Source organism: Halodesulfovibrio spirochaetisodalis (genome assembly GCF_001672295.1).
Classification (GTDB): Bacteria; Desulfobacterota; Desulfovibrionia; order Desulfovibrionales; family Desulfovibrionaceae; genus Halodesulfovibrio; species Halodesulfovibrio spirochaetisodalis.
On the sequence record NZ_JXMS01000001.1, the window covers coordinates 114,248 to 170,737 of the forward strand.

The 56,490-nt window shown below is 46.8% G+C and carries 64 protein-coding genes and 2 tRNA genes (2 of these 66 only partly in view); 52 read left to right on the forward strand and 14 right to left on the reverse strand.

The window, feature by feature from the left end:
• From rplC to SP90_RS00710, 38 genes are all read left to right on the forward strand, one after another.
• Positions 1-380, forward strand: partial view of a 50S ribosomal protein L3 gene (rplC, locus tag SP90_RS00530; protein ID WP_066851488.1) — the 3' portion only. Its footprint begins 250 nt before the window's first position; 380 of the gene's 630 nt are visible here — the last part of the coding sequence; the start codon falls outside the window, past its left edge; the stop codon is at positions 378-380.
• A 12-nt stretch (positions 381-392) separates the two neighbouring features.
• Complete coding sequence (gene rplD / locus SP90_RS00535) at positions 393-1,013, forward strand: 50S ribosomal protein L4 (protein WP_066851490.1); 621 nt, start codon at positions 393-395, stop codon at positions 1,011-1,013.
• Between the two features lie 12 nt (positions 1,014-1,025).
• Positions 1,026-1,316, forward strand: a complete 291-nt coding sequence (gene rplW, locus SP90_RS00540; protein WP_066851493.1) for a 50S ribosomal protein L23 — start codon at positions 1,026-1,028, stop codon at positions 1,314-1,316.
• 3 nt (positions 1,317-1,319) lie between these two features.
• On the forward strand, positions 1,320-2,150 hold the full coding sequence (gene rplB / locus SP90_RS00545) for a 50S ribosomal protein L2 (protein WP_066851495.1): 831 nt from the start codon (positions 1,320-1,322) through the stop codon (positions 2,148-2,150).
• Between the two features lie 9 nt (positions 2,151-2,159).
• Entirely contained in the window at positions 2,160-2,441 is a 282-nt protein-coding gene (gene rpsS / locus SP90_RS00550) for a 30S ribosomal protein S19 (protein WP_020001422.1), read from the forward strand.
• Positions 2,442-2,456: 15 nt separating this feature from the next.
• Positions 2,457-2,789 (forward strand): 50S ribosomal protein L22, encoded by a 333-nt coding sequence (gene rplV / locus SP90_RS00555; protein WP_066851497.1) that lies wholly within the window; start codon positions 2,457-2,459, stop codon positions 2,787-2,789.
• Positions 2,790-2,798: 9 nt separating this feature from the next.
• A complete protein-coding gene (gene rpsC / locus SP90_RS00560; protein ID WP_066851499.1) occupies positions 2,799-3,440 on the forward strand; it encodes a 30S ribosomal protein S3 in 642 nt (213 codons plus the stop codon).
• Positions 3,440-3,853: a 50S ribosomal protein L16 gene (gene rplP / locus SP90_RS00565; RefSeq protein ID WP_066851504.1), complete on the forward strand. Its 414-nt coding sequence runs from the start codon at positions 3,440-3,442 to the stop codon at positions 3,851-3,853. The genes rpsC and rplP overlap by 1 nt, the downstream gene beginning before the upstream one ends.
• 1 nt (position 3,854) lies before the next feature.
• Positions 3,855-4,043 carry a 50S ribosomal protein L29 gene (gene rpmC / locus SP90_RS00570; RefSeq protein ID WP_020001426.1) on the forward strand — a complete coding sequence of 63 codons (189 nt, stop codon included), beginning with the start codon at positions 3,855-3,857 and terminating at the stop codon, positions 4,041-4,043.
• 1 nt (position 4,044) lies between these two features.
• The gene (gene rpsQ / locus SP90_RS00575) at positions 4,045-4,311 is read left to right on the forward strand and encodes a 30S ribosomal protein S17 (RefSeq protein ID WP_020001427.1); all 267 of its coding nucleotides are present in this window, start codon (positions 4,045-4,047) and stop codon (positions 4,309-4,311) included.
• A gap of 9 nt (positions 4,312-4,320) precedes the next feature.
• On the forward strand, positions 4,321-4,689 hold the full coding sequence (rplN, locus tag SP90_RS00580) for a 50S ribosomal protein L14 (protein WP_066851506.1): 369 nt from the start codon (positions 4,321-4,323) through the stop codon (positions 4,687-4,689).
• A gap of 8 nt (positions 4,690-4,697) precedes the next feature.
• A complete protein-coding gene (rplX, locus tag SP90_RS00585; protein ID WP_066851508.1) occupies positions 4,698-5,021 on the forward strand; it encodes a 50S ribosomal protein L24 in 324 nt (107 codons plus the stop codon).
• A gap of 11 nt (positions 5,022-5,032) precedes the next feature.
• Positions 5,033-5,572, forward strand: coding sequence for a 50S ribosomal protein L5 (rplE, locus tag SP90_RS00590; RefSeq protein WP_066851510.1), 540 nt, complete (start codon positions 5,033-5,035; stop codon positions 5,570-5,572).
• A gap of 12 nt (positions 5,573-5,584) precedes the next feature.
• Entirely contained in the window at positions 5,585-5,770 is a 186-nt protein-coding gene (locus SP90_RS00595; RefSeq protein ID WP_020001431.1) for a type Z 30S ribosomal protein S14, read from the forward strand.
• 17 nt (positions 5,771-5,787) lie between these two features.
• The gene (gene rpsH / locus SP90_RS00600) at positions 5,788-6,168 is read left to right on the forward strand and encodes a 30S ribosomal protein S8 (protein ID WP_066851512.1); all 381 of its coding nucleotides are present in this window, start codon (positions 5,788-5,790) and stop codon (positions 6,166-6,168) included.
• Between the two features lie 11 nt (positions 6,169-6,179).
• A complete protein-coding gene (gene rplF, locus SP90_RS00605; RefSeq protein ID WP_066851514.1) occupies positions 6,180-6,716 on the forward strand; it encodes a 50S ribosomal protein L6 in 537 nt (178 codons plus the stop codon).
• A gap of 14 nt (positions 6,717-6,730) precedes the next feature.
• Positions 6,731-7,087: a 50S ribosomal protein L18 gene (rplR, locus tag SP90_RS00610; protein WP_066851516.1), complete on the forward strand. Its 357-nt coding sequence runs from the start codon at positions 6,731-6,733 to the stop codon at positions 7,085-7,087.
• Positions 7,088-7,104: 17 nt separating this feature from the next.
• Entirely contained in the window at positions 7,105-7,596 is a 492-nt protein-coding gene (rpsE, locus tag SP90_RS00615) for a 30S ribosomal protein S5 (protein ID WP_020001435.1), read from the forward strand.
• A gap of 8 nt (positions 7,597-7,604) precedes the next feature.
• Complete coding sequence (rpmD, locus tag SP90_RS00620) at positions 7,605-7,775, forward strand: 50S ribosomal protein L30 (RefSeq protein WP_020001436.1); 171 nt, start codon at positions 7,605-7,607, stop codon at positions 7,773-7,775.
• The gene (rplO, locus tag SP90_RS00625; protein ID WP_066851518.1) at positions 7,775-8,224 is read left to right on the forward strand and encodes a 50S ribosomal protein L15; all 450 of its coding nucleotides are present in this window, start codon (positions 7,775-7,777) and stop codon (positions 8,222-8,224) included. The genes rpmD and rplO overlap by 1 nt, the downstream gene beginning before the upstream one ends.
• 7 nt (positions 8,225-8,231) lie before the next feature.
• The gene (gene secY, locus SP90_RS00630) at positions 8,232-9,542 is read left to right on the forward strand and encodes a preprotein translocase subunit SecY (RefSeq protein WP_066851520.1); all 1,311 of its coding nucleotides are present in this window, start codon (positions 8,232-8,234) and stop codon (positions 9,540-9,542) included.
• 5 nt (positions 9,543-9,547) lie between these two features.
• Positions 9,548-10,315 (forward strand): type I methionyl aminopeptidase, encoded by a 768-nt coding sequence (gene map, locus SP90_RS00635; RefSeq protein ID WP_066851522.1) that lies wholly within the window; start codon positions 9,548-9,550, stop codon positions 10,313-10,315.
• A gap of 121 nt (positions 10,316-10,436) precedes the next feature.
• Positions 10,437-10,550 carry a 50S ribosomal protein L36 gene (rpmJ, locus tag SP90_RS16415; RefSeq protein WP_020001440.1) on the forward strand — a complete coding sequence of 38 codons (114 nt, stop codon included), beginning with the start codon at positions 10,437-10,439 and terminating at the stop codon, positions 10,548-10,550.
• Positions 10,551-10,568: 18 nt separating this feature from the next.
• A complete protein-coding gene (gene rpsM / locus SP90_RS00640) occupies positions 10,569-10,940 on the forward strand; it encodes a 30S ribosomal protein S13 (RefSeq protein WP_066851524.1) in 372 nt (123 codons plus the stop codon).
• A 159-nt stretch (positions 10,941-11,099) separates the two neighbouring features.
• Positions 11,100-11,489: a 30S ribosomal protein S11 gene (gene rpsK / locus SP90_RS00645; protein WP_020001442.1), complete on the forward strand. Its 390-nt coding sequence runs from the start codon at positions 11,100-11,102 to the stop codon at positions 11,487-11,489.
• A gap of 17 nt (positions 11,490-11,506) precedes the next feature.
• The gene (rpsD, locus tag SP90_RS00650; protein ID WP_066851525.1) at positions 11,507-12,133 is read left to right on the forward strand and encodes a 30S ribosomal protein S4; all 627 of its coding nucleotides are present in this window, start codon (positions 11,507-11,509) and stop codon (positions 12,131-12,133) included.
• Positions 12,134-12,146: 13 nt separating this feature from the next.
• Positions 12,147-13,190 (forward strand): DNA-directed RNA polymerase subunit alpha, encoded by a 1,044-nt coding sequence (locus SP90_RS00655; RefSeq protein ID WP_066851527.1) that lies wholly within the window; start codon positions 12,147-12,149, stop codon positions 13,188-13,190.
• Complete coding sequence (gene rplQ, locus SP90_RS00660; protein WP_066851529.1) at positions 13,180-13,635, forward strand: 50S ribosomal protein L17; 456 nt, start codon at positions 13,180-13,182, stop codon at positions 13,633-13,635. Before SP90_RS00655 ends, rplQ begins: the two co-directional genes overlap by 11 nt.
• 103 nt (positions 13,636-13,738) lie before the next feature.
• Positions 13,739-14,665: a selenium metabolism-associated LysR family transcriptional regulator gene (locus SP90_RS00665; protein ID WP_066851531.1), complete on the forward strand. Its 927-nt coding sequence runs from the start codon at positions 13,739-13,741 to the stop codon at positions 14,663-14,665.
• A complete protein-coding gene (selD, locus tag SP90_RS00670; RefSeq protein ID WP_082936222.1) occupies positions 14,658-15,722 on the forward strand; it encodes a selenide, water dikinase SelD in 1,065 nt (354 codons plus the stop codon). Before SP90_RS00665 ends, selD begins: the two co-directional genes overlap by 8 nt.
• A 194-nt stretch (positions 15,723-15,916) precedes the next feature.
• Positions 15,917-16,001 (forward strand) — tRNA-Leu (locus SP90_RS00675).
• Between the two features lie 81 nt (positions 16,002-16,082).
• Complete coding sequence (tig, locus tag SP90_RS00680) at positions 16,083-17,393, forward strand: trigger factor (protein WP_066851535.1); 1,311 nt, start codon at positions 16,083-16,085, stop codon at positions 17,391-17,393.
• 263 nt (positions 17,394-17,656) lie between these two features.
• Complete coding sequence (gene clpP / locus SP90_RS00685) at positions 17,657-18,259, forward strand: ATP-dependent Clp endopeptidase proteolytic subunit ClpP (RefSeq protein WP_066851536.1); 603 nt, start codon at positions 17,657-17,659, stop codon at positions 18,257-18,259.
• An 11-nt stretch (positions 18,260-18,270) separates the two neighbouring features.
• Positions 18,271-19,521, forward strand: coding sequence for an ATP-dependent Clp protease ATP-binding subunit ClpX (gene clpX, locus SP90_RS00690; RefSeq protein ID WP_066851537.1), 1,251 nt, complete (start codon positions 18,271-18,273; stop codon positions 19,519-19,521).
• A 154-nt stretch (positions 19,522-19,675) separates the two neighbouring features.
• On the forward strand, positions 19,676-22,150 hold the full coding sequence (gene lon, locus SP90_RS00695; protein ID WP_066851538.1) for an endopeptidase La: 2,475 nt from the start codon (positions 19,676-19,678) through the stop codon (positions 22,148-22,150).
• A 169-nt stretch (positions 22,151-22,319) separates the two neighbouring features.
• On the forward strand, positions 22,320-23,138 hold the full coding sequence (locus SP90_RS00700) for a FlgO family outer membrane protein (protein WP_066851539.1): 819 nt from the start codon (positions 22,320-22,322) through the stop codon (positions 23,136-23,138).
• A gap of 8 nt (positions 23,139-23,146) precedes the next feature.
• Positions 23,147-23,443 (forward strand): hypothetical protein, encoded by a 297-nt coding sequence (locus tag SP90_RS00705; RefSeq protein ID WP_066851541.1) that lies wholly within the window; start codon positions 23,147-23,149, stop codon positions 23,441-23,443.
• Positions 23,444-23,454: 11 nt separating this feature from the next.
• The gene (locus SP90_RS00710) at positions 23,455-24,081 is read left to right on the forward strand and encodes a FlgO family outer membrane protein (protein WP_066851543.1); all 627 of its coding nucleotides are present in this window, start codon (positions 23,455-23,457) and stop codon (positions 24,079-24,081) included.
• Positions 24,082-24,183: 102 nt separating this feature from the next.
• Here the strand turns inward: SP90_RS00710 and SP90_RS00715 are convergent, their stop codons facing one another.
• The 6 genes from SP90_RS00715 to SP90_RS00740 all read right to left on the reverse strand — a co-directional run bounded on the left by SP90_RS00715 (position 24,184) and on the right by SP90_RS00740 (position 32,370).
• Positions 24,184-24,879: a TetR family transcriptional regulator gene (locus SP90_RS00715; protein WP_066851545.1), complete on the reverse strand. Its 696-nt coding sequence runs from the start codon at positions 24,877-24,879 to the stop codon at positions 24,184-24,186.
• A 9-nt stretch (positions 24,880-24,888) separates the two neighbouring features.
• Complete coding sequence (locus tag SP90_RS00720) at positions 24,889-28,095, reverse strand: efflux RND transporter permease subunit (RefSeq protein ID WP_066851547.1); 3,207 nt, start codon at positions 28,093-28,095, stop codon at positions 24,889-24,891.
• A gap of 10 nt (positions 28,096-28,105) precedes the next feature.
• Positions 28,106-29,437, reverse strand: coding sequence for an efflux RND transporter periplasmic adaptor subunit (locus SP90_RS00725; protein WP_066851549.1), 1,332 nt, complete (start codon positions 29,435-29,437; stop codon positions 28,106-28,108).
• A 124-nt stretch (positions 29,438-29,561) separates the two neighbouring features.
• Positions 29,562-30,365 (reverse strand): metal ABC transporter permease, encoded by an 804-nt coding sequence (locus SP90_RS00730; RefSeq protein ID WP_066851551.1) that lies wholly within the window; start codon positions 30,363-30,365, stop codon positions 29,562-29,564.
• A gap of 2 nt (positions 30,366-30,367) precedes the next feature.
• Positions 30,368-31,189, reverse strand: a complete 822-nt coding sequence (locus SP90_RS00735; protein ID WP_066851553.1) for a metal ABC transporter ATP-binding protein — start codon at positions 31,187-31,189, stop codon at positions 30,368-30,370.
• 2 nt (positions 31,190-31,191) lie between these two features.
• Entirely contained in the window at positions 31,192-32,370 is a 1,179-nt protein-coding gene (locus tag SP90_RS00740) for a metal ABC transporter solute-binding protein, Zn/Mn family (RefSeq protein WP_066851557.1), read from the reverse strand.
• Positions 32,371-32,511: 141 nt separating this feature from the next.
• On the opposite strand from SP90_RS00740, the gene SP90_RS16560 reads away from it, so the two are divergent.
• The 8 genes from SP90_RS16560 (at position 32,512) to dxs (ending at position 41,347) form a co-directional block, all read left to right on the forward strand.
• The gene (locus tag SP90_RS16560) at positions 32,512-32,649 is read left to right on the forward strand and encodes a hypothetical protein (protein ID WP_157471147.1); all 138 of its coding nucleotides are present in this window, start codon (positions 32,512-32,514) and stop codon (positions 32,647-32,649) included.
• Positions 32,650-32,913: 264 nt separating this feature from the next.
• Positions 32,914-33,993 carry a flavodoxin-dependent (E)-4-hydroxy-3-methylbut-2-enyl-diphosphate synthase gene (gene ispG / locus SP90_RS00745; RefSeq protein WP_066851559.1) on the forward strand — a complete coding sequence of 360 codons (1,080 nt, stop codon included), beginning with the start codon at positions 32,914-32,916 and terminating at the stop codon, positions 33,991-33,993.
• Positions 33,994-33,995: 2 nt separating this feature from the next.
• Positions 33,996-35,723: a proline--tRNA ligase gene (locus SP90_RS00750; protein ID WP_066851561.1), complete on the forward strand. Its 1,728-nt coding sequence runs from the start codon at positions 33,996-33,998 to the stop codon at positions 35,721-35,723.
• Positions 35,724-35,946: 223 nt separating this feature from the next.
• The gene (xseA, locus tag SP90_RS00755) at positions 35,947-37,344 is read left to right on the forward strand and encodes an exodeoxyribonuclease VII large subunit (protein WP_066851564.1); all 1,398 of its coding nucleotides are present in this window, start codon (positions 35,947-35,949) and stop codon (positions 37,342-37,344) included.
• Complete coding sequence (locus tag SP90_RS16855) at positions 37,341-38,198, forward strand: M23 family metallopeptidase (protein ID WP_082936224.1); 858 nt, start codon at positions 37,341-37,343, stop codon at positions 38,196-38,198. The genes xseA and SP90_RS16855 overlap by 4 nt, the downstream gene beginning before the upstream one ends.
• A gap of 11 nt (positions 38,199-38,209) precedes the next feature.
• Positions 38,210-38,458: an exodeoxyribonuclease VII small subunit gene (gene xseB, locus SP90_RS00765; protein WP_066851566.1), complete on the forward strand. Its 249-nt coding sequence runs from the start codon at positions 38,210-38,212 to the stop codon at positions 38,456-38,458.
• Between the two features lies 1 nt (position 38,459).
• Positions 38,460-39,365: a polyprenyl synthetase family protein gene (locus SP90_RS00770; RefSeq protein ID WP_157471148.1), complete on the forward strand. Its 906-nt coding sequence runs from the start codon at positions 38,460-38,462 to the stop codon at positions 39,363-39,365.
• Positions 39,366-39,433: 68 nt separating this feature from the next.
• Positions 39,434-41,347: a 1-deoxy-D-xylulose-5-phosphate synthase gene (gene dxs, locus SP90_RS00775; protein ID WP_066851568.1), complete on the forward strand. Its 1,914-nt coding sequence runs from the start codon at positions 39,434-39,436 to the stop codon at positions 41,345-41,347.
• Between the two features lie 307 nt (positions 41,348-41,654).
• On the opposite strand, the gene SP90_RS00780 is transcribed toward dxs, so the two are convergent.
• The gene (locus SP90_RS00780) at positions 41,655-41,972 is read right to left on the reverse strand and encodes a TFIIB-type zinc ribbon-containing protein (protein ID WP_066851571.1); all 318 of its coding nucleotides are present in this window, start codon (positions 41,970-41,972) and stop codon (positions 41,655-41,657) included.
• 1,252 nt (positions 41,973-43,224) lie between these two features.
• Between SP90_RS00780 and SP90_RS00785 the strand changes: the two genes are divergently transcribed.
• Positions 43,225-43,821 (forward strand): DJ-1/PfpI family protein, encoded by a 597-nt coding sequence (locus tag SP90_RS00785; protein ID WP_066851573.1) that lies wholly within the window; start codon positions 43,225-43,227, stop codon positions 43,819-43,821.
• A gap of 185 nt (positions 43,822-44,006) precedes the next feature.
• Here SP90_RS00785 and SP90_RS00790 read toward each other — a convergent pair whose 3' ends face one another.
• From SP90_RS00790 to dnaE, 3 genes are read right to left on the reverse strand one after another with little or no spacing between them, the layout of a single operon-like run.
• Entirely contained in the window at positions 44,007-44,621 is a 615-nt protein-coding gene (locus SP90_RS00790; protein WP_066851575.1) for a MarC family protein, read from the reverse strand.
• 3 nt (positions 44,622-44,624) lie between these two features.
• On the reverse strand, positions 44,625-45,011 hold the full coding sequence (gene queD / locus SP90_RS00795) for a 6-carboxytetrahydropterin synthase QueD (protein WP_066851577.1): 387 nt from the start codon (positions 45,009-45,011) through the stop codon (positions 44,625-44,627).
• Positions 45,004-48,474: a DNA polymerase III subunit alpha gene (dnaE, locus tag SP90_RS00800; RefSeq protein WP_066851579.1), complete on the reverse strand. Its 3,471-nt coding sequence runs from the start codon at positions 48,472-48,474 to the stop codon at positions 45,004-45,006. Before dnaE ends, queD begins: the two co-directional genes overlap by 8 nt.
• 248 nt (positions 48,475-48,722) lie before the next feature.
• Here dnaE and SP90_RS00805 point away from each other — a divergent pair, with 248 nt between their 5' ends.
• The 3 genes from SP90_RS00805 to SP90_RS00815 are packed head-to-tail and all read left to right on the forward strand — an operon-like array spanning position 48,723 to position 50,390.
• Positions 48,723-49,016 carry a hypothetical protein gene (locus SP90_RS00805; protein ID WP_066851581.1) on the forward strand — a complete coding sequence of 98 codons (294 nt, stop codon included), beginning with the start codon at positions 48,723-48,725 and terminating at the stop codon, positions 49,014-49,016.
• Positions 49,016-49,816, forward strand: a complete 801-nt coding sequence (locus tag SP90_RS00810) for an HD domain-containing protein (protein ID WP_066851583.1) — start codon at positions 49,016-49,018, stop codon at positions 49,814-49,816. Before SP90_RS00805 ends, SP90_RS00810 begins: the two co-directional genes overlap by 1 nt.
• 4 nt (positions 49,817-49,820) lie before the next feature.
• Positions 49,821-50,390, forward strand: a complete 570-nt coding sequence (locus tag SP90_RS00815; protein WP_066851585.1) for a hypothetical protein — start codon at positions 49,821-49,823, stop codon at positions 50,388-50,390.
• Between the two features lie 232 nt (positions 50,391-50,622).
• Here SP90_RS00815 and SP90_RS00820 read toward each other — a convergent pair whose 3' ends face one another.
• The 4 genes from SP90_RS00820 to SP90_RS00835 form a co-directional block, all read right to left on the reverse strand.
• Positions 50,623-52,614 carry an alkyl/aryl-sulfatase gene (locus SP90_RS00820; protein WP_066851587.1) on the reverse strand — a complete coding sequence of 664 codons (1,992 nt, stop codon included), beginning with the start codon at positions 52,612-52,614 and terminating at the stop codon, positions 50,623-50,625.
• A 113-nt stretch (positions 52,615-52,727) separates the two neighbouring features.
• Positions 52,728-53,393, reverse strand: a complete 666-nt coding sequence (locus tag SP90_RS00825; RefSeq protein ID WP_066851589.1) for an HAD family hydrolase — start codon at positions 53,391-53,393, stop codon at positions 52,728-52,730.
• A 325-nt stretch (positions 53,394-53,718) separates the two neighbouring features.
• Positions 53,719-53,961: a hypothetical protein gene (locus SP90_RS00830; protein WP_066851594.1), complete on the reverse strand. Its 243-nt coding sequence runs from the start codon at positions 53,959-53,961 to the stop codon at positions 53,719-53,721.
• 204 nt (positions 53,962-54,165) lie between these two features.
• A tRNA-Met gene (locus tag SP90_RS00835) sits at positions 54,166-54,242 on the reverse strand.
• 179 nt (positions 54,243-54,421) lie between these two features.
• On the opposite strand from SP90_RS00835, the gene fsa reads away from it, so the two are divergent.
• Both fsa and SP90_RS00845 read left to right on the forward strand, forming a co-directional pair.
• Entirely contained in the window at positions 54,422-55,075 is a 654-nt protein-coding gene (gene fsa / locus SP90_RS00840) for a fructose-6-phosphate aldolase (protein WP_066851762.1), read from the forward strand.
• A 275-nt stretch (positions 55,076-55,350) separates the two neighbouring features.
• On the forward strand, positions 55,351-56,490 hold the 5' portion of the coding sequence (locus SP90_RS00845; protein ID WP_066851596.1) for a tetratricopeptide repeat protein. Its footprint extends 243 nt past the window's final position; only the first 1,140 of its 1,383 coding nucleotides appear in the window; its start codon is at positions 55,351-55,353; the stop codon falls past the right edge of the window.

The window sequence follows — 56,490 nt, forward strand, 5'->3', positions numbered from 1 at the left end:
AAATTCGTCTCGCGGAAGCACCAGAACTGGAAGTTGGTCAGGACATCACTGCAGAGATCTTCGCTGCAGGTGAAAAAGTTCGTGTGACCGGCACTACAATTGGTAAAGGCTTCCAGGGCGTAATGAAGCGCTGGAACTTCGCTGGTATGCCTGCTTCCCACGGTCACGAAAAAGTGCACCGTTCCCCAGGCTCCATTGGTCACGCAACTTTCCCGGGTAAAGTGTTCAAAGGCAAGAAAATGCCTGGTCACATGGGTAACGTTCGTCAGACCACATCTAACCTCGAAGTCGTCGCTGTTCGCGCCGATGAGAACCTCATCCTGGTTAAGGGTGCAGTACCTGGTCCTAAGAATGGCCTCGTACTGGTACGTAAGCAGTAAAGGGGTACTACAGTGGCTGTTGTAAAATTATACGATCAGAACAAAGCAGAAGCTGGTGAAATCACTCTGGCTCCTGAAGTGTTCGAGGTCGAGGTAAAACCCGAGATCCTGAACCTTGTTGTACGCGCACAGCGTGCAGCTAAGCGTGCAGGCACCCACGCAGTTAAGGGCCGCTCCGATGTTCGTGGCGGTGGCGCTAAACCTTGGCGTCAGAAAGGTACCGGTCGCGCACGTGCTGGTTCCTCCCGTTCCCCAATCTGGCGTGGTGGTGCTGTGACTTTTGGTCCTCAGCCCCGCGACTATGGGTTTAAGGTAAATAAAAAGGTTCGTCGCCTTGCTATTAAAATGGCTCTGTCTTCCCGCCTTGCTGGTGAGAATCTCATGGTCGTTAAAGGCATCGAACTGCCGGAAGTAAAGACTAAGCTCATGGCTGGTGTTACCGAAGCACTCGGTCTGAACAAAGCACTCATCGTTGCAAAAGACCTCGATGAAAAGCTCGTTCTTTCCGCACGTAACCTTCCAGGTATCACTGTACAGTCCGTTGAGCAGCTGAACGTATACGATGTTCTTCGTCACAAGCAGCTTGTTCTGCTCGAAGGCGCTGTTGAATCCGTTCAGGAACGACTGAAGTAGAGGTAGGGTCACATGAATTATACTAAGATCCTCATCAAGCCGCTTGTCTCTGAAAAAGCTACCTTCCTCAAAGAAGAAGCTCAGCAGGTTACATTTTATGTAGCACCTTCTGCTAACAAGATTGAGATCAAGAAGGCTGTAGAAGAAGCCTACAATGTTAAAGTTGCAGGTGTTAACGTAGTGAGACGTCGCCCTCAGCCTAGAGTACGTCATGGCCGCACTGTTGGTCAGATCTCTGGCTACAAGAAAGCGTACGTGACTCTGGCCGCTGGCGAAAAAATCGAATTCTTCGAGGGAGTGTAAGCAATGGCTGTTCGTAAGCTTAAGCCTACTTCTCCGGGTCGTCGCTCCCAGACTATTTCCCTCTTCGAGGAAATCACTCGTAGCACCCCAGAGAAGTCTTTGACTGAAGGCCTGTCCAAAAAAGCAGGTCGCAACAACTACGGTCGTATTACTCAGCGTCGTCGTGGCGGTGGACACAAACGTCTTTACCGTATCATCGATTTTAAACGTAACAAGTTCGATATCCCTGCAACTATTGCACACATCGAATACGACCCTAACCGTTCCGCTCGTATCGCTCTTCTGCACTACGCAGACGGCGAAAAGCGTTACATCATTGCTCCGGTTGGCGTAAAACAGGGTGATGTTATTATTGCAGGTGAAACTGCAGACATCAAACCTGGTAACGCTCTTCCAATGAGCAAGATTCCGGTTGGTACAATCATTCACAACATCGAGCTTGCTCCTGGCCGTGGCGGACAGTTCTGCCGTGCTGCTGGTGCATATGCACAGCTCGTTGCTAAAGAAGGCAAATACGCTCTCTTGCGCATGCCTTCTGGTGAAGTGCGTAAGGTTCTTTTGACCTGTATCGCAACCGTTGGTCAGGTTGGTAACGTAACTCACGAGAAAATTCGTATCGGTAAAGCTGGCCGTAACCGCTGGCTCGGTAACCGTCCGAAAGTTCGTGGTGTTGCAATGAACCCTATCGATCACCCACTCGGTGGTGGTGAAGGTCGTAGCTCTGGTGGTCGCCATCCGGTTACCCCTTGGGGCGTACCTACCAAAGGCTACAAGACTCGCGACAAGAAGAAAGCTTCCAACAAGCTCATCGTTAAGCGTCGCGGTCAGAAGTAGGAGTAGAAAATGCCTAGGTCTCTTAAAAAAGGTCCTTTTGTCGACGACCATCTTCTCCGAAAAGTTGAGAAGGCTCAGGAAAGTGGCGATCGCCGCGTGATCAAGACTTGGTCCCGTCGTTCCATGATTCTTCCTGAAATGGTAGGCCTTACCTTTGCGGTTCATAATGGTAAGAAATTCATCCCTGTATTCGTGACTGAGAACATGGTTGGTCACAAATTCGGTGAATTCTCCCCGACCCGCACTTACTACGGCCATGCTGCCGACAAAAAGAGCAAGGCTAAACGCTAGGGCAGGTGAAGTAATATGCAAGCTCAAGCTACCGCCAAGTTCGTACGCGTATCTACACGCAAGACCCGTCTCGTTGCTAAAAACGTTGTTGGTCTGCCAGTAGAAGACGCTGTAAATATCCTTAAGTTCACCCCGAACAAAGGTGCAGCAGTTATTAACAAAGTGCTGCACTCTGCAATTGCCAACGCCGAACAGGTTCCTGGCTCTGATGTGGATGCTCTCGTGGTGAAACAGGTTATAGTCAACGAGGGTCCAACCTGGAAACGCTTTATGCCTCGTGCACAGGGTCGCGCAACTCGCATCCTGAAGCGTACCAGCCACATCACTGTCATTCTCGAAGAAAGTTAGGATACAGTTATGGGACAAAAAGTACATCCATATGGTTTCCGTCTTGGTTTTAACAAGAACTGGAGATCTCGCTGGTTCAGCAAAAAAGAATATCCTGCCTTTGTCTTCGAAGATAATAAAATTCGTAAGTACGTAAAAAAGGCCCTGTATCACGCAGGTATTGCTGACATTGAAATCGAACGCGCTGGCGGAAAAGTTCGTCTTATCCTTAGCACAGCACGTCCGGGTATTGTCATCGGCCGTAAGGGCGTAGAAATCGAAAAGCTTCGTGCTGATCTTCGTGGTAAATTCCAGCGTGAATTCTCCATCGAAGTTAACGAAATCCGTCGCCCTGAAACCAATGCACAGCTTGTAGCTGAGAACATTGCTATGCAGCTGGAACGCCGTGTTGCTTTCCGTCGCGCTATGAAACGCACTGTTTCCATGGCTCGCAAGTTCGGTGCAGAAGGTATCAAAGTATCTTGTGCTGGCCGTCTGGCAGGCGCTGAAATCGCACGTACCGAATGGTACCGCGAAGGTCAGGTTCCGCTTCAGACTCTGCGCGCTGATATCGACTACGGTTTTGCAGAAGCTTCCACCACTTACGGTATCATCGGTATTAAAGTCTGGATCTACAAAGGCGAAATCCTTGACAGTGAGGTAGGGCAGTAATGCTTCAGCCTAGAAAGACTAAATTCCGCAAGCAGCAGACAGGCCGTCTGAGAGGCAAAGCCACTCGCGGTAATACTATTGCTTTCGGTGACATCGGTTTGAAAGCGCTCGAACATGGCAAGATCTCCAACCAGCAGATTGAATCTGCTCGTATTGCGATGATCCGTCATATTCGACGTGGTGGTAAAGTTTGGATCCGTATTTTCCCGGATCACGTGAAAACCTCTAAGCCTCTTGAAGTTCGTCAGGGTAAAGGTAAGGGCGCACCATGTGGTTGGTACGCACCTGTTAAGCCTGGTCGTATCCTGTACGAAATCAAAGGTGTTGATATCGAGCTTGCTAAAGAAGCGCTGAAACGTGCATCTTACAAGCTTCCTATCAAGACTACTATCGTGGTTAAGGAGGGGCTCTAGAATGAAAGCCGCAGAACTTAAAAAACTTAGCGTTGAAGAACTCAACACTAAGCTGGAAGAAGCTCGCAAGGAACTTTTTGACTTGCGTTTCAAGCATGCAACTGCACAGCTTGATAACACTTCCGGTATTCCTGCTACAAAACGTGCTATTGCACGTATTTTGACCATTTTGAAGGAAAAGGGAGCGTAAAATGTCCGAAGCTATTGAACAGCGGAAGGGTCGCGCGCTCGTTGGTACTGTTGTGAGTGACAAGAACGACAAAACTATTGTTGTTCGCGTTGAGACACTCGTTAAGCACCCACTTCTCAAAAAGTACATTCGTCGTCGTAAGAAGTTTACTGCTCACGACCCTAACAACGAATGCGCTATGGGTGACAAGGTAAAAATCATCGAGTTCCGTCCACTCAGTCGCAACAAACGCTGGCATCTCGTTTCTGTTTTGGAAAAAGCCGTTTAGGGGTTTGCTATGATTCAGGTAGAATCTACTCTTGAAGTAGCGGACAACTCCGGTGCCAAAAAAGTTGCTTGTATTAAAGTTCTCGGCGGTTCTAAACGCCGTTATGCTTCTGTAGGCGACATCATCGTAGTATCCGTGAAAGAGGCTATGCCTCATTCTAAGGTGAAAAAAGGTGACGTGATGAAAGCTGTTGTTGTGCGCACGAAGAAAGAAATTCGTCGCGTAGATGGCACTTACATCAAGTTTGACACCAACGCAGCAGTAGTGCTGAACAAGCAGGGCGAACCTGTAGGTACTCGTATCTTCGGCCCAGTTGCTCGCGAACTTCGCGGCAAGGGTTACATGAAGATTGTATCTCTCGCACCTGAGGTATTGTAGGAGAAACCATGAAACAGTATCGTATCCATAAAGACGACAAAGTCATGGTAACCTCCGGTAAGGACAAAGGCAAAATCGGCAAAGTTACTAAGATCCTTCGTAAGAAAGATCGTGTAGTTGTCGAGGGTGCAAATATGGTTAAGCGTCACACTAAGGCGAACCCATATGCGCAGCAGCCTGGTGGAATCGTCGAAAAAGAGATGCCTATTCACGTTTCTAACGTGATGGTCATGTGTGGTGCTTGTGCTGAACCTACTCGCGTAGGCTACCGCCGCACCGAAGACGGTAAAAAAGTGCGCTTCTGCAAGAAGTGTAACGAAATTCTTGGGTAGGGTGAAAGACGATGACCCGTCTGAATAAGATCTACAAAGAAAACGTGGTGCCGGCCCTGCAGAAAGAGTTCCAGTACAAAGGACCTATGCAGGTTCCCGGGCTGGAGAAGATCTCCCTCAATATCGGCCTTGGCGAAGCAAGCACAAACAACAAAATCCTCGAAGATGCTGTTGTAGCGCTTACCGCCATTGCTGGTCAGAAGGCCGTTGTTACTCGTGCTAAGAAGTCTATCGCTGCATTCAAACTGCGTGAAGGCATGCCTATCGGCTGCCGAGTAACTCTTCGCGGTGCCGTAATGTGGGATTTCCTCGACAAGCTCGTTAACTTTGCACTGCCTCGTGTACGTGACTTCCGCGGTATCCCTGATCGTGGTTTTGATGGTCGTGGTAACTTTACCTTGGGTATCAAAGAACACACCATCTTCCCTGAAATGGAAGCTGATCGTGTTGATAATGCCTTTGGTATGAACATCACCATCGTTACTACCGCTTCCTCTGACAAAGAAGGCAAATTCCTGCTTGATCAGCTCGGAATGCCTTTCAAGAAGTAAGGAGAACCAAAGATGTCTCGTAAGTCTCTTGAAGTAAAAGCCGCGCGCAAACCTAAGTTTAGCGCTCGTGCATACAATCGTTGTCCTATTTGTGGACGCCCACGCGCATTCATGCGTCGTTTCGGCATTTGCCGTATCTGCTTCCGCCAGATGTCTCTGCGCGGTGAGCTTCCAGGCGTTCGTAAATCGAGCTGGTAAGTCACAAGGAGTTTTAGATGCTGACTGATCCTATTGCTGACATGCTTACACGTGTCCGCAACGCGCACTTGGCCCTTCATAAGGAAGTGAGTGTGCCGCGCTCGAAGATGAAGGAATCCATTGCCTCCATCCTCAAGGCTGAGGGTTACGTAAACGACTACGCTGTAGAAGATCGTGAAATTAAGATCACTTTGAAATACGTTAAAGGTAAAGCTGCAGTAGCAGGCCTCAAGCGTATCTCCAAGCCAGGTCGTCGCGTTTACGTTGGTGCACAGGACGTTCCATCCGTTCAGAACGGTCTTGGTATTTGTATCCTGTCCACATCCCGTGGTGTACTAGAAGGAAACGCTGCTAAAGAAGCTAATGCTGGCGGCGAAATCCTCTGCGAAATCTGGTAGCGGGTGCAGTCATGTCACGTATTGGTAAGCAGCCTGTAGCAATCCCTTCCGGTGTTGAAGTTAAGATTGCGGGCGAAGCTATTAATGTAAAGGGCCCTAAGGGCAGCATTTCTACACCAGTAGAAGCTACCCTCAATTACGAAATTGCTGACGGCAACGTAGTAATTACCCGCAAAGATGAGTCCCGCGTAGCACGTGCACAGCACGGCCTCCGTCGTACTCTCGTTGCTAACTGCATCGAAGGTGTAAGCAAAGGCTTCTCCAAGACTCTCGAAGTCAACGGTGTTGGTTACAAAGTTGCGGTAAAGGGAAAGAATATTGAACTTGCAGTTGGGTTCTCCCATCCAGTTGTTATGCCTCTTCCAGAAGGACTTGAGGCTAAAGCTGAGGGTAACAAGCTGACAGTAAGCGGCATCGATAAGCAGCTCGTAGGTGAGTTTGCAGCTACCGTTCGTCGTGTACGTCCGCCAGAACCTTACAAAGGCAAGGGCATTAAATACGATAATGAGCAGATCCGCCGCAAAGCCGGTAAATCTGCAGGTAAATAGGCAGGTGTAGACATATGAAGTCCAAGAACGAAAAAAGGCTGCGTCGTAAAGTACGCATCCGGAAAAAGATTTCAGGCTCTGCTGAATGTCCGCGTCTCGTTGTCTTCAGGTCTAACCTGCATATCTACGCTCAGCTCGTGGATGACTGCAAAGGTGCAACCATTGCAGCAACTTCCACACTGACTCTTAGCAAAGACGGCGAAGCTCTTAAATCCAACAAGGCTTCTGCAGCCAAGGTTGGCACCGAAATCGCTCGCCTTGCTAAGGAACAGAAAATCGAGCGCGTAGTGTTCGACCGTAACGGCTACATCTATCACGGCCGCATTCAGGCAATTGCTGATGCAGCTCGTGAAGCAGGCCTGAAATTTTAACAGGTATAGGTATAGTCATGGAACAAAACGAACTCGGTTTGATTGAAAAGATTGTCTATCTCAACCGCGTTGCGAAAGTTGTAAAGGGCGGTCGCCGTTTCAGCTTCTCCGCATTGGTTGTAGTTGGTGACGGTCAGGGCAATGTAGGCTTCGGCCTTGGTAAAGCTCAGGAAGTTCCTGAAGCTCTGCGTAAAGCCTCTGAGCGTGCAAAAAGAGACATGGTTCAGATCTCATTGGTTGACGGTACCTTACCATATGAGGTATTAGGTCGTTTCGGCGCTGGTCGTGTACTTTTGAAGCCTGCTTCAAAAGGTACTGGTATCATCGCTGGTGGCCCGGTACGTGCGATTATGGAAGCTGTTGGTGTTACTGATATTCTTGCAAAAGCTATCGGCACTAACAACCCACATAACGTACTCCGTGCAACCATGGCTGGTCTGACATCCCTGCGCAGCGCTGACTATGTCGGCTCCCTGCGTGGTAAGAAGCTCGAAGCTCCTAGGAAGTAGGTATAGCCATGATCAAGGTTAAACTTGTACGTAGCCGGATCGGCTCTCTCCCTAAACAGCGTGCTGTATTGGACGCTCTGGGCCTGAAAAAGATCCGTCAGGAAAAACAGTTTAAGGACAATGCTGCAGTGCGCGGTATGATTGCTAAAGTTTCTCATATGGTGGAGGTTACGGAGTAATGCAACTTCATGAACTTTTCCCATTTAAAGAGGAACGCAAGCAGCGTCGTCGTATCGGTCGTGGCTCCGGCTCTGGCTGGGGTAAGACTGCAGCAAAAGGTCATAAAGGTCAGAATGCTCGCTCAGGCGGCGGCGTTCGTCCAGGTTTCGAAGGTGGCCAGATGCCTCTGGCTCGTCGTCTGCCTAAGCGTGGTTTCTCCAACGCTAAGTTTAAAGCAGTATACGACGTGATCAATCTTGATCGCCTTGCTGAAGCTTTTGAGGGACAGAATAACATCACCCTCGAGGACATCTACGCACGCGGTCTTGCTAAGAACGGTGCAGCTGTAAAAATTCTCGGTCGAGGCGAACTTTCCGCTGCACTGACAATTGAAGCTCACAAGTTCACTGCTTCTGCACTCGAAAAAATCCAAAACGCCGGCGGCGAAGCCAAGGCGCTTGAAGGGTAGGTAAAACGTGGCGCTCAGTGGTGTTGATAATCTGGCGAAACAGCCAGAACTGAAAAAGAAATTGTTGTGGACCTTCTTCTTACTCGCTGTTTACCGAATCGGTATTCATGTACCAGTACCTGGTGTTGATACAGCAGCGTTGTCTGATTTCTTTGCCAGCGTTCAAAACACCCTGTTCGGCCTGTTTGACATGTTTTCCGGGGGCGGACTTCGCAATCTGTCGATTTTCGCCCTCGGCATCATGCCCTATATTTCTGCCTCTATTATCGTACAGCTTCTTCAGGTAGTTTCACCTGATCTGAAGCGTATGGCAAAAGAGGAGGGGGCTTCTGGCCGCCAAAAAATTACCCAGTACACCCGATATGGTACTGTTCTCATTACCATCATTCAGGGCCTGGGTATTGCTGTTGGTCTGGAAAGTATGACCAGTCCAGTAGGCGCGCCAGTTGTACTTACAGCCGGATGGGCTTTCCGACTCACCACGATCATCACGCTTACCGCAGGTACCGTCTTGATTATGTGGATAGGCGAGCAGATTACTGAAAAAGGTGTGGGAAATGGTATTTCCTTAATCATTTTTGCTGGTATTATTGCTGGTCTTCCGGGTGCCCTGCTTAGATCCTTTAACCTTGTTGGTGCAGGTGAACTCAGCATTTTTGTTGGTATTCTCATCCTCGCCATCATGGCTGCCGTTTTGGCATTCATTGTCTTTATGGAGCGTGGCCAACGTCGTATCCCTATCCATTATGCTAAGCGTCAGATGGGTAGAAAAATGGTAGGCGGCCAGACCACACATCTTCCACTGCGAATTAACACCGCTGGTGTTATTCCGCCGATCTTTGCATCTTCTCTGCTTATGTTCCCGGCTACAATCGGCACATTTGCTCCAGATGTAGAGTGGATTCAGCAGTTCTCTGCTTGGTTTGCTCCACAGACAATTGTATATAACATCATTTTCATCGCTCTCATTGTATTCTTCTGTTTCTTCTACACTGCAATTGTTTTTGATCCAAAAGACATTGCTGAAAACTTGAAGAACTCAGGCGGCTTTATTCCAGGCATCCGTCCGGGTATGAAGACCAAAGAATACATTGATAAGGTTCTTTCCAGAATTACTCTCTGGGGTGCCTTTTACATCGCAGCTATCTGTGTTCTTCCAATGCTTCTCATCGCAAAACTCAATGTTCCGTTCTACTTCGGTGGTACAAGCCTCTTGATTATTGTGGGTGTAGCAATGGACTTCATGTCACAGGTAGAGTCTCACATGATCTCTCGCCAATACGAAGGACTTATGAATAAGTCCAAGAAAGGTAGATAGTAGAAGTGAAAAAATACCGCGGTGTTTTTTTAAAAAATGAGAAAGAAATTGGCCTCCTTCGGGAGGCCAATCGAATTGGTGCTATCATTCTTGACGTCCTGGGTGAACATGTTCGCCCAGGCGTTAAGACTATCTTTTTCCATGAGCTGACAATGAATCTGTGCAAACAGTTCAATGTTAAACCTGCATTCCTTGGGCTCTATGGCTTCCCTTATTCTTTATGCTGTTCAGTAAACGAAGAAATCGTTCACGGTTTCCCGTCTGATCGTGTGCTTAAAGAGGGAGATATAGTTTCTTTTGATGTAGGAGTCCTGTATGAAGGTTTTTATGGTGACAATGCCAGAACCTTTACTGTAGGAACTGTATCGGAAAAAGCTCAGAAGCTTGTCGATGTAACGCGTGAGTCTCTCATGCTTGGTATTGAACAAGCTCGACCTGGAAATAATCTTAATGATGTTTCCAGAGCAATTCAGGAACATGCTGAGGCTCACGGTTTTGGCATTGTCCGTCGTTTTGTTGGGCACGGCATTGGTCGTAAGCTCCACGAAAAGCCGGAAGTTCCTAACTTTGTTCCGCATGAGAGTGCGGGACTTCCTTTGAAAGCTGGGATGGTTATTGCCATCGAACCGATGGTTACTGAAGGTTCATATGAAGTTGATATTCTCGACGACAATTGGACTGCTGTGACCAAAGACAGAAAGCTTTCTGCTCATTTTGAGCATTCTATTGCTATTACATCAGATGGACCGGTTATTCTGAGTTTATCTGATTAATTGTGTCAATACTCGTTATATGTGTTGACTACTTGTGGAACTTGGTGTTACTGACCTCAGTTCTGGGCTTATTCAAGCTCAGTTTTTGTTGTGTCAGAAGATCCAGACTATGGAGTCAAAGATGAAAGTCAGGCCTTCAGTTAAGAAAATGTGCTCTAAGTGCAAGGTTATCCGGCGCAAGGGCATCCTGAGAGTCATTTGCGAAAATCCCCGACATAAACAGCGTCAGGGCTAAGCATACCAGGAGTAAATTGTGGCTCGAATTGCAGGTGTAGATCTCCCAAGAGGTAAGCGTGCTGATATCGCTCTTACCTACATCTTCGGCATTGGTCGTTATACAGCTCTCCAGATCCTCGACACAGTAGGTGTTGACTGGACACGCAACATTGACGACGTATCCGCTGAAGAAGTTAACGAGATCCGTAAAGTTATTGAGCAGGACTACAAGGTAGAGGGCGACCTCCGCCGTGAAGTTTCTTCCAACATCAAACGTCTTATGGACTCCGGTTGTTACCGTGGTCTGCGTCACCGTCGCGGTCTTCCTGTGAGCGGTCAGCGTACTAAGACCAACGCACGTACCCGTAAAGGTCCACGTCGCGCTGTTGTTGGTAAGAAGAAGAAGTAAGTCCATCCTCATGTAGGATCAGGCGTGGAATCTCTCCCGAGCTAAGGGTGCTTTCATATGATGCAACACCTTAGTCCGGCGTATCACGGCTTAGTCATACTAAGCTCGTATGAGGTTCCCAACCCCATCTATCAATTATCTAGTTGAGAGAGTATAGTTATGGCTAGACCCAAGCGTACGGGCAAGAAAAAAGAAAGAAAGAATATTCCCGTAGGGATCGCCCATATCCAGGCTACCTTCAACAATACCATTATTACCTTTACCGACACTCGTGGTAACGCAGTAAGTTGGGCATCCGCTGGCCAGTCCGGTTTTAAGGGTTCCCGTAAGTCTACTCCGTTTGCTGCTCAGGTTGCAGCTGATACTGCAGCTAAGAAAGCACAGGAAAACGGAATGCGTACTGTCGGTATCTACGTCAAAGGTCCAGGTACCGGTCGCGAAGCCGCCATGCGTGCTATCAACGCTGCTGGATTCAAGGTTGCGTTCATTCGTGACGTAACCCCGATCCCTCACAATGGCTGCCGTCCACCTAAGAGACGTCGCGTCTAATACAAGAGGAGATTGTTTTGGCTAAATATAATGGTGCTAAGTGTCGCATTTGTCGACGCGAAGGTTCAAAGTTATTCCTGAAAGGCGATCGCTGTTACACTGATAAATGCGCATTTGACCGCCGTCCATACGCACCTGGACAGGCTGGTCGTTCACGCAAAAAAGTAAGCGATTACGCAGTTATGCTGCGCGAAAAGCAGAAAGTTCGTCGTATGTACGGCATTCTCGAAAAGCAGTTCCGCAGCTACTTTAAAAAGGCTGACATGCAGAAAGGCGTTACTGGTGAAAACCTCCTCGCACTTCTCGAACGTCGTCTTGATAACGTGGTTTACCGTCTCGGTTATGCTAACTCCCGTCAGCAGGCTCGTCAGATGGTTCGTCACGGCGTATTCACACTCAACAACCGTCAGGCAAACATTCCTTCTATGCAGGTGAAAGTTGGTGACGAAATCGTTGTTGTAGAAAAACATCGTAAAGATCCAGTTCTGGCGGAAGCTCAGGAAGTTATCGCTCGTCGCGGTTGTCCGAATTGGCTGGAAGTTGACGCCCCTAACTTCAAGGGTTCCGTTAAGGCTCTGCCTCAGCGCGAAGACATTCAGTTCCCAATCAACGAACAGCTGATTGTCGAGCTCTACTCCAAATAAGCGGGTTTAAAGCATGCTCATCAAACAAGGCGACAGAACTATTAATACACGCAACTGGTCTGAGTTGGTTAAGCCCGACACCATTGCGCGTATCGGCGAAGGCAACACCCAGTACGGTAAGTTTGTATGCGAGCCTCTCGAACGAGGATACGGTAACACTATCGGCAACTCTTTGCGTCGTGTGTTGCTTGCATCCCTTCAGGGCGCTGCCGCTGTTGCAGTAAAAATGTCCGGAGTTCATCACGAGTTCACCACTATTGAGGGTGTTCTTGAAGATGTAACCGACATTGTGCTGAACCTTAAGTCAGTACGATTTGCTATGGATACGGAAGAACCTCAACGTATTGAGTTCACCGTAAATAAGCAGGGCGCTGTAACTGCCGACGCCATTCAGGGCAACCAGCACGTAATGGTTCTCAATCCGGAACAGCCTTTGTTCACTCTGACCGAAGATAAAGAAGTAACTTTTGAACTCGAGATCAGAATGGGTAAAGGGTACGTGCCAGCTGACATGCATGAAGGACTTAGTGACGAGATTGGTCTTATCAAACTCGACGCTAGTTTTTCACCGGTTCGCAAGGTTGCCTACACTGTTGAGCAGGCCCGTGTCGGCCAGATGACCAACTATGACAAGCTCATCCTTGAGGTCTGGACCGATGGTTCAGTATCCCCTGAGGATGCCATTGCCTACAGTGCAAAGATCATTAAAGAACAGATCTCTGTTTTCATTAACTTTGACGAGCGTATCTCTGAAGAAGAAAACGAACAGGCTGCTGCAGACAGCGGCTTGAACGAAAACCTCTTCAAAGGCATTGACGAGCTTGAACTTTCTGTTCGTGCTACTAACTGCCTCAAGAGTGCAAACGTTGCATTAGTTGGTGAACTTGTTCAGCGCACTGAATCTGAAATGCTCAAAACCAAGAACTTTGGCCGTAAGTCACTCGACGAAATCCGTCGTGTACTTGGCGAAATGGGTCTTGATTTTGGTATGCAGGTTGAAGGCTTTGAGAAGAAATACCAGGATTGGTTGAAGAGGAAGCAGCAAAATGAGGCATAGCAAATCTGGAAAGAAATTCAGCAGAACACCTGCACATCGCAAGGCTATGTTCCGTAACATGGCGAAGTCTCTGCTGACTCATTACTCCCTTCGTACCACCGTGGTTAAAGCTAAAAGCCTGCGTGGCGTTGTTGAGCCCCTGATTACTCTTGCTAAACGCAATGATCTTCATGCTCGCCGTCAGGCTTACAAAGTTCTTGGTTCTCACCAGCTCGTTAAGGTTCTGTTCGATGAAATCGGACCGCTTTTCGAGGGTGTACCAGGCGGCTACACACGTGTTATTAAGCTCTCTACTCCACGTAAGGGCGATAATGCACCTATGGCTGTCATCGAACTTATTCGCAAGCCCGGTGCAGAAGAATCTGAGTCCGCAGCTCCGATGAGCAAGGAACAGAAAGACGAAGCAGTTAAGCAGGCTGTTGAAGCTGCTACCGCAGCTGAATAATCTGCGTTACTGTATCGCACTATGCATATCAAAGGCCGTTGTTTTACAACGGCCTTTTTTTGTGTCTGTTGCGGTATTTTGTTTTTCGATGTAATCAATAGAGATGATCGATTACAGAAAGTTGGAAGCATTTTGTAAGGTGTATGAGTTGCAAAGTTTTTCCCGTGCCGGGAAAGATCTTTTTTTATCACAACCTACAATAAGTGCGCATGTCTCAGCGCTTGAGGCGGAATTAAACGTCCCTCTTCTGGATAGAATGGGGCGTGTTGTTTTGCCTACCGAAGCAGGAGTTATCCTGTATAAGCATGCTAAAGAGGCATTTGCCTCGCTTGCTTCTGCGCGCGCTGAAATTGCACAGCTGCATGATGAAATTTCTGGTGAGATTGTTATCGGCGGCAGTACAATCCCCGCGCACTATTTACTCCCCGGTATTATGGCGAGCTATATGCGTCTCCATACTGGTGTAGACGTTTCTCTCAAGGTTGCCGATTCTGAAGCGGTTATCAATAAATTGTCCAGTGGCGAGCTGACAGTTGGGGTTGTAGGGGCATTTGAAAATGATCCTGAACTCACATTTGTTCCGATTGTTGATGATGAACTTGTTGTCATAGCTTCACCTGAGTATGCTGGGGAACGTAAAGAGTTGCCGTTTGAAGAACTCAGTAAGTATGACTGGGTAATGCGTGAGCAAGGGTCAGGAACCCGTAAAGCATTTGCAAATGCGCTTGCTGAACGTAATGTTGATATCAGATCTCTTCCATCTGTGGTGCAGGTGGAATCAACAAATGCTGTTATTCAATTTGTCAAAGCGGGTATGGGGCTTTCCATTACATCCAGACTGGCAGTAGCTTCTGAGGTGGAGCGGGGGGACCTATGTATCCTTCCTGTGTCTGATATGAAATTGCACCGTAAGTTTTACTGTGCGTACCATAATCGCAGGCACTATTTCCCGGCTACACAAAGCTTTATTCAATATTTAAAAGAAAACACCCGTACAATGCGGGATGATGCAGGGTTTGAGCATGAGTAAGTCGCAGATTACTATGGTTGATACTGTTAAAGCTGCAGGTTGAGCTGCTAAAATAGCTCCGGGGGACCTGGAGCAGATTTTACAGTCGTTACCAAAAGCTGCTTCTCGGGAACAGGGCAGGGTGCTTGTTGGTACTGCGGATAATGAAGATGCTGCTGTTCTTTCTTTCCCTTCAGGTAAAGCCATTGTTCAGACACTTGATTTTTTTACACCCATTGTAAACGATCCATATCGCTTCGGTCAGATTGCTGCAGCAAACTCGCTGTCCGATGTGTATGCGATGGGTGGTACTCCGTGGTGTGCCATGAATATTGTATGTTTTCCTGTAAAAAGTATGCCGAAAGATATGCTCAGCGAAATTATCCGCGGCGGCTACGATAAGATTGTTGAAGCAGGAGCAGTTCTTGCGGGTGGACACAGTGTGGAAGATGCAGAAATCAAATACGGGCTTTCTGTAACAGGGTATGTTGACGCGGATGCCTATACGTCCAATGCGGGTTTGCAAAAAGGGGATAAGCTTATTCTCACAAAACCAGTCGGTACTGGTGTGCTGGCTACGGCTGTTAAGGCCAAGTGGAATGGCGCTGAAGAAATGGAAGAACTTTTGTATACATGGGCAGCCAGATTGAACAATGTAGGTGGTGAGCTTATCCGGCATATGGGGCTGAAGGCGGCGACAGATGTTACTGGCTTTGGGCTTGGCGGACATTTGCTCGAAATGGCGCAGGCCTCTAAAGCTAAAGTGGCTATTGACTCCGCTGCAGTTCCTGTGCTTGATAAAGCGCTTGAGCTTGCCGGTATGGGACTTGTGCCCGAGGGAAGCCACGCAAACAGGCTGCACTGTAAAAATGCAACAGAAGTTGCTGCAGGTGTTGACTCTTTACGGGTTGATCTTATATTTGACGCGCAGACTTCAGGCGGACTGGTTCTGGCAGTACCTGAAGCACGCGTTGAAGAGGCTGTTACGTTTCTTGAAGAGCGTGGCGAGCTTGCGACAGTTATTGGTGAAGTACTTGAAAGTGGTACTGAGTGCGGAATGTTACATATTCGTACATAATATATCACAGAAATGTTTGTGAGTAGCTTCATCCGTTTAGAGCTTTTTTTCACAAGAAATGCGAGTAATCGCATTTTTGTGCTTGAACTCTGTGCGCAGCAATGGTAAATGTCTGCGCCTTCGACATGTTACCAACCTAGCAACAGGAACATACAAACTCTTGTTCTGGTAACAGTCACTACATATGAATGAATGCGAGAGTGGCGGAATTGGTAGACGCACCAGATTTAGGATCTGGCGGTTAATCCCGTGAGAGTTCGAGTCTCTCCTTTCGCACCATATATCTCAATCCGGTACTTAACATAGTTGATCGCCGGAGAATTTTTCTAATTTTCCACTGGACAAGAAGGAGCGTGTGCCATGGAATATAAAGTAGAAGATCTGTCTCCGGTTAAGAAACAGATTAATATTACTGTTCCTGTGGACGAGGTTAATGCTGCACTTGCTGCAACTATTGCAATGTACCGTACCAACATCGACCTGAAAGGTTTCCGTAAAGGTAAAGTACCTTCCAGCGTCATCGAAGGTCGCTTTAAGAAAGAAGTTTACTCTGAAGCAACACAGGACCTCGTTAACGTTCATATCAATGAAGTAATCGGCGAAGGTGATTTTTCTCCGGTTTCCCGCATTGATTTTGATGGCGGCGAGCTTGTTCGTGACGAAGAGTTTTCTTACTCTATCTCCTTCGAAGTAATGCCTGCGTTTGACCTTCCAAACTACGAAGGCATTGATGTTGAAGAAGAAAAAGTAGTAGTAGACGAAAAAGAAGTTGATGAAGTAATCGACCGCATCCGTGGCAACATGGCTGAAAATGTAGTAGTTGCTGAAAATCGCGCTGCTAAAGACGGTGAAATTGCTGTAATCGACTTTGCTGCTTACGAAGACGGTGAGCCTGTAGAAGGCGTATCCGCTGAAAACTTCCAGATGACTCTTGGTGACAAGCAGGCTCTCGAAGACTTCGAAGCACTCGTAAAAACAATCACTGTTGGTGAGTCCGGTGAAGGCGACGTTACCTTCCCTGAAGACTTCATCAACCCTGAGTTCGCAGGTAAAACTGTGACCATGAAAGTGACTGTACACGCTATTCAGGAGAAAAAACTTCCTGAACTCAACGACGAACTTGCTAAGAAAGCAGGTGGTTTCGACTCCGTTGAGAAAATGCGTGAAGCTGTTGTAGAATCCTACAAAAACAGCCGTCTGCAGCTTAACAAATCTCAGGCTCAGAAAACCATGCTTGACTCTCTCCTGAAAACTGTTGAATTCCCGCTTCCAGATTCCATGGTTGACGGTCATGTTGACAGCCTCATTCAGGAACGCATCGAGCGTCTTGAGCGTCAGGGCAAGTCTGTTGAATCTCTCAACAAAACTCCAGAAGAACTTCGTGGCGAAGTTCGTCCTGAAGCAGAAGAGATCGCAAAGACTCAGGTTTTCCTTATCGCAGTAGCGAAGAAAGAAGGCGTAGAAGTAACTGACCAGGAAGTTGATATGCAGCTTCACCAGATCGCAATGCGTGCAGGTCAGGAATTCCACGTAGTAAAAGACTACTACGCTAAAAACAACCTTCTCTTCAGCCTTCGTGACCGTCTCCTCGCTGACAAAGCAATGGATGCAATCTACGAAAAAGCTAACGTTACTGAAGTTGAGCCGAAGAAAGAAGAAAAAGAAGACTAGACTCTCTTTTTCCTTTCTCAAGTCAACAATTAATAAACGGGGCGGCATCTTTGCTTGCCCCGTTTTTTTGCTTTGAATGCAAGTTATCACAAATTGAGCCCCATTGCTCCTTGAGCAGTTGGGGGAACTTCTGCTAGGTTGCTATAAGTCCGTTTGTAAGAACGGGTGGTGCACTCTGGTTATATTTCCGGTGTGTACATTCGCTGCCCTTTCTTTTTCCAAGCCTACAACACATACTTTTTTACCACTGTTAGGAGTGCGTTATGGCAGTGCCTATTGTTATTGAAACCACCGGTCGGTCTGAACGTGCCTACGATATCTACTCCCGTTTGCTTAAAGACCGGATTATTCTTCTTGGGACTCCTATTGATGATCAAATCGCTTCCTTGATTTGTGCACAGCTTCTGTTCCTGGAATCCGAGAATCCTGAAAAAGAAATTTACATGTACATCAACTCTCCCGGCGGTGCCGTAACCGCAGGGATGGCAATCTATGATACCATGCAATACATTTCTGCTCCTGTTGCTACACTGTGCATGGGGCAGGCTGCGAGCATGGGAGCTTTGCTGCTTGCTGCAGGTGCTGAAGGCAAACGGTACTCTTTGCCTAACAGCCGCATCATGATCCACCAGCCACTTGGCGGTATTCAGGGGCAGGCTACGGATATCGATATCCACGCCAAAGAGATTCTGCGTCTGAAAGATTCATTGAACGGTATTCTTGCACATCACACAGGAAAACCGATTGAAACTGTTGTGGAACACACAGAACGTGATTACTTCATGGGAGCTGAGCAAGCAAAGGACTTCGGCATTATTGACGAAATCCTTGTATCCCGTAATGACATTCTCAAAACAGAGAAGTAGTGGAATACAATATGGATAATAACTCAATCGAACCGACTGAAGAGCTTAATTGCACGTTCTGCGGAAAAGGTCAGGAGCAGGTTGCCCGCCTTATCGCAGGTCCGGAAGTCTACATTTGTGACGAGTGTATTGCTCTTTGTAATGAAATTATTGCGCAGGAGGGAGCTGAAGTCACTGAAGAGACTGGTCAGCTGCTTACCCCTGAGGAAATTAAAAGTAAGCTCGATGAGTATGTGATCGGCCAGCATCATGCTAAAAAGATTCTGTCTGTAGCCGTGCACAACCACTACAAGCGCGTGTTCTACGAGCATAAGCTTGGTGACGTTGAGCTTGAAAAAAGCAATATCCTTCTTGCAGGTCCATCCGGCAGTGGTAAAACGCTGCTTGCTAAGACACTTGCACGCATTCTGAATGTTCCGTTTGCTATTGCAGACGCAACAACGCTTACAGAGGCAGGCTATGTTGGTGAGGATGTCGAGAACATTCTCGTACAGCTCCTGCAGAATGCGGATTACGATATTGAATCTGCAGCCAAAGGTATCATCTACATCGACGAGATTGATAAAATCTCCCGTAAAGGTGACGGTCCGTCCATCACCCGTGACGTTTCCGGTGAAGGTGTACAGCAGGCTCTGCTTAAAATTATTGAAGGCACTGTTGCCAACATTCCGCCAAAAGGTGGACGTAAACATCCGCAGCAAGAGTTTATCCGCATGGATACCTCTAACATTCTCTTTATCGTGGGTGGTGCATTCATTGGTCTTGATAAGATCATTGAAACACGCATGAGCGGTAAGGCAATGGGCTTTGGTGCTAAGATTACTTCTAAAGAAGATATGACGTTTACGTCCCTGCTTACGCAGGTGCAGCCGAACGACCTTGTCAAATTCGGGCTTATTCCTGAGTTTATCGGTCGTATTCCGGTAATCACTTGTGTTGAAGAGCTTGGCGAAGACGATCTCGTTCGTATCCTTACTGAGCCGAAAAATGCTCTTGTACGTCAGTACCAGAAGCTTTTCGAGTTCGACAAAGTATCCTTACGCATTACCACAAACGCGCTTAAAGCGATTGCCCGTCAGGCAATTGATCGTAAAACAGGCGCAAGGGGACTGCGTAACGTTATGGAATCAATCATGCTGGAAATCATGTACCACCTGCCTTCCCTTAAGGGAGTTAAGGAGTGCGTGGTGAACAGGGCAGTGGTTGAAGAAGGAAAAGAGCCGATGCTCATTTATGAAAACGAGGCAAAAACTGCTTCTTAATTAGTTAGTTATCAAAATGCATCACATGAATGTGTGATGCATTTTGAGTATATTGAGCTGAAGCAATTGACAATTCGGCACCGAGACTTAACTATCTCGTTGTGCCTCTTGTCTTCCTTGCGGAAGAGTGCATGGCACGAAACGAGGAGGATATATGACTGAGATTGGAACAAGCGAAGAAAAGCGTCTTGATACCATTCAACTCCCACTGATGTCCCTGCGGGAAGTGGTAATGTTCCCGCGTTCGATAATTCCTTTGTTTGTTGGTCGTGAGGCCTCCATCAAAGCTATCGAGCATGCCATTGCTGATAGCAGTAAAGAAATCTTTCTTGTAGCACAGCGCGAGCCGGAAATGGAAGTACCGGAAAAGGACGACCTGTTCGAGGTCGGTACTGTTTCTAAAGTACTTCAGATGCTCAGACTGCCTGACGGCACTATTAAAGTGTTGTTCGAAGGTCTGTACCGTGCTCGCTGGACTCCTGCCGGTATTGAAAAAATAGAGGCAGAAGACGGAAGCGAAGAAGAAATAGCTTTTGTTCTTGCTGACGTTACTCCGGTTGATGAAAATGACATTGAAGGCACTGAAGCTGAAGCGCTTGCCCGTGCTTGTCATGAATCTCTGGAAGAATATGCAAAAATTAATAAAAAACTTGCTCAGGAAACCCTGCTTGCAATCAACGCAGTAAGCTCTGTAGGCAAACTGGCAGATGCCATTATGCCGCACCTTAAAGTTGATTACCGTATGAAGCAGGAAGTTCTGGAGCTTACCGATCCTGTTCAGCGACTTGAGAAAGTGTATGAACTCCTTCAGGGTGAAATTGCCATTACATCTATGGAAAAACGCATTAAAAACCGCGTTAAACATCAGATGGAGCGCAACCAGAAAGAGTACTACCTCAACGAGCAGATCAAGGCGATCAATAAAGAAATGGGGCGTGATGACGACCCTCAGGAAGAACTGAACGAGCTTGAGACAAAGCTTCGCGGTAAAGAAATGCCGGAAGAAGCGCTTGAGCGCGGTCTGCGCGAACTGAAAAAGCTTCGCGGTATGCCTGCTTCTTCTGCTGAGTACACTGTTGTCCGCAACTACATTGATTGGATTGTAGACCTTCCTTGGAACAATCTTAAAGATACTCCGATTGATATTGAAGAAGCCCGTTCTATTTTGGACACAGATCATTTCGGTCTGGAAAAGCCGAAAGAGCGTATTCTTGAGTTCCTCGCAGTACAGAAGCTTGCGACCAAGTTGAAGGGACCTATCCTTTGCCTTGTGGGCCCTCCGGGTGTCGGTAAAACATCACTTGCACGTTCTATTGCCCGTGCGACAAACCGTGACTTTGTCCGTTTGTCTCTTGGTGGTGTACGTGACGAAGCGGAAATCCGCGGTCACAGACGTACCTATGTAGGAGCATTGCCGGGTAAAATCATTCAGTCTCTCAAGCGAGTGGATCATAACAATCCGCTGTTCTGCCTTGATGAAATTGATAAGATGAGCACAGACTTCCGAGGCGATCCTTCAGCAGCCTTGCTTGAAGTGCTTGATCCGGAACAGAACGGCACATTTAATGATCATTACCTTGATCTGGACTATGATCTGTCTCAGGTGTTCTTTATCACCACAGCAAACAGCCTGCAGTCTATTCCGCTTCCGCTTCAGGATCGTATGGAAATTATTCAGCTGCCGGGCTATCTTGAGACAGAAAAGAAGCGTATCGCCCGTGATTTCCTGCTGCCTAAGCAGATTGAGCAGCACGGCATTAAGAGCGAAAACCTGCGCATGTCCGACAATGTAATTATGGATATTATCCGTTACTACACACGTGAAGCTGGCGTTCGTAACCTTGAACGCGAGATTGCTTCCATTTGTCGTAAAGCGGCAATGCGTGTGGTTGAAGCGGACGACATGGATAAGCTTGTTTCCATCACCACCCAGAATCTTCCTAACTTGCTCGGTGTGAAAAAATACCGTTATGGTGAAAGAGAAGATGAGTCTCAGGTTGGTGTAACAACAGGTCTTGCATGGACAGAACTTGGTGGCGAACTGTTGATGGTGGAAACTGCGATTATGCCGGGTTCCGGCAAAGTTTCCATTACAGGTAAGCTCGGTGAGGTTATGACAGAGTCTGCACAGGCTGCTCTTTCATACATCCGTTCCCGCTCCGGCCTGTTCGGGTTGAAGCCGGACTTCCACAAGTCGCTGGATATTCATGTGCACGTACCGGAAGGCGCAACTCCGAAAGATGGTCCGTCAGCAGGCATTACCTTGTGCACCTCTATGGTGTCAGCACTGCTTGGTATTCCTGTTCGTAATGATATTGCCATGACCGGTGAGATTACATTACGCGGACGTGTTCTGCCGATTGGTGGATTACGTGAAAAGCTTCTGGCTGCACGCCGTGGTTTGATTACAACTGTACTCATTCCTAAAGATAATGAAAAAGACCTTAAAGACATTCCTGCGGATGTTCTGCGAGGAATGAAAATAATCTCTGTAGAGAATGTTGATGAAGTGCTTCCATATGCATTGGCAGCAGATTCGGAGGATATCTATCAGGGAAAGTGTCAGACTAGGGAGTTGTTAGACTCTCTTAAGATCTGCGAACCTGAGGAAGCTCAGGTAACACACTAGCACAGCGTGTTTGATTGAATCTAAAAGACCGTCCATTAGGGCGGTCTTTTTTTTGTGCTGTTCCACTCTTATATTCTATTTAAGTTTTCCATTCCGACGCCGATAGTGAATGTAACTCGGCAAACAATGAACGCACCAAATATGGTACGAACAAATATGGAGGATCGGCATGTCTAATGCTTTTCGCGGCGTATTGATCGCACTCTTGGTAATAATGGTTGGCGCCCCGAAAGTATGGGCAGAGAAACATCCCCAGCAGCAGGTTTATGGTGCTGTTGAAAGTATGGTGCCGGAATCGGCAGATGCTCCTTACAAAGAAGACACTCCGTTCACACCAGTTACTACTGTTAGAAGTTACGATAGCGGTGTGATGCTTCCGGATGGAACCGGCGGCATGCTGTGGAGAAAGGGCACTATTCGTCCCGATCTGACAGCAGGTGACAATGCCCGCGAAGTGAAATTAAAAGTTCGTGAGCTTGCAAACCAGCTTTTATGTAACCTTGACTGGGAAGCATTTAAAAATGCCAGTGTACTTCCGGTTACATTTGTAGAGCAGGATAACTTTGAAAGAACCTCCGGTTTTGGGCGTTACATTGCTGAAGCGCTTATTTATGAATTCAACCAGCGTAATGTTCCGGTGAAAGAGTACCGCATTGGTAATGAAATCACCGGCCGTAAAGCTGAGGGTGAATTCATGCTTACCCGCAACCATCGTACCTACGTGAAAAACAGACGTGCTCTTGCGATTGTCGGTACCTACTATCAGGTAAAAGACAACGTGTTTGTGAATGCCAGAATGGTACGTGTGTCTGATAATGCGGTTCTCCGCACTGCACAGCTTGTGTTCCAGCAGACAGATGTTGTCCGTAGGATGCTTGCTGATACCGGCCCTAAGTTAAGCTCAGGCTATGTATCAATGCGTGACTTCACAACAATGACCAGAGCGAATGATCTGACAGCCATCGATCTTGGCGAAGACCTGCACTAGGAGCTCTCATGAAACGCGTCGTAATTTTAGCACTTGTGGTTGCCCTTACCGGCTGTACTGCGCTGAGAAGTAAAAACAAAACAGCTGTGCACCGTCCGGCAACATACAAAGTTGTTGCATCTCCATACAGCAGCAACTCTATGCAGAATTTATATATTGGAAGGCAGTACGTCGCTGAACAGCGATACGAGCTGGCAAAAGAGCATTTCCTGCTCGGACTGGCCTCTGCAGAACATGAAAATATGCGCGAACAGCTTGTTTCAGAAATTACAGCTGTGAACCGCTTAATCGAAACACTTCGGTAGAGGAGGTTCCCATGCTTCGTTATATATTTACCGCTCTGGTACTCTTTATGTGTTTGCTGCTTCCGCTTGCGGTATCAGCAGGTTCCAATGCTCCGGCTCAAGACGCAACAAGCTGTCAGCCGGTGGCAGTCAAAACAATTCCTGTTGTTGCAGATATTCTTGCAGAACAGCTTGATGCTCAGCTTCGTCAGAAACTGAATCTGGATGCAGGAGATGTGGAAGGCTACGGTGTCATTGTAACCACTCCTGTTGCACTGGGCGATCTTGAAGAATCCAGTGGCCTTGCCCGCCAGATGGGTGAAGAGCTGTCCCGCTGGTTTGTGACTTCAGGGTACAAGGTGCAGGAAGTTCGTAAAGGGCGTTCTGTTCTCTTTGAGCCACGAGGCGGAGAATTTATCCTGACCCGTCGCACTCATGTGCTTGCCAACGAGAATGTACGTGCAACCATCATTGTTGCAGGAACATACACACAGACTATGAACCGTGTCCGTTTTAACATGCGCTTCATCCATGCACCGACAAACGAGGTGCTTGCTATGGCTACACAGACTTTACCGCTTAATGCAGAAATGCGTTTGCTTACTGTAGGCAGCAACGATACTCGTGGGGTGGTACCAAGCGTGGGTACCAGCTTCTAGCAGTGCGTTATCATAATACGTTGAAAAGCCCCTGTGCAGGAACTGTACAGGGGCTTTTCTGTGTTACTTTGAGTCTAGTATGACTTGTGACAGGGCATTTTGTTAGGTCTTTAAGAGCCCTTGCAGATAACTATTCATTTGTAAGTTCGCAGCCTGCTCCCAATCTACGAGATCGGGGAAGTCGATATACGCCAGTGCATATCCGCAAATTTGAGCCCACACGGTAGCAGCAGTAGTTAGTGGATCTAGTTGTTCATCGAATTTGTTTTCATCAATACCTAATTGCACGACTCTAGCAATCTGCTCAATACAATCTCTGGAATCCTTAAGATCGGTGGCAAAAAATTCTTCTAGCTCACTGGACTGTTCTGTTTGTTGGAGGATCAGCCTCACTGCATTTTCGAGCATTGTATTATGTGTTAATTCATGCATCCATCTACTGAGCAGGTTGCGAATCCAATCACTGGGATCATCAATGCTATTCAGTTGTTCTTCCCAGAAGAAGTCAAGAGGTTCAAAAGCAACGTGTGCAACAGCATAGAATACATCTTTTTTATTTTTGAAATGCCAATATACTGCCCCGCGGGTAACACCGGCCGCGGTCGCAATATCCTGTAAGGTTGTTTTGGAGTATCCTTTCTGTAAAAAAGTGTTGAGCCCCGCATTGATAATATTAAGACGGGTTTGTTCTGTATTTTCTTTTGTCTGGCGAGCCATGATGTTGCCTTGAAATAAATGTAGTTGAAAAAAACACCTGCGTACAAACAGCGTTGTATCGCAGGTGTTTTTTATAGTCATGTACTTCCTTTATGCGGAAAGTGTTTTTTCATGGGTAATAAGCTTATACAGACATGGAATGACAACCAGAGCCATTATGGTTGCCACAGTAAGTCCAAAGATAATAGCAAGGCATAGTGGCATCCAGAAAGGACTGGATATGGCGAGTGGAATAAGACCGATTAACGTGGTTACAGTTGTCGAGATGATTGGTCGTAAGCGCTCAGAAGCTCCTGCAGAGGCTGCCTCCGAAATGGATGCCCCTTTTTGCCTGACCTCGTTCATTGTTTCAATCATAACAATTGCATTATTTACAACAATGCCAGCAAGGGAGATGATTCCGATGATAGCAGGGAAGCTAAGAGGCATATTGAATAGAAAGAAGCCGATGAATGTGCCGGTTAGCGCAAGAGGAACTGTAAGCATAATAATGATTGGCTGCATAAAAGAACCAAAGAGCAGGGCAAGTACCGAAAAAACGAGAAACAACGCGAGTGTTAATACCATTGGTACAGAGGAATATACTTCAGATGTGCTTTCTGCCTCGCCTGAAAAAGACCAGGAATATCCGCTGGGCCATGTTTGTTCCATGGTTTCAAGTTTAGGCTGCACAGCTTGTAATATTTGAGATGCGGTAACTCCGTTTGTTTTTGCCGTTACACTGACAGTGCGTCTGTTGTTACGGTGAAGAATAACTTGAGATGCCTCTTCTGGATCAAAGGTAAGCAATGAAGATACTGGAATAGAAATTCCGGAATCATTAGTTACGGATAGAAAGTGTAGTTCTTCAGCAGTGCGAGGGCTGCCAATTTTTCCTTCTCGGCTTGCCCATAGCGTACTGAGTTTTATGTCCAGATCTTCTTTAACTCCCGGAAGCTTATAGCTACCGATTTTATCGTTCTCCAAGGCTATACGTACTTGGTTGATTACATCGTCGAGTTGAACTCTGTAAAAGTTAAGCGCTTCACGTCGAGGCGTAGTACGTAGCTGATCCTCAGCTGGCCCAAGATTGTCTGCAACATCGCTTGTGCCCTGTACGTTACGTAAAGCACTCTTCACATCATTTGCAATTGTACGAAGCTTCTTGATTTCAGTGCCTGTAAGTTCAATTTGTACAGGTGCCGCACCAGTTGAACCGCCAACTTCTGCTTTTAAAAACAGTTCAGTACCCGGATGCTTGCTAAGGACGCTGTTAATTCTGGCTCGAAGTTCAGGCTGGTATTCATACGCAAGTTTGTTGCGCTCCTTCTTAGGAAGAAAACGGAGTGAGAAACCGATAAAGTTCGTAGATTCTGTGGGAAGCAATGAATCCTGCAGTGAGCCACCGGAGAAAGGACTTTTCTTGCCTACAAACATAGTGACGCTTTCAAGGAATGACGTGTCTTTTAACGTAGCCCCGACTTCAGAAGCGAGTTTCTGAGACTGCTCAAGGTCTGTACCTGGTGCAAGACGGATAAAGACCCCCATGTTAAGACCGTCATCTTTTGGATACATTTCACTTGGAAGGTATCCTGCAAGGTTGAGAGACAGAATAAAAAGTGCAAAGGCACCCGCAACCCATGCTGCAGCTTTTTTTTTGCTGGCAGCAGGCCCAATAAGCAACCACGCCTTAAAAGAAGCGCTGATACGTTCTGTTAAATTATCCACAGCTGTTTTTGTGGTATTCAGATTTCCTTTGCCTAGCAGGAATCTGGAGAGTGGGATCGATACCAGAAATGCGACCACAAAGCTAAGCAAAAGACACGTGATAGTTGTAATTGGAATAAGACGAATAAATTTACCGTCGAGCCCTCTTATGGCTAGAAGAGGCGTCATGGCGAGGACGGTAGTCATTTGGCCGGCAAAAGCCGGCATTGCATATGTTTTGATTGTGGAATGAGCAGCAGGTAGGAAGCCTAACTTTTTAATAAAGATTGCTTCGTGCATTCCTTCCATAACAAGGATAAATACGTCGACAAGCATTCCTAATGCCAGCACCATACCGATGATTACAATCATATTCATAGTGTTGCCGAGCAACGCAACAATCGCTACAGAGCCAAGGAACGTTATCGGTATGGAAAGCCCTGCTATTAAAGCCTCACGCCAGGTAAGCATAAAAAGCAATACAAGGAAAACCGCAACCATTGCTTGCCAGCCATTGGAAATCATAGATGACAGTTGGTTGGTGATTGTGCTGGATTCATTGGAAACGATTGCGTATTGCAATGAGTTTGGCCAATCTGGTGCCTGAGTTGCTTTTTTTATGACTGCTTCTGCTTTTTTTATGAGAGCTAACGTGTCTCTGCCGGATACTTTGATGATACCGATAGAAATACCTTGCAAAAAATTTCCGCCGCTCCAGCTAAGCAAACAACGGTTAATCTCTTTGTCCAGATTCCTGCTCACTTCAGCAACTTCATGAAGTCTGATTGTCCTGCCGTTTGTGAGTCGTTTAACAGGGACGTTTCTGAGGTCATCTAGCGATTCAAAACGTGCTGTCAGGTTGACTGACCATGAAGCGGAGTTATCCTCTATCTGCCCTAAAGGCATGTCTCTGGATGCACTGGTAATAGCATCTCTAACCGTGGTCGCAGACAGGGCTAATGCACGCATGCGAGCTGGTTTCAGTTGAATTCTGACAATTTCTTTTCGATCCCCGGAAAGTTGTGCTTCACGAATTCCATTGATGCGCTCAAACTTTCTTTTCAAATCGCGTGCAACGGTACCCATCCTAGCTGGGTCTACATTTCCGTAAATCATGAAAGTCGCAATCGGGGTATCGGAAACTGCAACTTCAGTAATTTTTGGTTTTTTAGCTTCGCTGGGGAGGTCAGCCTCAGCTTCACTAACTTTTGCTCTGAGCAATGCCATTGCTTCTGACATAATTTCATCTGCCTGGAATTCAACCGTGATAGATGAAAAGTTGCGTCGTGAACCGGAGCGAAGGCTTTTCAGCCCTTTGAGAGATTTAAGTTTTTTTTCGATTTTATTGGTAATTTCTTTTTCAATAATTTCAGGCGAAGCCCCGGCCCATTCTGTTGTAACAACAGCCTGCGGAATGGATAAATCGGGAAAGGACTCCTTAATCATATGTGTGTAGCCGAAGATACCGCCGATCACTAATGTGAAGAGGAAAAGAATGCTGAAGGTTGTTTTGCTGATAAAGAATTTGAAAAAAGCAGAGTAGTGGTCAGGATCGTCTGCGGAGTTATTCATATTCTGTTCATGTAGTTTTTGTTTTTCTTTACTATCCATGGTGTGTTCTCTATTCGGCTTTGCTGGCTGCAAGAGTATGAGGAACAGGGATGACTTCAACAAGTGAACCATCAACGAGCAGGTGTTTACCGTTGGTTACAATTAACTCATCAGAAGTAATACCGGATGTGATTTCATAGCGGGTCAAACTGTGTATGCCGATAGTGACAGCCCGTTTAGAAACCGAACCGTCCTTGTTTACCACAAAGACAAAAGCATGATTGTCGCGGAAGATAACGCTATTACGGGGTGCGATAAGTGCATCTTCTTTTTCAGTTATTGCAATCCATCCATTAATATACAGTCCGTCACGCAATGCTTCCGGGTTTGAGGTAGTGCGTAGCTTGACTTTGATGGTTCGGCCTTCTGGAGTAACAGCTGGTGTAACCGCCCAAACGGAAGCGGTGGCGATATTAGAACCACTTTCAAGTTCAGTTGTCTCTGGTGAGATGATTTCCTCACTGGCAGCAAGAACTGCACTTTGCCCTTCTTTGATATTAACACCATCATATACAGGAAGATCCATGGTGATTTCGTATTCTGACGGGTCAATGACAACGATTGAGGCAGCACGCAATGCATTGTCTTCGCTCATATTGTTGATGGAAGCAGGTTGGACATGGTCGCCTTTTTTGATGTTCATATATGTTATGACACCATCAAACGGGGCAAATATTCCTGTCCGTTCAATTGAAATTTGAGCCTTACGCAATGTGGCAGCCATAGCTTTTACGCGGGATTTTGCAGAAGTGAGCTTGGCCAGAGCTGTTTTGTATTGAGCTTGTGCGTTGCTCTTTTGTGCTTCTTGTTGCTGAAATTTTTGGGCGGAGATTGCTTTAATCTTATAGAGAGATTGCATGCGCAGGTAGTTTGCTTCTGCAAGGTTCAAATCAGTTTGCGCTTGCTCCACAACATGCTCAGCTGTGGACACATCCTGTCTTGCCTCAAATAATTCTGCTTCTTTGGCAATGTAGGTTTCTTCGTTATCACGTTTGTCAACACGAGCCAGAAGCTGACCAAGACGTTGGCCTTCGACAGGTCCCATTACTTGTGCACCTTCGCGAAGAATTCGTCCGTCTTTTTCTTTAGCGATGAACACGACTTTTCCGGCTTGCTCGAATGTAAGGAGTTCGCGACGAACAGCGCGAACCGTTCCTTCGCCGAATACCCAACTTCGAATTTTGCCTCGAGTCGCTGAAACAGCTGTGACACGGATATTTTTGCGTGATGGCTGTGCGATATCTTTTGTTTCATTATTTTTGTTGAGCACCGTAGCAGCAGCGATTGTTGCGCATAACAGGCCAATAAATAGTATTGTTTTACTATTACGTGAGAGTTTCATTGTACTACCTTTTATGTTTAATTGTGCTGCATATGTAATTATACATTCATGAATGTTTGTAAATAGTATTTTATAAAAAAAGCCGGATCGTTAAACGATCCGGCTTTGAGTTTGGAATGTATCTTTAGTTTTTTCGTAGCTGCTCTATCCCGACAACAGTAAAGAAGCAGATGGCAGCAACTGCAATAATGCTTGCTCCGGATGTCAGGTTAAACCAGTAGGCAACCATGAGACCAGCCACGCAGAACAATGTACTCCATAGGATTGCTACTCCCATCATGGAAGCAAGGTTTCGAGCTTTTCGTTCTGCAATAAAAGGGGGAATGGTCAGCAGGGCAATGACAAGGATAAGCCCTACTACACGGATAACCATAACGATTGATACTGCAGCCATGCAAACAAGAAGGATATGCAGCAATGCGGCCGGAAGCCCTCGTGACTCTGCATATTCAGCATCAAAGGTAATGCTGAGTAGACCGGGGTAGAAGAGAATTGTTGCGACTACAATGAATATATCCAAAGCAAGCATGAGCCAAAGATCATGCGCTGATACAGTCAGGATTGAGCCGAAGAGAAAACTCATCAAGTCGACATTGTATCCCGGAGTAAGGTCAATGAGGATAATACCGAACGCCATTCCCGCCGCCCAGAGAACCCCGATAACGGTGTCAGCCTTTTCTTTATACGTACGTGCAATGGTGGACATGACCACTGATGAGCCAAGGGTGAACCCTAATGTGCACGGAAGAACAGGAAGTCCGAAGAAAAAGGCAAGACCTACGCCGCCATAGGCCGCATGTGCTACGCCACCTGCAAGAAATACAAGTCTGTTAAGGACCACAAGAGTACCGACAATGCCACACGCGACAGAAGCAAGCAGGGATGCTGCAATAGCATTCTGCATAAAAGGAAGTGTAAGAATGTCCATGGTTATTCCTTTGGTGGCTTCGGTACTGTTATGTCGGAAAACGGCTTGAATGAAAGCATTTGTGGAACATTGTCGATGAAAGCGCCCATAGGGCATGTGCTTTCATGCGTGCCGTATAGATGTGCAAGGAATTCGGGAGTAAGGTCGTTGCCTTCGTGGTACGACAGGTTGCGGTTAACAACAGCAATCCCTGTGAAGGGGGATGCCGCAATGGATATGTCGTGGCTGACAACAATCGTAGTGATATCATCAGGTAATTTTGCGAGAAATTCGTAAAAACAAAATTTACCGCTCGGGTCAAAGTTGGCTGTGGGCTCATCAAGCAGCAGCAGTTTTGGGTCAGACATAAGTGCACGGGCAACAATGACTCGTTGCCGTTGTCCGCCGGAAAGGTTGCATAGCCGTTCTTTTTCTTTTCCTGCAAGACCGACCATCTCCAACGCTTCAACAGCCTTTTGCTCGTTGCGCTGTCGCTGTTGTTTTGAAAATGGAAATAAAAGGGGGCTGCTGATAGCCCCCATCATAACAACATCAAGCAAGTTGGCAGGGAACAAATCCTTGGTGGTGGCGTATTGCGGTACATACCCGATATACCGGACGCTTTCCGAAGGCTTTCTGCCAAAAACTGCAATATGACCGGCCTGTGGAGTAAGCAATCCCAGTATGCATTTGAGCAGTGTGGTTTTGCCCCCGCCGTTTGGTCCAAGAATAGCGATATACGCACCCTGCGGTACGGTAAAGTTCAGGTTCTCCAGAACCGTGAAGCGAGGGGCTTCAGGGTAGGCAAACCTGAGATCTGTGATGTCGATTACTGGTTGATTCATAATTACTCAAAAAGAATAAAAGATGCTGCAAGCTTTTTAGAAACCGTGCGTAAGTTTTCTTCCCAGTTTTCTGCAAGCGGGTCTGCTGTAACAACTGTTCCGTCGATAGAAGCTGCAATGGTCTTGGCGCTGGACTGTGAGAATTGCGGCTGAACAAAGATTGTACGCAAGTGGCGTTCCTTAGCAATCTCTGTGATTTGAGCCAGAACCTTTGGGGTAGGCTCTTTTCCTTCAAATTCAATCGGTAATTGAATCAGGTTGTAGGTCATGGCGTAGTAGCCCCATGATGGGTGGAAGACCATAAATACACGTTTTTCCATTGGAACAGGTGCAAATATAGCGTGAATTTCTTTATCGAGCTCATCAAGTCTTTTCGTGAATGCACGGGTGTTGATGCGGTATTGTTTTGCATGTTCAGGAGCAATTTTGGTCAGAGCCAGTCGGGTTGGCTTTGACATAGCTTTTACCCAGCGTGGAGAAAGCCATACATGCGGGTCAAGCATGCCGGCATGACTATGCCCGCTGTGATCATGCCCATGAGCTTCATGATCATGGTGTTTTTCGTGGTCATGATCGTGATGCTCATGAGGAGCATGTGCTTTATCGTTGTGTCCTGTGTGCTGTGCGTGCTCTTCATGTCCTGCATGATCGTCATGGTCAGCATGTGCAGCATGGTTGTCGTGATCTTCATGTTCTTCGTGCTTTTTGCCATGCTCTTCATGATCATGCGCTGTTTTACCTGCATGCTCATTGCGGTAATCCTTTAACAATGTGCCCCGCGGGCTTGCGTCAGCTTCTATCGCACTGGCGGCCATAGGTAGCTTGCGAAGATCTTTGTCCACATGGACAATGGTAAGATCCAGATTTGTTGCCTGAAGGCGCGGCAGCCATGTGCGTTCAAATGGAACGCCGATAGCAAGGTACAGCTTTGCCTGAGCCAGCTTAGCCATTTGTCGCGGGCGTGGTTCATAGGTTGCAGGGCTGGCGCCTGGCATAACCATGACTTCAACATCAACCGTATCTCCAGCGATCTGTTCAATAAAATACTTTTGTGGAAGGATGCTGACAAACACAACAGGTTTGCTGGCTAACGCATTATTTGTGAACGGGGCTGTAATCAGAAGGGCTAAAAAAACGAGCGTCATGAATAAAAGCGCGGTTGTTTTTTTTACGAGGTGCATATCTGCTCACTTTGTAATTTGTGATTGAATATCTATTAGTGTCGGATGGTTATGGTGACTATATAGCAATCTCTTGGAATAATGCAATATAGATTCCTGAACCTATAACTTCCGTCACAAAAGGGGGCTTATGGAGTACTTTTGGGTAGTTCCACAAGCGCAGGTAAGATCGCCATCATTGCAAAGAAAGAATGTGCCTACGACCGTGGCTTCGTAATGAAAGAGGCTGAGAGCAAGCCAGCCGGAATCTTTTCTTTTTTTATTGGCGAAGTTGGTTGATAATAGTATTCAATCGTGTTTTGTCAACACAAAATCCATGTTCCAAGACACTTGGCTTGCCATGTGAAATGCAGTAATGAGAATGGATTGATTATGAAACATCCTTTGGGGGATGACGATAGTTTTGCAGAGTGTAAAAAAATGGACATGCTGCCTTGTTGCCATATGTTGTATTCTGTCATTAAAGCGCAGGCCGAATACAACATAAGCAGGACAGTGTGCATTGTTTTATGGCTCTGTATAGGGAAGGAGTAAGAGGAACCTATGTCCTTACAAAGAAGAAAGACTCGGGAAGTGACTGTCGGGTCACTGAAAATCGGCAGTGAACATCCGGTTGTTGTGCAGAGCATGACAAACACAGATACCCGTGATGTAGAGTCCACAGTTGCCCAGATCGAAGAACTTGTAGCCGGCGGGTGTGAGCTTGTACGTGTTGCGGTTCTTGATGAACAGGCTGCATGGGCTATCTCCCGAATCAAAGAACAGATTACTGTTCCGGTTATTGCGGACATTCACTTTGACCACAGACTGGCAATAAAATCGTTGGAAGCCGGTGTTGACGGATTGCGTATCAATCCGGGCAATATCGGAGGTGAAAAGAATGTGGATAAGGTGGTTGCTGCAGCCAAAGCACATAATGCGGCTATCAGAGTCGGAGTCAACAGCGGTTCTGTAGAAAAAGCATTATTGGACAAATTTGGTGGGCCGACTCCTGAAGCAATGGTAGAAAGTGCGTTGCACCATGTTGCCATGCTTGAAAAACGTGATTTTTATAACACTAAGATTTCTTTGAAATCATCTTCTGTACTGCATACAATCGATTCCTACCGGTTACTTGCAGACAAATGTGATTACCCTCTGCATATCGGCGTTACAGAAGCCGGTACATTGCTGCGCGGAGCCATAAAATCTTCAGTAGGTCTTGGTGTATTGCTCTGGCAGGGCATTGGTGATACTTTGCGCGTTTCCCTGACGGACGATCCTGTTCAGGAAATGACTGTCGCATGGGAACTTCTGCGCTCACTCGGCCTGCGAAACCGCGGTCCGGAGATTATCTCATGTCCTACCTGCGGTAGAACCGAAATTGGTCTTATCAACCTTGTTGAAGTTGTTGAGAAACGTCTTGAGGGTGTCGTTGAGCCTATCAAAGTGGCTGTTATGGGCTGCGTTGTTAATGGGCCGGGCGAAGCACGCGAGGCGGATATCGGTATTGCCGGTGGCAGAGATAAAGGCATTATTTTCCGCAAAGGAAAAGTTATTAGAACGGTAAAAGGCGGAGCTAATTTGCTTAACGCCTTTATGGAAGAATTAGATAATTTTCTTATAGAACGAAATAAAGGATAGCTATGCGCTGGAGTCGTTTCTACATTCCTACGCTTAAGGAAGCACCGGCTGATGCTGAAGTTGTCAGTCATAAGCTGCTTACCCGTGCGGGTATGATCCGTAAACTTACATCCGGTATCTACACATACATGCCGCTTGGTTTACGTTCCATCACAAAAGCTGCTGCCATTGTCCGTGAAGAAATGGATAACGCTGGCGGCAACGAAGTGAGCATGCCGATGGTGCAGCCTGCCGATTTGTGGCAGGAATCCGGACGTTGGGATTTTTATGGCAAAGAACTGCTTCGCCTGAAAGACCGTCATAACCGTGACTACTGTCTTGGACCGACACACGAAGAAGTTATTACTGACATCGTGCGTGGTGAAGTGCGTTCCTACCGTCAGCTGCCTATGAATCTGTACCAGATTCAGACTAAATTCCGTGATGAGGTTCGTCCTCGTTTCGGTCTTATGCGTGGCCGTGAATTCATCATGAAAGATGCATATTCTTTCGATAAAGATCAAGACGGTCTGGATGAAAGCTACGAAGCCATGTACGCAGCATACAATGCCATTTTCTCCCGTATGGGACTTAAGTTCCGTCCGGTTGAAGCAGACAGCGGCTCCATTGGCGGCAGCTTCTCCCACGAGTTCATGGTGCTTGCAGAAACAGGTGAAGATACCATTGCAGTATGTGATTCCTGTTCCTATGCAGCAAACGTTGAGCGCGCTGAAATTCAGTGCACTGGTGACGAGTGCGACATGCTCGACATCCCGATGGAAGAAGTTTCTACCCCGAACGTACGCACAATCGAAGAAGTTTCCAGCTTCCTTGATGCACCTGCAGCAGCATTTATTAAAACTTTGCTGTTTGATGCAGATGGTGAGCCTGTGGCTGCGCTTGTACGTGGTGACAGAGAGCTTAATGACGTTAAACTCAAGAATCTGCTTCATGCGGATACGCTCGAAATGGCAACTCCGGAACAGGTTCGCGAATGGACTGGTGCTCCTGTCGGCTTTGCAGGTCCTGTAAACTTGAAAGTGAAGCGTATCTTTGCTGATAACGAACTGCGTCTTGCAACAGACTGGATCGTTGGTGCAAACAAAGCGGACGCACATATTAAGCACGTTTCTCTGAAGCGTGATGTGGAGCTTTCCGGTTACGCAGATCTGCGTCTCATCACAGAAGACGATGTATGTCCTAAGTGCGGCAAGGGAATCAGCCTCACAAAAGGTATTGAAGTCGGACACGTATTCAAGCTCGGTACTAAGTACTCTGAGTCCCTTGGCTGTACCTTCCTTGATGAGAACGGCAAAGAAAAAGTTATGCTCATGGGTTGCTACGGTATCGGTGTTTCCCGTGTTGTTGCTTCCTGCATTGAGCAGAACCATGATGAAAACGGTATTTGCTTCCCACCTCCGATTGCTCCATTTGAAGCACTTGTTGTGAACCTCGATATTAAGAGTGACGAAGTGAACGACAAGGTAGATGAAATCTACACCTTCTTGAAAGAGCAGGGCATTGACGTGCTGGTTGATGACCGTAAAGAGCGTCCGGGCGTTAAGTTTAAAGACGCAGATCTTATTGGTATCCCTATGCAGATTGTTGTGGGTGGCCGTGGTCTTAAAAACGGTATTCTTGAAGCAAAAGATCGTCGCACAGGTGAAAAAACAGAACTTCCGGTTGAAGGCTTTGCAGAAGCATTCAAGGAATGGAAAGAAAAAGTCTACGCCGGATGGAACATCGGCTAGTCAGTTAGCTTTCCGTCTATACAGCATATGCATACCTGCTTGAGAGCAAGCAGAATAAGTAATTGCTGTATGGCACCTGAATAAAAGATAATGCTCCTGTTGCGCTTGTTCCGCAGCAGGAGCGTTTTTCTACTCGTCCAGAACAGGAATAAAGAATGTTCACGGATTGAGTTCAGATACAGGGCAGACACTTGCTCCCAGTAGAGCCTTCGGAGACCCGTACATGAGTAAGATACTGACAGTCAGAGAATTAACAGATGCCCTTAAGAAAACTCTTGAGGGTGCGTTCCCGTTTGTATGGGTGCGCGGGCAGGTCTCCAACCTTTCACGCCCTGCTTCAGGGCATATGTATTTTTCATTAAAAGACGCAGATGCAGTACTGAATTGTGTCTGGTTTAAGGGGAACCAACGCGGCGATGAGCGGTTCGATCCCCTTACCGGTGAAGTCTTTGAAGACGGTCCTCGACCAAGTCTTGCCCGCACCATGCAGAATGGTACGGAAATAATGTGTGCAGGCAGATTGAATGTATATCCGCCTCGTGGCAGCTATCAGCTTGTTGTCGAGCTTGCGCAGGATGTGGGGCTTGGAAAGCTCTTCATGGAGTTTGAAGAGCTGAAAAAGAAGCTGAGTGCAAAAGGTTTCTTTGACTCCATGCGCAAACGGAAGTTGCCGTATCATCCTGAAAAAGTCGCTGTAATTACCGCTCCCTCCGGTGCAGCTATTCAGGACTTTTTACGCATTTCCGGTTCTCGTGGCTGGGGAGCACAGATAAAAATTTATCCGGCACTGGTGCAGGGCGATCTTGCCGCTGGAGAGCTTGCAGCACAAATGGACAGGGTCAACGCTGACGGCTGGGCAGATGTGATTGTGCTCATTCGTGGCGGCGGCTCCATTGAAGATTTGTGGGCATTCAACGATGAAACTCTGGCTGAGAATATTTTTGGTTCCAGAATTCCGGTTATTGCCGGTGTCGGGCATGAAGTTGATACGACGATTGCCGATATGACTGCTGATGTTCGCGCAGCGACACCAAGCCATGCTGCGCAGTTGCTTTGGCCGGAACGTTCTATGCTTGTTCAGTCGTTGGATGAGTTGGAAATTCGTCTTGCGCAACGAATAGAACAACAGCTTGGAGGCAAAGAGCATAGCCTGAATACTCTGGAACGTGGCCTTGGCTGGCTGTCTCCTGTACAACGTTTGAACCGTATTGATGAACAGTTCATGGGGCTTACAGAACGACTGGACAGGGCGCTTACGTTGAAGTTTGAACAGGCTGAACGCACTGTTCAGTATGGTGAAGAACGTATTCGGCGGGCTTTTGGCGAAGAGGCTATTACGTATCAGTTGCAAAAAATACATAGTCTGGAAAATCGGGTGCAATGGGCCGGCGAAACGCTGCTTGCAGCAGCAGAGCGCAAATTGGATCGTGCTTCAATAATGCTTGAGAGCCTCGATCCGGCAAAGCCGCTGGAGCGTGGCTACAGTCTGGTGCAAAAAGCAGATGGTTCTTTTGTCCGCAGCGTGGAAGATGTCGCCCAGGGCGAACACCTTAATGTAATGGTCGCTGACGGCTCTGTGGGTGTACAGGTTGAAACTGTAGAGAAAGGGAGTGAGGTTTGATTAAACGTACTGTTATGTTGCTATGCGTTATTCTGCTCAGTGCGACTTCAGCACTGGGAGCACTCCGCATGGAGTTACCAGAGAACGCAGTGAACGGTAGGGCGTTTTTGGTTACAGTGCATTCTGATTCTGAGTTTCCTGTGTTGTTGAAATGGGATGCACGTGAATTGATGGTAAATCCTGTGCAGGACAAAGATGGATATAGTGCCATAGCGTTGCTGTCTCTTCCGCGTGACTTTTCAAAAAAATCAGTGACTGTTTCTGCCATTGAAGAACATGTTTCGGGAACAGATACTGTGACCCGTGCTGTGCCTGTAAAACACAAAAAGTATCGCGAGCAGCATCTCAATGTTAACCGCAAGTATGTTGAGTTGAGTAAAAAGAATCTCGACAGGCATTACGGTGAGCAAGCTGTTGTGAAGAAGATGTTAAGCAGCCTTCAAGTTGAGCGCATGTGGGACAGAGGGTTTCTGCGTCCGGTTAATGGTGGAGTGAGCAGCGAATTTGGTGTGCAACGTTTCTTTAACGGAAAACCCCGCAAACCGCACAGCGGCATAGATCTGCGCGGTAAAACCGGAACGCCTATAAAAGCATGCGCAGACGGTGTGGTACGCATTGCTGATGACCATTTTTTCTCCGGCAATTCAATTTATATTGATCACGGACAAGGTGTGGTCAGTGTCTACTGTCACTTGTCAAAATTTCTTGTGAAAGAGGGCGAACCTGTTAAAAAAGGGCAGGTCATCGGCAAGGTAGGTGCAACAGGGCGTGTTACAGGGCCGCATCTGCACTTTACGCTGAAAGTAGCTGGTGTATCAGTTGATCCGATGCCGCTTTTTTCAGAAAAGAACTAAGAGAGTACGTGATGGCAGCTAAAAAGAAAAATTTTGAAACGCAGTTAAAGCGGCTCCAGACGATTGTTGAATCGCTGGAGAACGGTGAGCTGGCTTTGGAAAAAAGCGTAGCCTTATATAAGGAAGGGATGACCCTTTCGAAGGAATGCCGTACCCAGCTGGAAAATGCGCGTAATGAGATTCGTCTGTTTACAGAAGAAGGCGAAGTACCCTTTGAAGAAGAAACATCTGCTGGTGCAGGTGAAGATCAGGTAAAATAACATGACAATGATGAGTGTGCAGGAATTTAAATCCATGCTGAAAACAGAGGCAGGTTCTGTCGAAAACTACCTTTCTACCTGTCTGCACAATAGAAATATCCCGCAGCGTCTGCTGGCTTCTATGGAGTACAGCCTCCTTGCAGGCGGAAAGCGCTTGCGTCCTGTTCTTTGCCTTGCTGTGGCTGCCATGTGTGGTGCATCGAAAGAGCATGTTATGCCGTTCGCTTCCGCCATTGAGTGCATTCATTCCTACTCGCTGGTTCATGACGACCTGCCTGCCATGGATGATGACGACCTGCGTCGGGGAAAGCCGTCCAACCATAAGGCGTTCGATGAAGCAACAGCTATTCTTGCCGGTGACGGGTTGCTCTCTGAAGCGTTTGTGCTGATGTCAGAGACTGCACAGCATCTTCCAGCTGCATCTGTTCTTTCCGCGCTTAATACTGTGGCTGTTGCGGCGGGCTCCGGCGGTATGGTGGGCGGCCAGCAACTTGATATGGATTTTACCGGTCGTGATGATGTTTCGCTTGAAGAGCTGCAAACTATGCATGCCATGAAGACAGGCGCATTGATCCGTTGTTCATGTGAGAGTGGTGCAATTTTAGGCGGTGCTACTGTTGAAGAGCAGGAGCGTATCCGTACATATGGTGCTAATATTGGTGCTGCGTTTCAGATTGTAGATGATATTTTGGATGAGACCGGTACTGAGGAAGAATTGGGGAAACCGGTTGGCAGTGACCTTGAGCAAGGTAAAAACACTTATCCGAGCATGCTTGGAATCGAAAAAAGCCGAGAGCTTGCCCAGAAAATTGTGGATGATGCTGTTGAGCAGCTTGCAGGCTTTGACGGCGTTGAAGCGCAATTTTTGCGTAAGCTTGCCCAGTACATTGTTGACAGAGTGTCATAAAGAGTACACTACCTTTGTCAGCAAATGGTATGATGCTTCATTCCTAACTCATAGCACCCGGATTTATAATGTCTGATAAGAGCCAATCTTCTCCTCGTCTACTGGACAGCATTAACTTGCCGTCTGATGTCCGCAAGCTTGACCACGCACAGCTGGAACGGCTTGCTGGGGAGCTGCGTGAAGAAATAATTTCCGTAGTTTCTGAAACGGGCGGTCACCTTGCTCCATCTCTTGGAGTTGTGGAGCTGACTCTTGCCTTGATGTCTGTTTTTGATTTTGATCATGACAAGCTTGTCTGGGACGTTGGACATCAGGCATACGCATGGAAATTGCTCACAGGTCGAAAAGATGATTTCCATACCTTACGCACGAAGAACGGTGTAAGCGGGTTCCCTAAGATGGCGGAAAGTCCGTATGACCACTTTGGGGTAGGACATTCTTCCACTTCGATTTCCGCAGCTTTGGGGATGGTTGTTGCTCGCGAACTTTCCGGTAAGAAAAATGAGGTAATCTCCATTATCGGTGATGGCTCTATGACTGCCGGTTTAGCCTTCGAGGGACTTAATCAGGCAGGACATGTGGACAAGAAGATGCTTGTTATTCTCAACGATAACGAGATGTCTATTTCTAAAAACGTGGGCGCAATGTCGCATTTCATGTCCCGTAACTTGTCCTCCCGCTGGGTGCGCAGATTCAAAAAAGACGTTGAGACCATCCTTAACGCAGTTCCTGCCATTGGTGAGGAAATGCTCAATTATGCACGACGCAGTGAGCATAGTTTGAAGAGTTTCTTCACACCGGGCATGTTGTTTGAAGCATTTCAATTTAACTACATGGGCCCGATTGACGGCCATGACATAAAAGCATTGCAGCGTGCGTTCAGACTGTATCAGGATCTGGATGAGCCTGTATTGCTGCATGTGCTTACCAAAAAAGGGAAAGGCTACGCTCCGGCTGAATCCAACCCGACTTTCTTCCACGGTGTAGGCAGTTTTGTGCCGGAAACCGGACAGGCGCGTAAGGTTGCTAAAGTGAATGCGGTGCCGACCTACACTGAAGTGTTCGGTAATGCATTATGTGACCTTGCAGAGCAGGATAAGCGCATTGTGGCTATTACTGCAGCAATGCCGGAAGGTACCGGTACAGCCTGTTTTGAAAAGAAATTTCCTGAACGTTTTGTAGATGTTGGCATTTGTGAGCAGCATGCTGTTACCTTTGCAGCAGGGCTTGCAGCGCAGGGGTACCGTCCTTTTGTCGCTATTTATTCAACGTTTATGCAGCGTGCGTATGACCAGATTGTGCATGATGTCTGTTTGCAGAATCTGCCGGTTACGTTCTGTCTCGACCGTGGCGGTATTGTGGGAGAAGATGGCCCGACCCACCACGGTGTGTTTGATTTGAGTTTCATGCGTCATATTCCGAATATGACGGTACTTGTTCCGTCCAGTGAAGCAGAGCTTGCTGACTGCATGGCAACAGCGCTTGCACACGATGGGCCGGTGGCAATTCGTTACCCGCGTGGTGCAGGCTACGGAATCCCGCTGAAAGAAAAGGCTCAGCCGTTTGCTCTTGGCACTGGTGAAATTTTACTTGAGGGAAGTGATGTTGCCGTTGTTGCAGTGGGCTCCAGAACATATCCTGCCCTTGAAGCAGTTAAAGAGCTTGCCAAAGAGACTGGAAAGCAGGCGACTGTTTTCAATGCTCGCTGTGTTAAGCCGTTGCCGGAAGAGCAGCTTATTGAGCTTGCAAAAACACATAAGGCCATGCTGTTGATAGAAGAAAATGCCTTGCAGGGTGGATTCTCCTCAGCAGTGCTTGAGTTGCTTTCAGATAAAGGGGCTCTTGGGAACTGTAGAGTGAAGCGTCTCGGTGTTCCTGATGAATGGGTAGAGCATGGGGCGCAGGGTGAGTTGCGTGAGCAGCTTGGTCTTAACGAAGAAGGTATTAAAAGAGCAGTACAGGCTCTTTTTGAAGAAGCATAACCGCTTGTTGAAAATTAATGACCATTCTGCACATTGCGGCGTCATGGTAAAAAAAGTCAGACGCTCACATATGTTCATCTATTGGTCGTCCTAGACTTTTTTGTATTCCTTGCACTGCACAGATTTATTCCCATCTGTCAGCTTAGGATGTTGTAAGTAGCCTTAGCCGGAGCAATTTGCTCCGGCTTTTTTTTATGGAAATACAGTGGGAACGGCGTCTTAAAAAAGCCAGTGCGGGATGGTCACTGGCTTTTCATGGGGATGAGGCATACGTCTGGTTGCCTGTATATAGTCAAGCTAAGGAGGACTAGCTTTTAATAAGAAGGTGGTTGGTACGTGCGGTGCGAGGATTGGGGAATCCGTAGCAGCCGTGGTACTTATATGTGAAGTATGTTCCGTAGTCGTTACCGGACTCGGCAAGGTGTTCTTCACTGGTAGGGGAAATAGACGGGCACTGTCTACGTTTTGGCTTTTGGTCTGTAAGTTTTTTAGAAAGCATTTGCTGCAAAAGCCTATCCATTTCTTTTTGTTCCATCCACACACCATCACAGGTTGTGCAGCATTCTATATCGATACCTTTGCGGTTGATAATTGTAAGCGCGGTTTCGCAGTTTGGGCATTGCATATTATTCTCCAGAAAAGCACTGGAAGTTTTACTCCAGGTGCTGTCATATTTTTATTGGTATATAAGGACTACTCTTGTACTGCGTATTTTTCATTGCAGTTTTGTATCAAGGGGTAGTTTTTTATTTCATTTAGATGAATTTGAATGTTTTTTTTGATGATCATCTTTTATTCGCAATTCATGTTTCATAAAGCAACTGATGTGCCAATTGGAAGAATACGTTTTATGTCGAAGGTTACGGTATATTGCTCAAGTGATTTGGATTGAAGTGTCTAAAAAATACACTGAAAAGTGTTCTCATGTGCATAATTTATTGTCACATAAGCAAGTGGTGAATAAAAATTGCACATGGTAACGCTAGTACCCTGAGGATAAAGAAAAAGGTGAGTTCGAATGAACTCACCTTTTTTTCTCTATGATCTTGCGATTTGCTTTTTATGCTCTCCTGAAGTCGGAACTTCAGGAGAGAAGGAGGGATAGTGCTTAGGTTGTAACGGTGGAATCATGATTTCCACAAGAGGGGAAAGGGGTCCTTATTCCCTGTTATAGTTCTGGTGTTTTTTCGAGCACAGGGAGGAAACGTGCTTGGCACACTGTGCAAGAAAAAACGATGCGTAGTCATCGTGTAAAAAGGATGTTCTATTTTGAGGAGCTAATTTAATAGTATTGTATAACTAGCTTCTACCAATACTGTATACGGATTTGGCTTTATTATTATGTTTTCATTAATTAATAAAAATTAATCAATGGTTGTTTTTTATGGCATGATGAATGCATTTAATAATGCACAACGCACCAGATGTGTAGCGGATAGAGTAAAAAACTTTTCACACCAATGTAAAAAGTAAACATCTGTATGATGCATTCATCATGTCAGGTGCAAACTGCATTGCACTTGTATTCTATTTAGCAATCAGTGTGCCATTTTTTAAAACTGTTTAATTTTAGCATGTTGCAGGGGTGTTGTTGATTGGGGGCTGATATCTGCTTAGAATTATGAGAAATATGTGCTTTTTTTTGCACATGATGCACAACGAGTGCGCTTGCGTTGTCTTTGCTCTAATACGGTATTGAATAAAAACATGCTGTTAGCAGGTAGAATATGTGCAGCAATATGTGCAGACAGTGCTTTTATAATAGTATGTGTTTGCTCTATTTCAGTGTTGTTGCCAATATATATGGAGGGGAATGTGAAGAATTGACAGTGGTACTGCTCTATGGTCAGTAAGTACTATTACATAAGGAGGTGTGTATGAATGTAGCTATAGTCACATTTGAGGGCTTTAATGAGCTGGATTCTTTTATAGCATCAGGAATTTTGAATCGGATGAAAGATGTTGGGTGGAATGTGCAGATAACATGTCCTGCCGATACAGTAACGTCCATGAACGGAGTAACCATTGCAGCTCAGCAGCCGTTAGAGTTTGCTAATACGGCAGAAGTTGTGCTTTTGGGTAGCGGTATCTGTACACGAGATGTTGTAAAAGATGCTCAAATTCTTGAGAGATTGCAGTTGGATTTGGACAAACAGCTTATAGGTGCTCAGTGTTCCGGTACATTGCTTTTGGAAGCTCTGGGGCTACTTGACGGGATGCCTGCTTGTACGGATTTAACCACGAAGCCCTGGGTGCAGGATGCTGGTGTAGAAGTTCTGGATCAACCCTTTTTTGCTGAGGGAAATGTCGCTACGGCAGGCGGTTGTATGGCATCACAATATCTTGCAACTTGGGTACTGGCTAAATTGGCGGGTACAGAAGCTGCTCAATCTGCCGTACGGTATGTTGCTCCGGTGGGTGAAAAGGATGTGACCGTGGAACACTGTCTTTCTGTTGTACAGACCTTTATATAGGGGACGTAAGCATAGATCGCTGGTTTTGATACTGCATTACTGAGTATGCGGTATGGTAATAGCAGTTAAGTGTAACTGCTTTTTGTATGAAGAATGAATAACGTATTGTATAGAATAAAAAAACTGCCCCCTTTGGTGTAAAAGAGGGCAGATTTTTTTGTGTATATGGAATTTGCAGACAACTGTTAGAATGTCTCAACAAACATTCTGATACCGTCTTCCAGCATTTGTACAGCCATAAAGATGAGGATAAGTCCCATGAGGCGTTCTGTTGCCCGTAGCCCTCGCTGACCGAGAATTTTGGTGAGTGAAGATGAGCACAGCAGAATCATCGCAGTCACAAGCCATGACAGAAAAATAGCTGTAAGCAGTTCAATGTTACCATGCGGGTTTTCCTGAGAACGGGCAGCATAGAGCATGATCGCTGCCAGCAAGGAAGGTCCGGCAAGAAGTGGCACTGCAATAGGGACAATGAACGGGTCTTTTTCCAGATCAGACGGTGTACCGTTCCCCTGCGGGAAAACCATTTTCATGGAGATTATGAGCAGGATAATGCCACCGGCGATACGGAGTGTTGAATGATGAATATTCAATAGCCCAAGGAGGTTGTCACCGAGGTACATGAAAAGCAGAATGATTCCGAGGGCGATAACAACTTCGCGCAGCATGATGCGTCGCTGCTGCTTTGGCGTGAATGCCCCGAGCATAGGCAGGCAGACAGCTGCGTTGCCCAGCGGGTCGAAAATCAGAAAGAGAGTGACAGCAATTTCAAAAATCACCTGCCAGTTCAAGTCCATCATGGTTTACAACTCCAGATAGGTAGCAGACTGTGCTGCTTTTTCGGATACGGTCACAGAGTGGACACGCACTCCGTATGATTCAATGCGCTTGCCAAGTTCCTGATAAATGAAACGGGCAAGATTTTCAGAAGACGGGTTCATTGTGTCAAACGGAGCAGTACAGTTCAGATCTTTATGATCGAGAAGCTCTGTTACTTCTTTGAGTGTTGTCTTCATGATCTTAAAATCAAGCAGAATTTCAACATCATCAGAAAGTTTGTCGCCTTCCACAACAGCTTCAACAGCAAAGTTGTGTCCGTGAATATTTTCGCACTTACCGTCATAGTTGCGAAGTGCGTGTGCGGCTGCAAAATCGGAACGCACAGTAAGCCGCCAGATACCGTTAGCCATGGACAACTCCTTTCCAGTTGGCAAAGTCTTTTTCGAATTGTGGGCCGGGATGAATAGAGTAGGCTTCATCCAGACTGAAAATTGCATCAGATTCACTGATCATAGCCCGTACATACACAGGTACCGGGCCGTTATGTTTAAGTAGAATTTCTTTTAGTTCTGCAATGGCCTGCGCACATAATTTGCTGTGCGGGATGTCGATGGTTGTCGGTTCCAGATTGCACTGGCACGCCTCTGTGAGAGACTCAACCTTTTCGCAAAGTAGTTTGATTTCTTTTACAGCATCTTCGTCATCAGAATCTTCGTTGTTCTGCTGATCACTGATGCGTGCTGTCAGAAGCAGTGGCTGTTCGCTGTACAACAACTCTTTGCCTTCTGCATATGCTTCAGGGAAGACCACAAGTTCGCCGGATGCAGTAAGGTCTTCAATATCCACAAAGGCCATCTTGCTGCCTTTTTTGGTGATATGCTCTTTAATGGCTGTAACCAGCACAGCGCACTTGATCTCACCGCCCTGATCAAGGTCGACTGCCTCTTCAAGAGGTTGCAGGTGCAGTCTGTGCAGTTCGCGGCGGAACGGCTGGAGAGGGTGGCTTGTAAGATAGAACCCAAGAGCATCTTTCTCAAAACGCAGCTTTTGTTCATCGTCAAATTCTTCAAGGCTCTGTTCTTCACAATCAAACCCGATGCCACCGATTACTTTCGGTTCTTCAGAGATCATGGTGAACAGGGAAACCTGATTGGAATCTTTGTCTTTTGCTTTTTTCTGGGCTTTGGCAACAACGTTATCAAGCGCTGCCAGCATGCCACGGCGGGAGACGCCGAAGCAGTCCATTGCACCGCCCTTGATGAGGTTTTCCAGTACGCGCTTGGTAACTTTTCGCAGGTTAACGCGGCAGGTAAGGTCGAGCATGGACTGGAACTCGCCTTCTTCTTCACGTGCTTCCACAATTTCGCGGATTGCCTCATCGCCCACTGTTTTAATCGCGCCAAGGCCAAAGATTACTTCGCCTTCGTGTACAGTAAACTGCCTGCGAGATGCCTGAACGTTTGCCTGTTTAACCGCAACGCCCATATCACGGCATGCAGCAACATATTTAAGCACCTTATCCTGGTTGCCCATCTCTGAAGTCATGAGCGCAGCCATGAATTCAACTGGATAGTGAACCTTGAGGTAGGCGGTCCAGTAAGAGATAAGTGCGTATGCAGCGGAGTGGGATTTGTTGAAGCCGTAAGCTGCAAACTGTTCCATCAAGTCGAAAATTTCGTCGGCTTTTTCTTTTGAAATATCGTTTTCAGCTGCACCGGCAACAAATTTGGTACGCTCCTGCGCCATTGCTTCTGCAATCTTTTTACCCATAGCACGGCGCAGCAGGTCCGCACCGCCAAGGGTGTAGTTACCGACAATCTGGGCGATCTGCATAACCTGTTCCTGATATACGATAACACCGTACGTCGGCTTCAGGCAGTCTTCCAGAGACGGCAGAGGGTAGATAACAGGCACTTCACCATGCTTACGCTTAATAAATTCATCAACCATACCGGAGTTCAATGGTCCCGGACGGTAGAGTGCAAGCATAGCGATTATGTCGTCAAAGCAACTTGGCTTGAGCATGCGCAGGTAGGTACGCATGCCGGATGATTCAACCTGAAAGATACCGTCTGTGTCGCCGCGCTGGTACAGTTCATAGGTTGCTTCATCGTCAAACGGCAGGGTGTCGAGATCTGGCTGAGGCTTTCCTGCAAGTCCGATGTTGTCCACGGCATCCTGAATAACAGTCATGGTGCGCAGGCCGAGGAAGTCGAATTTTACCAGACCGACTTCTTCAACTTTTTTCATGTCGAACTGCGTTACACGACCGCCTTTCTTATCTCGATACAGCGGGAGGTACTCCACCATAGGCTTATCAGAGATAACAACACCTGCTGCGTGGGTGGATGCGTGGCGGCACAATCCTTCAAGGCGCTGGGAAATATCAATAAGTTTTGTAACGCTCGGGTCATTGCGGTACAGGTCAGCAAGCTCCGGTTCAGCAACCAGTGCTTTTTGAATGGTCATTTTCATTTCATCAGGAATAAGCTTGGAAATCTTATCTCCTTCCTGAAATGTAAGACCTTGCGCACGGGCAACGTCGCGAATTACCGCTTTGGCTTTCATTTTACCAAAGGTAGTAATCTGCGCTACTTTATCCTCACCGTACTGCTCCATAGTGTAGCGGATAACTTCTCCTCGACGGCGTTCGCAGAAGTCAACGTCGATATCCGGCATGGATACACGTTCCACGTTCAGGAATCGTTCAAAGAGCAAGTCGTACGGGATAGGGTCAAGGTTGGTGATACGCAGTGCCCAAGCGACAATGGAACCTGCCGCAGAACCACGCCCCGGGCCTACAGGGATACCGTTGTCTTTTGCCCAGTTAATAAAGTCCTGTACAATGAGGAAGTAGGCCGGAAAGCCCATGTCGTTAATAACTTTGAGCTCAAGCTCCAGTCTGTCCCAATAGACTTTTTCATCAATCTCATACGGGATAACATCAATGCGTTTTTTAAGACCCTCACGGCACATGCGGCTGAATTCGTCAGCCATGGTGACGCCTTCAGGCAGGTCGTATTCAGGGAAGTAATATTCACCGAGAGTGAGATTGATATCAATCTCGTCCGCAATTTTTACTGTGTTGGAAATGGCTTCCGGCACATGAGCAAACGCGGCTTTCATTTCGTCAGGCGATTTGTAGTACAGCTCTGTGGTGTCAAAGCGCATGCGGCGTTCATCCTGCACCTTGGCTCCTGTCTGGATACAAAGCAGGGTGTCGTGCGCTTCAACGTCGGATGCGTTGAGGTAATGGCAGTCGTTTGTGGCAACCAGCGGCAGGCCGGTGCGTTTGGAAAGCTCGATGAGTTTCTCGTTAAGCTCATCCTGTTCTTTCAAGCCGTTGGACTGCAGTTCAAGATAAAATCTGTCTGGGAAAATTTCTGCGTACTCACGGGCGATTTCTTCTGCTTCATCCATTGTGTTATTGAGCAGATACCGTGGTACTTCACCGGCAAGACATGCGGAGAGTGCGATAAGATCGTCGCTGTGATCGCGCAAAAATTCTTTGCTGACTCGCGGTTTATAGTGGAAACCGTTAACACAGCCTTCAGTTACTATTTTACAAAGGTTCTGGTATCCGACATTGCCCTTGGCAAGGAGGACTAAGTGGTAGCGTTTTTTTGCGAACTCACTGGATTTATCTGTGTGGTCACCGTGTGATACATAAATTTCACACCCGATGATTGGTTTAAGTCCGGCTTTTTTAGCCATGAGGTAAAAATAGACAGCACCGTACATGTTGCCGTGGTCGGTGATGGCCACAGCAGGCATGTTGAATTCAGAAGCTTTTTGACAAAGGTCTTCTAAACGGATAGCGCCATCAAGAAGGCTGTATTCTGTATGGCAATGTAAATGTACAAAATCTGACATAGTTCGCAAATAGTGTGGAAGGGTTAAAAGCAGTATTTATAGCATCTGTTTTGCTGAGTAACTGGTACAATTCAATATCGACTGAACGTAGCAGATTCAACACATCGGGACAACCGGATTTCCCTGTGTGTGATTGTACTTAGCTGAAAAAAAAGAAAAATGTTTTTTAGTCGTGGTATAGTGCGTGTACAGGGAAAACTGAATTTGCAGGTACAGGCACAAGGGTTGGTGTACTACCGGAGGTTGCAGTGTTTGAAAAGGTGACAGCGTGGATTCAGAGTGTTGTGGAATCGAAGACATTTGATGAAGCCGTAACTAACTTTATTTCAACAAAATACGGGCAGTATGCCCTTATTTTTATATTTTTTATGTTTATTATTACATATCTTCGCGTGCTTTTTGGGCCGAAAGGTTTTTTCAGGGAAAAGCAGTGGGATGAGTGGAATAAAGAAGCTGAGGCCACGGAGGCTGCAGAAAAAGCCGCACACAATGCCGAGGCAAAAATAAAAGCTGAAAAACAGGCGCAGCCTACCGAGAAGTAATGCAACAGGAACTCTCGCCATATCTTGACTGGTTTACACAATATGTTGCGCGGTATGCTCAGCCTGACAGTACTGAACAACAATATATTGACCTGAAGCACGATCATACGTTGCGTGTATTTGAGAATGCGGGATTAATCGTCGCCACGCTGCCGCTGGATTCAGTTACTGCACGAGTGGCATTGTTAGGGGCATTGTTTCATGATGTCGGGCGGTTTGAGCAGTATCGGGTGTACAAAACATACAGTGATCGTAACTCAGTTAATCACGGCTTGCTTGGCTGTCGCATTTTAGGACAAGAGCAGGTGCTGCAAGGTGAACCTGAGAGTATCCGGAAAGCAGTACGGGCGACTGTGGCAATGCATAATAAGTTTGCGCTGCCCATAGGGCTTCCTGAAGTCGTCCGTGTGGCCTCCAATATTGTCCGTGACAGCGATAAACTGGATATTTTTCCTGTACTGGTTTCTAACTTTACGCGTGACGGATCGAAAAGCGATGTTGTGACGCTGGGGTTGGAAGAAGGAAAAACACAATATACCTCTGTTATTTTACATAATGTTCTGCACGGCAAACCTGTTAAGTATGCAGACATGCAATACGTGAATGACTTTAAGCTGCTTCTTGCAAGCTGGGTGTTTAATCTGGAGTACAGAACGTCCATGGAACTACTGTCTGAACGTGGTGCAATGGAACAACTGCTTGATACGCTGCCTGCGTTATCCGAGATGGATGAAGTGAAGCGGGTTGTCCGTGCTGAAATGTATCGTGTACTCACGTCAGATGTTGAAACTAAGGGGTGATCGCGTGAAGGCTGCTGTACAATTTTTATGGAATAAGCTTGTTGCCAGCACTGTTACGCAGGCCGTAACGCTTGTGGATAAAGCTCGTGCCCGCCGTGTTCTTATTCTCGGCGAAAATACCAATGCACTCTCTGATGCGCTTGAAGCAGTTGTAGAGCAACTTGATGTTATTGATGATAAAACGTTGAGTACGCGATTATCTGCTTCTTGTGAGAGCGTACCTGATTCTCAGCCTGTTCTTACAGCAGCAGATGGTTCGTATGATCTATGCTTAGTCAGCTTTGCTTTGCATAAAGTGGAGCCGGAAGTGGCAGAGAAGCTGGTGCGTGATTGCTTACGGGTTGCCCCTAATGCGTTGCTTATCGATTTTGCCCTTGCAGAACGGAATATTGAATTACCATCTCAGTATATCTGTTCGTTTGCAGAGCAGTTCCTTCATGGCGGGCATTGGGAAGTGTTCCAGCGGTATATTCGGGTCGGGGCACTGCATGGCATTGCTCATCGGGCATCCGCCAGTGAATTTGCCAACGTGACAATATGGGGCGGTGGTGTTCGTCTCTTACTTGTAGGGTGATACTCAGCGTGATGACAAACCTGCACATGGCGGTGTTGCTTCGAAAAAACAAACACCCTCTTAGAGGGCTAGCTATTTTCCACCCTTGAGTTTTTCTCGCGTTTGCACTGCACAGATTTGTTTCGATCTGGCAGATAAGGATATTTTAACAGCATAAAAAGTCAGGTGCGACTGCACCTGACTTTTTTTATGGTATTCACCCTGTGGTGGTGTTTTGTTTTGAGCTTGCCAGCTACTGCTTTGGCAATGGAGCATTCGGGGTCACAATGTTGAACCAGAACGGGAAGGTGTCCATCATTGCGATGAGGTCTTTGAGTTTTTGCGGGTCACCGTCTAATGCGATTTCTCCTTCCTTGATAGCCTCTGGGACAGTGGTCTGCCTGAGGAATATCCTGTTGAGCACATCCCGCGTCATATTGACGGTGACTACAGCATCTTTGTCTGCCCCCTTGTAATGGGAAAGGGTAGAGTTGTGGAGATCAAGAACGTACTGTTCGGAGGTGTCCGTGAGGGCAAGGTTGATCTTCATGTCTTTACCGGCAGACCGTTCAGGATTGATGCGTATTGCCAGATAATCCAGAAGCATGGTTGTCTTCATTGCCAGCAGAAAGTCAGGAGAAGCTGTTTGCGGTGCTGGCAGCTTTTCTATCCCGTTTCGTAATTCCTGTGCGCCTGTGAGGTAGAAGTTACGCCACGGGCCGGACTCAGACTGGTATCCAAGCTGTTCCAGAGCGTCGGCTACGAGTTTGCGGGCGTCCTTATTGGAAGGGTCTGAAAAAACAATGTGGTTGCAGACTTCAGCTACCCAGCGGTATTCGCCGTTTTCATATGCTTTACGGGCTTTAGTAAGAATTTCTTCTGCGCCGCCCATGTATTTAACATATCGCTTTGCGGCTTCAACTGGCGGCAGCACATGCAAGTTGGAAGGGTTACCGTCAAACCATCCCAGATAGAATACGTATGTTGCTTTTACGTTGTGGTAGACAGTGCCGTAATACCCACGCATTGCCCAGTGCTGTTGTAAGGCTTCCGGAAAATGAACCTGTTCGGCGATTTGATCCGGTGTGTAGCCCATGTTCGCAAGGCGCAGTGTCTGGTCGTTAATGAATCTGTAACCGTCACGAGCCATTTTTAAGTCTTTGATGACAGCTTCATTTCCCCATACTGGCCAGTGGTGCATAGCGTAGAGCACTTCGGCGTCTTTGCCCCACATTTCGATTGTTTCATTGAGATACTTTGACCACGCCAGAGGGTCTCTGATTTTTGCACCACGAAGTGTGTAGGTGTTGTGTAAGGTGTGTGTGCAGTTTTCTGCGGCAGAAACAGCTTTGAGCTGCGGGATGTACCAGTGCATTTCTGCTGGTGCTTCAGAACCCGGAGCCAAAAGGAATTCAAAGTCCAGACCGTCGATGGTCATTTTTTGACCGGTTTTGGTAATAAGGTCTGTCGGAAGAATCAAGGTTACGGTACCTGTGGAGGTCGTTGTTCCTAGTCCTGCGCCCACTTGTCCTTCTGGAGAAGGAGGAAGCAGATTACCGTACATGTATGTTGCACGGCGGCTCATGGCGTTACCAGCATACACGTTTTCTGAGACTGCCGCTTCGGTGAATCCTTCCGGAGCAATTATCTTGATTTTACCGTCGCGGACATCTTTTTCATCAATGATGCCACGCACGCCACCGAAATGATCAACATGGCTGTGGGAGTAGAGTACAGCCTTGATAGGCTTTTCAGGGCGGTGTTCAAAATATAGCGCAAGAGCTGCCTTGGCAGTTTCAGCAGAAATGAGCGGGTCGATAACGATGATTCCGGTATCGCCTTCAATGACCGTCATGTTGGAGAGGTCTGCATTGCGTATCTGATAGATACGGTCACAAACTTTAAATAAGCCGCCCTGCATGACCAGCTGCATTTGTCGCCACAGGCTTGGATTTACAGTGTTGGGTGCTTTTTTTTGCTTGAGGATAAACTGGAACGCCTGCATGTCCCAAACGGTATTACCTTTAGCATCTTTGATTATACCATTGTTTGGGAGCGGGGCAATAAATCCCTTAGCTGCATCCTTGAAATCCTGTTCATCCGCAAATGGCAGGATTTTTAACCAGCGTGCATTTTCTTGAATAGTATGTTTGGTCGCAGGGTTGGGGGAAATGTCTGCGTATGCAGGTAAGGCAAAGGCTATTAGCACTAGCCAGATAAAGGCTGTCAGTCGTATGCCGTTCATTATCTTCTCCTGATAGGCTTTGCGGGATACGCTGCAATAGTAGCCCGCAGGATGTACCAGTTAGTGATTAAACGACAATTTGTTAAAAAAAGAGTGTATTTTTTTGAGAAGATCTATGTAGTTGAAGTCAGTTGCAGGAACAGTTCCCAACAATCCTTTGCAATGAAGTCAGGCTGCTCTGCCTCGAAATCTGCGCGGGTTGCTTCTCCTGTGCAGACACCTGCCGTGAGCGTTCCTGCGGCCTTGCCAGTATGGATGTCCATAATGTGGTCACCGGCCATGAGTGCTTCTTCCGGAGGACAGCAGGCCAGTGCAAGGGCTCTATGCAGGTGATCCGGATCTGGCTTGACAGAAGGCACATCATCACGGGTGAGCACTATTGGGCAGTATTCGTCAACATCTGGAAAAACAATGCGAACCGCTTCTGTGCAGTTGCGGGTGACAATGCACGGAGTGATGTTTCGATCACGTAACTCGGAAAGCAGAGGGCGTCCCCAGTCAAAAAGGTCGCTTCTGGTTGCGGCTTCAAGTTCGACATCCTTTGCAGCAGCGATGGCTGCTTCGTCTATTTGAGCCATAATGGAAAGCTGTTCGCTTGCAGCCTGTTGTTTTGCCATTTCAAGCCATTCCAGAAGAGGAAGTCCATCAAGGTCTGGCAGGTTGGGGTACACTTCTTTAACAGCAAGGTACGCTCTACGCTTCATTTCATGGAAATCAATGGTGGGGATGGCAAGTGTGCCGTCAAAATCAAAAACAACAGCCTTGAGTGGATGTCTCATGTTTGTCCTTCAGTTGAATGAAATACGTGCATATCTGAATCATCTATTTTTATAGTTCGCATGGTGACAGGTCAATCCTCTAATTACTTTCCATGCGCGACGTGCTGTATTGTCTGGCTGAGGGTATGCGGTTGTAGCCTGTTGTTTTTATAGGGAAGCAGGTGAGCAGCAGGGCAATGCTTGTTCTGAGGAAGCGAAGTTATGCAGAGTTATAAAAGTAAGAAAAGCCAAACTCAATACATCGTACATGGATGAAAGAGTTTGGCTTTTGGGGGTATGAGGAAGAGCTGTGTGTTTTTTAATGAGAATGAAAAGCAGACAGTGGCTAATCTTCGATTATAATTACGTCTGGTTCATCATACTCTTCAATAATGATCACATCCGGCTCGTTTCGTTCAATAACAACTACATCTGGGCCGTCATCAAAAATAACGTCGAGCAGGTCTTCATCACGTCTGTCTTCAATGATGATTACATCCGGATCATCATCCTCAAGGACGATGATTTCGTCAGAAAGTGCTGTTGTCGGGATAGTGAGCAGTATTAGTAAGAAAAAAATATATCTCATGTGTTCTCCATGTTGAATGTAAAACACATGTATTTGAAGTGGCGTTAACTGGAAGTAAAGATGAAAGTAAAGAGCAAGCTTTTTGGTTAAGAATGAATAAAAGTCTGAAGTGGATGTTTTGTAGTTGTGTTATATTGAATGGGATACGCTTTTGAAAATAAAAAAAGGGTCATAGACTGTTGTCTATGACCCATGTATTCTAGATGGTAGCGAGGGAGGGAATTGAACCCCCGACACTGCGGATATGAGCCGCATGCTCTAACCAACTGAGCTACCTCGCCATCATATGTACTTTTTGACCATGTTTTTAAAAACGTGATCGCTAAGTGCGAGATGTTTTTTGTATAAAACAGCTGGGAAAGTCAAGCTAAAAATCAAAAAAGTACGAAAAGCATACGTTATAATGCCGTGCAATGCAGGCGCGGGTATCGTACTTCCAAACAATACTCAGAGGGAAGATATGGAATTTTTTATTGATACCGCCAGTATAGATGATATTAAAATTGCCACAGAACAGGGTTTGATTGACGGTGTGACAACCAACCCTACATTGCTTTCCAGAGAAGGCGGTGATTGGCGTGTGCGTGCTAGAGAAATATTAGATGTAGTTAAGGGGCCAGTGAGTCTGGAGGTTGTGGCCGAAGATGCCGCAGGTATGATTTCACAGGCGCATGACTTAAAGAAGATGGGTGATAACGTTGTCGTTAAGATCCCGATGACGCCGGAAGGGCTCAAAGCAGTAAAAACGCTTTCCGGTGAAGGGATTCATACCAACGTAACACTTGTATTTTCGCCATTACAGGCACTGCTTGCTGCCAAGGCAGGAGGCACATATGTAAGCCCGTTTATCGGACGTTTGGACGCTATCGGTGACAGTGGCATGAATCTGGTAGAGGAAATCCGTACGATTTTTGATAATTACGGGTATACCACAAAGATTCTTGTGGCGAGTGTGCGACATCCTATGCACGTGCTGGAAGCAGCCCTTGTGGGGGCGGATGTTGCTACGGTCCCGTTTGCTGTATTGCAGCAGTTTGTCCATCATCCACTTACAGACAAGGGACTGGAGAGCTTCCTTGCGGACTGGCATAAACTGACAGGTGGTAAATGGTAGGCCAAGGGTAGACAGAATTTTTCCGGGGCTGCTTACAACGTCCTGACCTGTCAGAGTAAGACAATTCCGTGCAGGACACGAAATATAAAAAAAGCCGAGTTCGAAGCATACGTAATCGTATGTGAGAGTTTGGCTTTTTTTATGTTCCAGTATTCTGTGGGGATATCGCTAACCTGAGGAGACTGATACCTCCCTTTTTTTGAAGTTATACATGTTTATAGGAAGATTTTGTTCTATAGTGCTGGGTGGATAGCTAATTTTAAAGGGTGGTAAACATGACTGCATCGTTATTGTTTAGAAATTGTGTAATCGGGTGTTGTGTTCTTGCAGGTGTACTTTGTCTTGCGCATGTAGCCATGGGAAATGATGAAGTGGTGTTAACGCAATCGCAGGATCAGCAGCTAGACTCTGCGCTGGAGGCGTTGAAGTCGTTTGAATGCGCAACAGCAGCCAAAATTCTACAGGACATAACCGAGATGACTCCCAAAGCTGAATATGCCTTCGGCTGGTGCTACAGTGTCTCCGGTTGCTTAGAGCAGAATCCTCAAAAGGCATTTCGGTACTTTATGCAGTCGGCGCAGCACGGATATGCTCCGGCACAGCAGGCAGTAGGAAGTTGCTATAAAAAGGGTTTTGGCGTTGCCATAAATCTTGAAAAAGCAGTGAACTGGTATACCAAAGCTGCAAAAAAAGGGCTGGATGAAGCACAGTATCTTCTGGCTGAGCGGTATTGTAGTGGCAACGGTGTGAAGCAGAATTACGGCTTTTGTCGGGACTGGTTGAAAAAAGCTGCAGAGCAGGGATATGTGAAGGCAATGAGGGTGCTCGGGCAGCTCTATGAAAAAAATCCCGCAAAATGGAAAGATACAGGTTCACTGGCGCGTCATTGGTATAAGCAGGCAGCGGAGCAAGGTGACGCAAGTGCTGCGTATACACTGTCCCAGCTGGTAGCCAGAGAAGAAAAGTATCAGGAAGTGCGGCATTGGATTCGTGTTGCGGCGGAGAATGGGCACGCGTTGGCACAATGGAATATGGCGGGCTTTGCAAAAGAGCCTGAGGAAGTGTTGCTGTGGGCAGATAGAGCAGCCCGTAACGGGTATTTAGAAGCCTGTACAACACTAGCAGATTATTACATGAAGTTTTCACCTTCTCAGGCCGCAGAGTATTTACGCATTGCTGCTGATAGAGGAGACGTTGCATCAAAAGTTCGTTTGGCGCGTTTAGCCAACGCAGATAAAAAATCAGAACTGCTGGGGATGGAGTTAAAAGGTGCGACTCAGGCAAAGGTTGAAGGGCACCTTAAAAAATTCGGTATCAAATCGGAAGGCGCGGCGTTTGATGGTGCAATGCGCTATAGCGCTTCAGCTTTACAGTTGGCAGACTCTCGTCTCGTGTGGATGGCATATAAGGAGCGA

Bases quoted from the DNA above. Each gene is read 5' to 3' on its own strand.
- rpsC (WP_066851499.1), top strand. From the start codon at position 2,799: ATGGGACAAAAAGTACATCCATATGGTTTCCGTCTTGGTTTTAACAAG.
- rpsE (WP_020001435.1), top strand. From the start codon at position 7,105: ATGGAACAAAACGAACTCGGTTTGATTGAAAAGATTGTCTATCTCAAC.
- rplP (WP_066851504.1), top strand. From the start codon at position 3,440: ATGCTTCAGCCTAGAAAGACTAAATTCCGCAAGCAGCAGACAGGCCGT.
- SP90_RS00785 (WP_066851573.1), top strand. From the start codon at position 43,225: ATGAATGTAGCTATAGTCACATTTGAGGGCTTTAATGAGCTGGATTCT.
- SP90_RS00750 (WP_066851561.1), top strand. From the start codon at position 33,996: ATGCGCTGGAGTCGTTTCTACATTCCTACGCTTAAGGAAGCACCGGCT.
- SP90_RS00715 (WP_066851545.1), bottom strand. From the start codon at position 24,879: ATGACTATAAAAAACACCTGCGATACAACGCTGTTTGTACGCAGGTGT.
- tig (WP_066851535.1), top strand. From the start codon at position 16,083: ATGGAATATAAAGTAGAAGATCTGTCTCCGGTTAAGAAACAGATTAAT.
- rplF (WP_066851514.1), top strand. From the start codon at position 6,180: ATGTCACGTATTGGTAAGCAGCCTGTAGCAATCCCTTCCGGTGTTGAA.
- ispG (WP_066851559.1), top strand. From the start codon at position 32,914: ATGTCCTTACAAAGAAGAAAGACTCGGGAAGTGACTGTCGGGTCACTG.
- rplX (WP_066851508.1), top strand. From the start codon at position 4,698: ATGAAACAGTATCGTATCCATAAAGACGACAAAGTCATGGTAACCTCC.
- dnaE (WP_066851579.1), bottom strand. From the start codon at position 48,474: ATGTCAGATTTTGTACATTTACATTGCCATACAGAATACAGCCTTCTT.
- rplV (WP_066851497.1), top strand. From the start codon at position 2,457: ATGCAAGCTCAAGCTACCGCCAAGTTCGTACGCGTATCTACACGCAAG.
- rpmJ (WP_020001440.1), top strand. From the start codon at position 10,437: ATGAAAGTCAGGCCTTCAGTTAAGAAAATGTGCTCTAAGTGCAAGGTT.
- clpP (WP_066851536.1), top strand. From the start codon at position 17,657: ATGGCAGTGCCTATTGTTATTGAAACCACCGGTCGGTCTGAACGTGCC.
- SP90_RS00595 (WP_020001431.1), top strand. From the start codon at position 5,585: ATGTCTCGTAAGTCTCTTGAAGTAAAAGCCGCGCGCAAACCTAAGTTT.
- rplB (WP_066851495.1), top strand. From the start codon at position 1,320: ATGGCTGTTCGTAAGCTTAAGCCTACTTCTCCGGGTCGTCGCTCCCAG.
- SP90_RS00705 (WP_066851541.1), top strand. From the start codon at position 23,147: ATGAAACGCGTCGTAATTTTAGCACTTGTGGTTGCCCTTACCGGCTGT.
- SP90_RS00730 (WP_066851551.1), bottom strand. From the start codon at position 30,365: ATGGACATTCTTACACTTCCTTTTATGCAGAATGCTATTGCAGCATCC.
- SP90_RS00810 (WP_066851583.1), top strand. From the start codon at position 49,016: ATGCAACAGGAACTCTCGCCATATCTTGACTGGTTTACACAATATGTT.
- queD (WP_066851577.1), bottom strand. From the start codon at position 45,011: ATGGCTAACGGTATCTGGCGGCTTACTGTGCGTTCCGATTTTGCAGCC.
- rplR (WP_066851516.1), top strand. From the start codon at position 6,731: ATGAAGTCCAAGAACGAAAAAAGGCTGCGTCGTAAAGTACGCATCCGG.
- rpsK (WP_020001442.1), top strand. From the start codon at position 11,100: ATGGCTAGACCCAAGCGTACGGGCAAGAAAAAAGAAAGAAAGAATATT.
- SP90_RS00700 (WP_066851539.1), top strand. From the start codon at position 22,320: ATGTCTAATGCTTTTCGCGGCGTATTGATCGCACTCTTGGTAATAATG.
- rplO (WP_066851518.1), top strand. From the start codon at position 7,775: ATGCAACTTCATGAACTTTTCCCATTTAAAGAGGAACGCAAGCAGCGT.
- SP90_RS00780 (WP_066851571.1), bottom strand. From the start codon at position 41,972: ATGCAATGCCCAAACTGCGAAACCGCGCTTACAATTATCAACCGCAAA.
- rplQ (WP_066851529.1), top strand. From the start codon at position 13,180: ATGAGGCATAGCAAATCTGGAAAGAAATTCAGCAGAACACCTGCACAT.
- rplW (WP_066851493.1), top strand. From the start codon at position 1,026: ATGAATTATACTAAGATCCTCATCAAGCCGCTTGTCTCTGAAAAAGCT.
- lon (WP_066851538.1), top strand. From the start codon at position 19,676: ATGACTGAGATTGGAACAAGCGAAGAAAAGCGTCTTGATACCATTCAA.
- rpsH (WP_066851512.1), top strand. From the start codon at position 5,788: ATGCTGACTGATCCTATTGCTGACATGCTTACACGTGTCCGCAACGCG.
- SP90_RS00740 (WP_066851557.1), bottom strand. From the start codon at position 32,370: ATGCACCTCGTAAAAAAAACAACCGCGCTTTTATTCATGACGCTCGTT.
- SP90_RS00655 (WP_066851527.1), top strand. From the start codon at position 12,147: ATGCTCATCAAACAAGGCGACAGAACTATTAATACACGCAACTGGTCT.
- SP90_RS00665 (WP_066851531.1), top strand. From the start codon at position 13,739: ATGATCGATTACAGAAAGTTGGAAGCATTTTGTAAGGTGTATGAGTTG.
- SP90_RS00770 (WP_157471148.1), top strand. From the start codon at position 38,460: ATGACAATGATGAGTGTGCAGGAATTTAAATCCATGCTGAAAACAGAG.
- rpsQ (WP_020001427.1), top strand. From the start codon at position 4,045: ATGTCCGAAGCTATTGAACAGCGGAAGGGTCGCGCGCTCGTTGGTACT.
- xseB (WP_066851566.1), top strand. From the start codon at position 38,210: ATGGCAGCTAAAAAGAAAAATTTTGAAACGCAGTTAAAGCGGCTCCAG.
- SP90_RS00825 (WP_066851589.1), bottom strand. From the start codon at position 53,393: ATGAGACATCCACTCAAGGCTGTTGTTTTTGATTTTGACGGCACACTT.
- xseA (WP_066851564.1), top strand. From the start codon at position 35,947: ATGAGTAAGATACTGACAGTCAGAGAATTAACAGATGCCCTTAAGAAA.
- SP90_RS00735 (WP_066851553.1), bottom strand. From the start codon at position 31,189: ATGAATCAACCAGTAATCGACATCACAGATCTCAGGTTTGCCTACCCT.
- rplE (WP_066851510.1), top strand. From the start codon at position 5,033: ATGACCCGTCTGAATAAGATCTACAAAGAAAACGTGGTGCCGGCCCTG.
- clpX (WP_066851537.1), top strand. From the start codon at position 18,271: ATGGATAATAACTCAATCGAACCGACTGAAGAGCTTAATTGCACGTTC.
- fsa (WP_066851762.1), top strand. From the start codon at position 54,422: ATGGAATTTTTTATTGATACCGCCAGTATAGATGATATTAAAATTGCC.
- SP90_RS00720 (WP_066851547.1), bottom strand. From the start codon at position 28,095: ATGGATAGTAAAGAAAAACAAAAACTACATGAACAGAATATGAATAAC.
- SP90_RS00710 (WP_066851543.1), top strand. From the start codon at position 23,455: ATGCTTCGTTATATATTTACCGCTCTGGTACTCTTTATGTGTTTGCTG.
- SP90_RS00790 (WP_066851575.1), bottom strand. From the start codon at position 44,621: ATGATGGACTTGAACTGGCAGGTGATTTTTGAAATTGCTGTCACTCTC.
- dxs (WP_066851568.1), top strand. From the start codon at position 39,434: ATGTCTGATAAGAGCCAATCTTCTCCTCGTCTACTGGACAGCATTAAC.
- SP90_RS00830 (WP_066851594.1), bottom strand. From the start codon at position 53,961: ATGAGATATATTTTTTTCTTACTAATACTGCTCACTATCCCGACAACA.
- rpsS (WP_020001422.1), top strand. From the start codon at position 2,160: ATGCCTAGGTCTCTTAAAAAAGGTCCTTTTGTCGACGACCATCTTCTC.
- SP90_RS00820 (WP_066851587.1), bottom strand. From the start codon at position 52,614: ATGAACGGCATACGACTGACAGCCTTTATCTGGCTAGTGCTAATAGCC.
- rpmD (WP_020001436.1), top strand. From the start codon at position 7,605: ATGATCAAGGTTAAACTTGTACGTAGCCGGATCGGCTCTCTCCCTAAA.
- rpmC (WP_020001426.1), top strand. From the start codon at position 3,855: ATGAAAGCCGCAGAACTTAAAAAACTTAGCGTTGAAGAACTCAACACT.
- rplN (WP_066851506.1), top strand. From the start codon at position 4,321: ATGATTCAGGTAGAATCTACTCTTGAAGTAGCGGACAACTCCGGTGCC.
- SP90_RS00725 (WP_066851549.1), bottom strand. From the start codon at position 29,437: ATGAAACTCTCACGTAATAGTAAAACAATACTATTTATTGGCCTGTTA.